This window comes from Pseudomonas sp. FG98 (assembly GCF_057808595.1).
In genome coordinates, this window is the sequence record NZ_JBMDIJ010000057.1 from 1 (window position 1) to 41,525 (window position 41,525).

A 41,525-nucleotide genomic window follows, 5' to 3' on the forward strand; every position below is an offset into this window, starting at 1 on the left:
GTTTTACGACGGCTTCGCCGCCGATCGCGGCTAACAGCCGCTCCCACAGGGTCCGTGTTGCACCAGGTTGAGATGTGTAGATACCTATGCAGCGATGGGGCCGGTAATGACAACCAAGTTGTCCGACCTGCCTCTATCGCTGGCAAGCCAGCTCCCACAAGGTTATCAGCAGATTCCGATTGTTCTATCAGTACCCAACGGCTATAGCCAAAACCAATCATCAACATCACTTTTGCCAATGAGCATTAACTGGCTCTATTGGCTAGGATCTCTCCATCAAGTTTTTACAAACCCTGAAGGAGAGACACCCGATGCCTATCATCAACAGCCAGGTCAAACCGTTCAACGCAACTGCTTACCACAAAGGCGAATTCGTTCAGGTCTCCGAAGCGGACCTGAAAGGCAAGTGGTCCGTAGTGTTCTTCTACCCAGCCGACTTCACTTTCGTATGCCCGACCGAGCTGGGCGACCTGGCCGACAACTACGCCGAGTTCCAGAAACTGGGCGTTGAAATCTACGGCGTATCCACCGATACCCACTTCACCCATAAAGCCTGGCACGACACTTCCGACACCATCGGCAAGATCCAGTACCCGCTGATCGGTGACCCGACCCACATCATCTCGCGCAACTTCGACGTGCTGATCGAAGAAGCCGGTCTGGCTGATCGCGGTACCTTCGTGATCAACCCTGAAGGCCAGATCAAGATCGTCGAACTGAACGACGGCGGCGTCGGCCGTGACGCCAGCGAGCTGCTGCGCAAGGTCAAGGCTGCCCAGTACGTTGCCGCCCACCCAGGTGAAGTCTGCCCGGCCAAGTGGAAAGAAGGCGAGGCCACCCTGGCTCCATCGCTGGACCTGGTTGGCAAGATCTAAGTGATGCACAAGTCGGTGGCGGTCTTCCGCACCTAGCTGCTGTACCGCCCCGCAAAACGCCCGGGCGCTTTCGCCCGGGCGTTTGTATTTCTACCGTATGAAAAAAGGAATCGCCCGTATGTTGGACGCCACGCTTAAAACTCAGTTGAAAGCCTACCTGGAGCGGGTCACTCAGCCGATCGAGATCGTCGCCTCCCTCGATGACGGCGCGAAGTCCCGCGAACTTCACGACCTGCTGCGCGAGATCGCCAGCCTGTCGACCCTCATTACCCTGCGCGAGGACGGCAGCGACGCCCGCGTCCCATCGTTCTCGCTCAACCGCCCTGGTGGAGAGATCAGCCTGCGTTTCGCCGGCATCCCCATGGGCCACGAATTCACCTCCCTGGTATTGGCCCTGCTGCAAGTCGGTGGTCACCCGTCCAAGGCCAGCGCCGAACTGATCGAACAGGTCGCCGGGCTGGAAGGCGAATTCAACTTCGAAACCTACTTCTCGCTGTCCTGCCAGAACTGCCCGGACGTAGTCCAGGCGCTGAACCTGATGGCGGTGCTCAACCCTAACGTGCGCCATGTCGCCATCGACGGTGCGCTGTTCCAGGCCGAAGTCGAATCGCGCCAGGTCATGGCCGTGCCCAGCGTGTACCTCAATGGTGAAGTGTTCGGCCAGGGCCGCATGGGCCTGGAAGAAATCGTCGCCAAGCTCGATACCGGCTCCAGCGCCCGCCAGGCCGACAAGCTCAACGCCAAGGACGCCTTCGACGTGCTGGTGGTCGGCGGTGGTCCTGCCGGTGCCGCAGCAGCGATCTATGCGGCGCGCAAAGGTATCCGCACCGGTGTTGCGGCCGAGCGTTTCGGCGGCCAGGTGCTGGACACCATGGCCATCGAGAACTTCATCTCGGTGCAGGAAACCGAAGGCCCGAAACTGGCCACGGCGCTGGAAGAACACGTCAAGCAGTACGACGTCGACATCATGAACTTGCAACGCGCCGACGCCCTGGTTCCGGCCACCGACGGCGGCCTGCACCAGGTGCGCCTGAACAGCGGCGCGACCCTCAAGGCCAAGACCGTGATCCTGGCCACCGGTGCCCGCTGGCGTGAAATGAACGTGCCCGGTGAGCAGCAATATCGCAGTCGTGGCGTGGCCTACTGCCCGCACTGCGATGGCCCGCTGTTCAAGGGCAAGCGCGTGGCGGTGATCGGTGGCGGCAACTCCGGCGTGGAAGCGGCCATCGACCTGGCCGGGATCGTCGCCCAGGTGACCCTGATCGAGTTCGACAGCCAGTTGCGTGCCGACGCCGTGCTGCAACGCAAGCTGCACAGCCTGCCGAACGTCAAGGTGATTACCAGTGCGCTGACCACCGAGGTGCTGGGGGACGGGCAGAAGGTCAACGGCCTGCGCTACAAGGACCGCACCACGGACGCCGAGCATGAACTGGCGCTGGAAGGCATCTTCGTGCAGATCGGCCTGCTGCCGAACACCGACTGGCTCAAGGGCACCGTCGAGCTGACTCCGCGTGGCGAGATCATCGTCGACGCCAAGGGCCAGACCAATGTGCCGGGTGTGTTCGCTGCCGGTGACGTGACCACGGTGCCGTACAAGCAGATCGTCATCGCCGTGGGCGAGGGCGCCAAGGCATCGCTGGCGGCCTTCGATCACCTGATCCGCACCTCCGCACCAGCCTGACCGACCTCATCGCTGGCAACGCCAGCTCCCACAGGGTCCGCGTCGAGCACAGATACTGTGACTGGCCCAGAACCCTGTGGGAGTCGGCGTTGCCGACGATGAGGCCATCAACCTCGACATCGATCTCGCTGGCCTGTGTTGTTCTTTCGGGCCTTATCGCTGGCAACGCCAGCTCCCACAAGAGTCGCGGCGCATGCGATCCCTGTGGGAGCTGGCGTTGCCAGCGATGATCGCCCAGACAATAAAAATCCCGGCCAATGACCGGGATTTTTTGTTCAACAGGGACTCAATGCGCCCCCGCCGCCTTGTTCAGATCACTCTCCTGCCACTCGGTATACACACAGGCATCCGCCACCGCCCAGCGCACCTTCACCTCGTCACCCGGCTTCATCGACATGCCGGCAGCGGAAAGCGCCTTCACCGTCATCTGCGTACCGCCCGCGGTCACCACGCTGCAGGTCTGGCTTTCGCCGAGGAACAACACCTCACCCACCTTGGCGGTCACTTCATTCCAGCCGGCCGGCAGCGGCTCGACGGCAGCCTGTTCGCGGCTCAGGGCCAGGGCCTTCTCCGGCCGCACCATCAGCAACACCTCCTGCCCGTCACTCACACCCGCAGTCAGGCGCATCGCTACCGGCTGCCCTTCGAAACTGGCCGCACCGTTGCCCTGGGCCTTGACCCGCAGGAAGTTGGAGTTGCCGAGGAACGACGCGACGAAGGCATTCGGCGGGTTCTGGTACAGGTCATAGCCGGTGCCCAGGCCGACGATCTTGCCGTGGCTGAAGATCGCAATGCGCTGTGACAGGCGCATGGCTTCTTCCTGGTCGTGGGTCACGTAGACGATGGTGATGCCCAGCCGGCGGTGCAGTTGGCGCAGCTCGTCCTGCAGGTCCTCGCGCAGCTTCTTGTCCAGCGCCCCGAGCGGTTCGTCCATCAGCAGGATACGTGGCTCGTAGACCAGCGCCCGGGCAATCGCCACCCGCTGCTGCTGGCCGCCGGATAACTGCGCCGGGCGGCGATGGGCGAACTTCTCCAGTTGCACCAGCTTGAGCATGGCGTCCACCTGCTTGTCGCGCTCGGCGGCGCTGCGCTTGCGGATGGCCAGGGGGAAGGCGATGTTGTCGCGCACCGACAGGTGCGGGAACAGCGAGTAGCGCTGGAACACCATGCCGATATCGCGCTTGTGCGGTGGCACGTTGACCAGCGACTGACCGCTGACCAGGATCTCGCCGCTGCTCGGCGTCTCGAAACCGGCCAGCATCGACAGCGTGGTGCTCTTGCCCGAGCCGCTGGAGCCGAGGAAGGTGAGGAACTCGCCGTCCTGGATCTCCAGATTGATGTTGTCCACCGCGGCAAAGTCGCCGTAGTGCTTGTTCAGGTTGCGCAGGCTGACGAGGGTCTTGGCCTGGGCTGGATCTTTGATCACTGCACTCATTGTTCTGTTCTCCGGGCGCTCAGGCGCTGACTTCGTTGCGCCGGCGCAGGGCGGCGGCGATCACCATGACCAGTACCGACAGGCCGATCAGCAGCGTCGAGGCGACGGCGATCACCGGAGTCAGGTCCTGGCGCAGGGTGGTCCACATTTTCACGGGGAGGGTCTGCAGGTTGGGGCTGGCCATCATCACGCTGAGCACCACTTCATCCCACGACACGAGGAAGGCAAACAGCGCCCCGGCGATCATCCCCGGGCGAATCGCCGGGAAGGTCACCTTGAACACCGCCTGCAAACGCGAGGCACCGCAGATCACCGCAGCATCCTCGATGGATTGGTCGAACAGCTTCAGCGAGTTGATGATGGAAATGATGGTGAAGGGCAGGGCGACGATCACGTGGCTGACCACGAAGGAAAACAGCGTGCCGGTCCAGCCCAGCTTGAGAAACAGTGCGTACACCGCCACGGCGATGATCACCAGCGGCACGATCATCGGCAGGGTGAACAGGCCATAGAGCATCTCCCGGCCAGGGAAGCGCCCGCGCACCAGGGCGAAGGCGGTGGGCAGGCCCAGGGCCACGGCGCAGATCGTGGTCAGTACGGCGACCTTGAGGCTGGCCAGGGCCGCGTCCATCCACTCGGCATTGGAGAAGAATTGGCCGTACCACTTCAGGGTCCAGCCCGGTGGCGGGAATACCAGCCACTGCGAGGAGCCGAACGACAGCAGGACGATAAAGACGATCGGCAGCAGCAGGAACAGCGCGATCAGCCCGGTGGTGGCATAGAGTCCGACGCGCATGCGCCGGCTCATGGCATTGGGGGTCAGGAGCATGGTCGCTTACCTCGCGTTGCCAACCGGGGATTCCGGTTGCAGCTTCAGATAGAAGTAGAACAGCACCAGGGTGATGACGATCAGCAACGCCGCGGCGGCGCTGGCCAGGCCCCAGTTGAGGAACGACTGCACCTGCTGGACGATGAATTCCGGCAGCATCATGTTCTGCGCGCCGCCGAGCAGGGCCGGGGTCACGTAGTAACCCAGCGACATCACGAACACCATCAGGGCCCCGGAGAACAGGCCCGAACGGCACAGCGGCAGGAACACCTTGAAGAAGTTGGTCCAGGGGCTGGCACCGCAGATCGAGCCGGCCTGCAGGACCATCGGATCGATGGCCTGCATGGTCGCCTGCAGCGGCAGGACGATGAACGGAATCATGATGTAGCTCATGCCGATGACCACGCCGGTAAGGTTATGCACCATCTCCAGCGGGGCATCGATGATGCCCATGGCCATCAACGCCTTGTTGATCACCCCGGAGGCCTGCAGTAGCACCAGCCATGAGTAGGTGCGGGCCAGCAGGCTGGTCCACATCGACAGCAGCACGATGTTCAGCAGCCAGCGGCCCCAGCCGCGCGGCACCAGGGTGATCGCCCAGGCCAGGGGAAAGCCGAGCAGCACGCTGATCAGGGTGACCAGGCCGGCCACCGAGAAGGTGTTGAACAGCACCCGGGCATAGGCCGAGTTGGCGAACAGTTGCTCGTAGTTGCCCAGCCCCGGCACCGGTTCCAGCACGCCGCGCAGCAGCAGGCCGATCAGCGGTGCGAAGAAGAACAGGCCGAGGAACAGCAGGGCCGGCAGCAGGTTGCGGCTGCCGCGCCAGCGTTGGCGCAGGCTGGGCGATGACTTCATGGCCGCTCCCTGGGCGCCGGTAGCGCTGGCACCGGTCGCCGATTGCAAGGCGTTGATGGCGACTTTCATTTGACCAGCCACTCATTCCAGCGGGTTGCGATTGCCGGACCGTTCTTCGCCCAGTAGGCGAAATCGAGAGTGACCTGATCCTGAGCGTAGGCGGTCGGCAGGTTCGGTGCGAGTTCAGGTTTGAGCAGGCTGACCGAATCCAGGTTCACCGGGGCGTAGGCGGTCTGGTTGGCGAACTCGGCCTGGCCCTGGGCACTGGCAGCGTTGGCCAGGAACTTCATGGCCGCGTCCTTGTTCTTGGCGCCTTTCGGTACCACGAGGAAATCGGCCATGACCAGGTTCTGCTTCCAGCTCACGCCGACCGGGGCGCCGTCCTGTTGCAGGGCGTAGACCCGGCCGTTCCAGAACTGGCCCAGGCTCGCTTCGCCGGAAGCCAGCAGTTGCTGGGACTGGGCACCGCCGCCCCACCAGACGATGTCTTTCTTGATGGTGTCGAGTTTCTTGAAGGCGCGGTCGAGGTCCAGCGGGTAGAGCTTGTCGGCCGGGACACCGTCGGCCAGCAGGGCCAGTTCCAGTACGCCGGGGCTCGGCCACTTGTACAGGGCGCGTTTACCCGGGTAGGTCTTGGTGTCGAACAGCGCGCTCCAGTCCACCGGCTTGTTGGCACCGAGCTTGCCTTCGTTGTAGCCGAGCACGAAGGAGAAGAAGAACGAGCCTACGCCGTGGTCGGAAACGAAACGCGGGTCGATGCGATCGCGCTGGATGGTCTTGAAGTCGAGCGGTTCGAGCAGGCCTTCGGCGGCGGCGCGCAGGGCGAAGTCGGCTTCGACGTCGACCACGTCCCACTGCACGTTGCCACTCTCGACCATGGCCTTGAGCTTGCCGTAGTCGGTGGGGCCGTCTTGCACCACCTTGATGTTGCTGCTCTTGGTGAAGGGTTCGGCCCAGGCGGCTTTCTGCGCGTCCTGGGTGGTACCGCCCCAGCTGACGAAGTTAAGGCTGTCGGCGGCCTGGGAGACCTGACATGCCAGGGTCAGCAGGCTGGCGGACAGCACTGCGGTTACACGTTTGTTCAACAGCATGGTTACGCCCTCGTTGCTTTTGTTATTCGAGGCGGGCTTTCTGTCGCCCGCCAATCAGTTCGGGGAGCAGCTTTTGCAAAAGTGTGGTTGGCCGTTTGTGATTGTAGGTGCCGGCCTGCAGTTTTAAGGTCTACGGGATATCATATTATGGTATTCCAAGCTTTTGGCAAGAGGGATGGGGCGACCGGCCATCACTCGGGGGCTGTTTTCTGGTTTGGGGGCTTGTGGTGGAGCTGAGGGCTTCATCGCTGGCAAGCCAGCTCCCACAGGTTCGGCAGCGACGCGGACACTGTGGGAGCTGGCTTGCCAGCGATGAGGCCCTCAAGGGCGATGAAGGTGCTGGAAGTCAGCCCACCATCCCTTCTTCAAAAGGAATACTCTGCACCACCTCCAGGTCATACCCGGTCAACCCGGCATATTTCAGCGGCGGGCCAAGGTGACGCAGCTTGCCGACGCCCAGGTCCTGCAGGATCTGCGCCCCGGTGCCGACTTCCGAATAGGTCCGGGTCTGCCCGCGCTGATACGGCCGCGGTGGCTGGGTCAGTTGCGGCACCCGCTCCAGCAGGGCCTGGGACGACTCATGACTGGCCAGGATGACCACTACCCCGGCACCTTCGGCGGCGACCTTCTGCAATGCGGCCCACAAAGTCCAGTTGGCCGGCCCGGCATATCCGGCACCGACCAGGTCGCGCAACGGATCGATCACATGCACCCGCACCAGGGTCGGCTGTTCGCGACGGATATCGCCCATGACCATGGCCATATGCACTCCACCCTCGATGCGATCCTCGTAGGTCACCAGGCGGAAGGTGCCATGCACGGTGGGCAGTTCACGCTCGCCGATGCGCTTGACCGTCTGCTCGGTGCTCAGGCGGTAGTGGATCAGGTCGGCGATGGTGCCGATCTTGATGCCGTGGCGGGCGGCGAAGATTTCCAGGTCGGGGCGTCGGGCCATGGTGCCGTCGTCGTTGAGCACCTCGACGATCACCGAAGCGGGGGAGAAGCCTGCCAGTCGCGCCAGGTCGCAGCCGGCCTCGGTATGCCCGGCGCGGGTCAGCACGCCGCCTTCGCGGGCGCGCAAGGGGAAGATATGCCCGGGCTGGACCAGGTCTTCCGCCCGGGCGTTCGGCGCAACGGCCGCAGCCACGGTGCAGGCGCGGTCGGCGGCGGAAATGCCGGTGGTGACGCCCCGCGCCGCCTCGATCGACACGGTGAACGCCGTGCTGAAGGCGCTGCCATTGGCCGGCACCATCTGTTCCAGGCCCAGGCGCTGGCAGTGCTCGTCGGTCAGGGTCAGGCAAATCAGCCCGCGCGCCTCGCGGGCCATGAAGCTGATCGCGGCGGCGTCGCAACGCTCGGCGGCGATCAGCAGGTCGCCTTCGTTTTCCCGGTCCTCGTCGTCCACCAGCAGGACCATCTTGCCCTGGCGATAATCCTCGAGGATTTCTTCGATGCTGTTGAAAGCCATTGCTGCGCGCTCACTGTGGTTCGGTAAGAATTATGGTATACCATAATACGAATTTACCCGATTGAGGAGCATGACCCGATGAAGGCCTACTGGATTGCCCATGTCGATGTGACCGATGCGCAGCAGTACCAGGAATACACCAGCCGTGCTCCGGCGGCGTTCGCCGCGTTCGGCGGCAAGTTGCTGGCGCGTGGCGGGCGCAGCGAAGCGATGGAGGGCAGGGCGACGCCGCAGCGCAGTGTGGTGATCGAGTTCGAGTCGTATGAACAGGCCGTGGCCTGCTATCGCTCGGCGCAGTATCAGGAAGCCTGCGCCCATCGGCAGGGCGTGGCGAAAGCGGAAGTGATCATTGTGGAAGGCTACGAGCCCTGAATCATCGCTGATCCAGGGCTCGCAGTGGTTCAGGCCATGCCGGGCAGTTCGTGAGGGCGCAGGTCGAACACCAGCACTTCGGCGTCTTCACCCTTGCTCAACTCGACGATCTGCTCCTGACGCAGGCGCACGCCGTCGCCTTCGACCAGTTGCAGGCCATTGAGTTGCACGCTGCCACGGGCCACATGCACGTAGGCGTTGCGGTTGGCCGGCAGTTTCAGGGTGGCGCTTTCCTCACCGTCGAACAGGCCGGCATAGACCCGCGCGTCCTGACGGATATGCAGCGAACCGTCGACACCGTCCGGCGAGATGATCAGCTTCAGCCGACCACGTTTTTCCTCGGCAGCGTAATGCGCCTGTTGATAGCGCGGCTCGGCACCGCTGACCGCCGGGACGATCCAGATCTGCAGGAAGTGCACCGGCTCGTCATGGGAGTGGTTGAACTCGCTGTGGGTCACGCCACGGCCCGCACTCATCAGTTGCACGTCGCCCGGGCGGATCACCGAACCGGTGCCCATGCTGTCTTTGTGTTCCAGCGCACCTTCCAGCACGTAGGAGAAGATCTCCATGTCGCGGTGCGGGTGCTGGCCGAAGCCCTTGCCCTCGCTGACCCGGTCATCGTTGATCACCAGCAGGTCGGAAAAGCCCTGCTCGGCCGGGTTGCGGTAGTGAGCGAAGGAAAAGGTGTGGAACGACTTGAGCCAGCCATGGTTGGCCAGGCCACGATCGGAAGCTTTGCGCAGGGTCAGCATGATGTATCTCCTTGTCAGGTCGGGGTTGCGAAAGGGCAACCGCGTTTCGATGGAGCTAGATTACTGTTTACCGGCCAAGGCAATAAGTAGATGGTTGAGGAATCACTGTCATCTATGGGTGGACAATCTGAAAGGCTTTTCCGATTCAGCGAGAGGAAGAGTCATAATGCGTCGCTCTGTTTTCCTGATCTGCGGTGACTCCCTTCGATGAAAAGCGTGGCCATGGTGCTGTTCCCGGATTTTCTCCTGCTCGACATGGCAGGGCCGCTGGAGGTGTTCTCCATTGCCAACCGCTACCTGCCCGCCGAGGCGCACTACCGGATTACCACCCTTGGCGCGATACCCGGCGCCATCCGCGCGTCCAATGGCGTGACTGTGCTGCCCGATGCCCCGATCGAGCCCAGGGGGGAGTGGGATCTGCTGCTGGTACCGGGCGGGCCGGGGGCCTACAACGAAATCTGTCCGCCCCTGAGCCTGTGGCTGCAGGATGTCGCCAGCCGGGCGCGCTGCTACGGCTCGATCTGCACCGGTGCCTTCATCCTTGGTCATGCCGGCCTGCTCGACGGTTATCGCTCGACCACCCACTGGCACTACACCGAGCGGCTGATCAAGGCCTTTCCCAAGACCCAGGTGGAAACCGACCAGATCTTCGTCCGCGACCGCCAGTTGATCACCTCCGGTGGTGTCACTGCCGGCATCGATCTGGCCCTGGCGGTGGTCGCCGAGGACCATGGCAAGAAGGTCGCCCAGGATGTCGCCAAGGTGCTGCTGGTGGTGATGAAGCGCCAGGGGGGCCAGGCCCGTTTCAGCCCGCTGGCCGGGCCGGTGGCCAAGGAAGAGACACCGATTACCCGGGTGCAGAACCATGTTCTCGAACATCTCGACCAGCCGTTCGGTATCGAGCGCATGGCGGCCTTGGCGGCGATGAGTCCGCGGCATTTTTCTCGGGTATTCATGCGTGAGGTGAACATGACGCCCATGGCCTTCCTGCAGAACGCCCGCATCGACCGCGCCCGTGAATTGCTGGAAAGCGAGGACCTGCCATTGAAGACCGTGGCCTGGCGCAGTGGGTTTGGTAGTGTGCGCTATATGCGCCAGGTGTTCAGCGAGCGTCTGGGCGTGACCCCCAGCGAGTACCGCGAGCAGTTCGGCTGACGCGGACCCTGTGGAAGCTGGCTTGCCAGCGATTGCAGTTGTGAATTCACCGCCGCCATCGCTGGCAATGCCAGCTCCCACAGGTTGTGTGGCGTTCTCGCGACCCTTGTGGGAGCCGGCGTTGCCGGCGATGAGGCCCTCAGCAACAGCAGAAGTCTGTTGTTAATTCCACAGGGTTTGTGTTCAACCGAAAACGAAAAAGGGGCGCCTTCTCAGGCGCCCCTTTTTTTCAGCCAATGGACTCCATCAAGCCCACGGACGATCGCCATTCTCGTCCTTGACCCGGGTCGGCAGGCCCATCACGTCAAGCGCGTGCAGGAACGGCTCGGCCGGCAGTTCCTCGACGTTGACCATGCGCTGCACATCCCACTGACCACGGGCGACCAGCAGGGCCGCCGCTACTGGCGGTACGCCAGCGGTGTAGGAAATGCCCTGGCTGTCGGTCTCGGCGTAGGCTTCTTCGTGGTCGGCCACGTTGTAGATGAAGACTTCGCGCGGCTGGCCATCCTTGGTGCCCTTGACCAGGTCACCGATGCAGGTCTTGCCGGTGTAGCCAGGGGCCAGCGAGGCTGGATCCGGCAGTACGGCCTTGACCACTTTCAGCGGTACCACTTCCAGGCCTTCGGCGGTCTTCACCGGTTGCTCGGAGAGCAGGCCGAGGTTCTTCAGCACGGTGAACACATTGATGTAGTGCTCGCCAAAGCTCATCCAGAAACGCACGTTGGGCACGTCGAGGTTCTTCGACAGCGAGTGCACTTCATCGTGGCCGGTGAGGTAGAGGTTCTGCGAGCCGACCACCGGCAGGTCGTCGGTACGCTTCACTTCGAACATGGTGTTGCTGGTCCACTGGCTGTTCTGCCAGCTCCACACCTGCCCGGTGAATTCACGGAAGTTGATTTCCGGATCGAAGTTTGTGGCGAAGTACTTGCCGTGGGACCCGGCATTGACGTCGAGAATGTCGATCGAGTCGATGCGGTCGAAATACTGCTGCTTCGCCAACGCCGCGTAGGCGTTGACCACACCCGGGTCGAAGCCGACACCGAGAATGGCGGTAATGTTCTTCTGCTGGCATTCCTCGAGGTGTTTCCACTCGTAGTTGCCATACCAGGGCGGGGTTTCGCAGATCTTGCCCGGTTCTTCGTGGATCGCGGTGTCCAGGTAGGCGACACCGGTATCGATGCAGGCACGCAGCACCGACATGTTGAGGAAGGCGGAACCGACGTTGATCACGATCTGCGAGTCGGTCTCGCGGATCAGCGCCTTGGTCGCCTCGACATCGAGGGCATTGAGCGAGAAGGCCTGGATGTCGGCGGGAACCTTGAGGCTACCCTTGGCCTTGACGCTGTCGATGATGGCCTGGCATTTGGAGATGTTCCGCGACGCAATTGCAATACGACCGAGTTCGTCGTTGTGCTGCGCGCACTTGTGGGCCACCACCTTGGCGACACCTCCTGCACCAATGATAAGAACGTTCTTCTTCAATTTATCTCTCTCTCCCTTATCTGCCAGCTCAGGAAAGGCTGGACAGGTAATCTTCGAAACCGAACTCACGAACCAGCTCGACGCTACCGTCGAGTTGTTTCACTACGATGGACGGCATTTTCAGGCCGTTGAACCAGTTTTTCTTGACCATGGTGTAGCCAGCCGCGTCCACGAACGACAGCCGATCGCCGATGGTCAGCGGACGATCGAATTGGTACTCGCCGAAGATGTCACCGGCCAGGCACGACTTGCCGCAGACCATGTAGGTGTGCTCGCCGTCGTTGGGGGCCATCTTGGCGTTGAGGCGGTAGATCAGCAGGTCGAGCATGTGCGCTTCGATCGAGCTGTCGACCACGGCAAGGTGCTTGCCGTTGAACAGGGTGTCGAGGACGGTGACTTCCAGCGAGGCGCTGTTGGTGATCGCCGCTTCGCCCGGCTCCAGGTAGACCTGTACGCCGTAGGTTTCCGAGAAGCGCTTCAGACGTTCGCAGAAAGCATCGATCGCATAGTCTTCGCCGGTGAAGTGGATGCCGCCGCCGAGGCTGACCCATTCGACCTTGTGCAGCAGGTGGCCGAAGCGTTCCTCGATGGTGCCGAGCATCTTGTCGAACAGGCCGAAATCGCCGTTCTCGCAGTTGTTGTGGAACATGAAGCCGGAGATCTGCTCGATCACGCCCTCGACCTTGACCGGGTCCCACTCGCCGAGGCGGCTGAACGGACGGGCCGGGTCGGCCAGCAGGTAGTCGGAGCTGCTCACCTGCGGGTTGACCCGCAGACCGCGGACCTTGCCTTCGGACGCCTCGGCGAAGCGCTGCAGCTGGCCGATGGAGTTGAAGATGATCTTGTCGCAGTTGTCGAGCATCTCCTCGATCTCGTCGTCGGCCCAGGCCACGCTGTAGGCATGGGTTTCGCCTTCGAACTTCTGGCGACCGAGCTTGAGCTCGTAGAGCGAGGACGAGGTGGTGCCGTCCATGTACTGCTGCATCAGGTCGAACACCGACCAGGTGGCGAAGCACTTCAGGGCGAGCAGGGCCTTGGCCCCGGATTTCTCGCGCACGTAGGCGATCTTCTCCATGTTGCCCAGCAGCTTTTGTTTGTCGATGAGGTAGTACGGGGTCTTGATCACTTCGAGGCTCCGGGTAGGCCAGCCAAAAAAAGAGCCGCATTGTGCCCGTACTCGATACATATCGAAAGGGCGGGATGCGCTTTTGGCGGTGTCAATGGCTATGACGCGCACGGCGATGGCGTTTTGCTCGTCAACGGGTTGCAAAATGTTACGCGAGCTTGGGTGAGGGCAGTGTGACCGTCGGGAAGTTCGCCCAGGCTTGTCGTATCAATGGCGGCAGTGTGTGAAAGGCGAAAGGAAGGTGGATGAATATTGGGTTAACGCGTGGCCGACCCCGGAAACGAAGTCGTCCGCGTGTGGGCTGGCGGGAAGCCTGGTGTAGCCACGCAGGACCGCGTCAGCGGTCCTGTCCTGGAGCGCCTTACACCTCCGATGGAAGTTTGACCTGACGATATGCCAGGGGGATAGCCATGGTGCCGGCGAGAAAGTCGAGATAGCTCGCGTCGGCTGGAGTCAATGCGTTTCTCCCGACCGCGACCAGGCGGGTTGTCCTGTTCGGATGAGCTTCCCAGTACCAGGCATACTCGAGCAACTGGCCAATTGCCAAGCGCAGGACCCGGCGAGTCGAAAGGTCAGACTTGACCTCGAACAGAATCCGTTCGCTGTCGGTGGTCAGGGTGACGTCGACATAATTCTCTTCGCAAACGATTGTCGCCTGCGGGTATTCCTGCTCGAGCTCCTTGCACAGTGCGGCGCGAATCATGTCGTGCTCCGGGGTGCATTCGCGGCCCTCGGAGCCTTTCCTGAAATAGCTCTTCTGTTTTGGCGGAATGGTTACACCGGTTCTGCCTGGGCGTTGAGAACCCGTCTCCGGAGTCGTGAAACTGCCGTCAGGAGTAATGAGCTGATAACGGTTCCAATGCATGATCGGATCTTCGTCGTCTGCATAGGTATCGGCCGGGAACCACTCCAGGTCTTCGGGACGGAATCGAACGTTGAGCATATAGCGCGCCCAGTTGGTGTTTCCCAGGCTGCTCGTGACGCCACCAACATGCTCGATCCCCCTAACCATTTGTGCAAACCAGCCGTTCTTCTTGTAGACCTCAAGCGCGGCGTTGCTTTGGACGTCGTCCAGGAACTCGATGTGTCTGATCCTGGCGACATAACGCCGGCCAGCAGGGCCGATGCTGAACAGCACGACCTCACCAGCACGTTCTCCAGACTTCAGGCGGGTTTTGCGACCTTTGTTCACGCCCTGGAGAAACCCGTACTGCCAGCCTCCGATTTGCCATTCGAAGCGGAAAAGCCATTCTTCGTGGCCATATCCATGTCGTGAGTAATAGGTCGTTCTCGATTCCGTGGCGCTTCCGGTCGGATACTGCCAGTTGGATTCGTTGTGGCAAATGCGGGTGATGTAGGTCATTGCATACCCTGTTCAGATGATGGCTTTACGGCATCATCGCACAAAGCGGTGCTTTACCTGGTCGACCTTCGTGGTCTTGACGAGGGTCAAGCCTGGTCGACGGCAGCAGCGCTAGTCTGCCCGGCACAATGAGGCCCCGCCATGATCTATCCCGTATTGCTGACCCTGCACCTGTTCGCCGCCATCGTCTTTATCGGCACGGTGTTTTTCGAAGTGCTGTTTCTCGGTGGCATCCGTCGCCAGTTGCCCGACCGTTTGATGATGATGCTCGAACATGCCGTCGGACAGCGTGCCCGGCAGTTGATGCCGTGGGTCCTGCTGGTGCTGTTCGGCGCCGGCGTGGGCATGGTTCGCGAGCGCTATGCCGCGCAACTGGCCGAGCCCTGGGCATCCTCTTTCGGCATCCTGCTGAGCCTGAAAATCCTCGTCGCCCTCAGCGTGCTCGGGCACTTCTTCCGCGCACTCTGGCTGTTCCACAGCGGGCGCATGACGGCCAGTGCGGTGCGCTTTATCCATGCCAGCGTCTTTACTCACCTGTTGCTGATCGTGCTGCTGGCCAAGGGCATGTTTTATCTGAGTTGGTAAGCGCGGGCCCGGACAGGGGCGAGCGTGCCGCTCCTGATCGTTTGACCCCGGACATGTCAGGGACTTCAGATTCCATTCAGCTTCAGGATCGATAGTTCCTCCATCGAGCTCAACGGGGGAACTCATATGACCCAGCTTGAATGGAGCAGCCTGCTCCCATTGTCTGTCGGCAGTCATGCCGAGCATCAGGCCCGGTTGTCCCTGCATTTGCACCGTGATCCCGGTCGCGGGGAACTGGAGCAGTTCATCCATCAGTGTTTCGCCAGCATGCACCAGGCCGATGTCCAGCACTATCTGCCGGAACTGCTGGCCCTGCATGACCGTAACGGGCGGATGATCGCAGCGGCCGGGGTACGTCCGGCCCAGACCGGTCCGCTCTTTCTGGAACGTTATCTGGACGAACCCCTCGAGGTCGCGGTTTCACGACTGGCAGGCGGCCCGCTGGGGCGCGATTGCCTGGTCGAGGTGGGCAACCTGGCGTCGCTGAGCGCCGGCAGTGCCCGGATCATCATCATCGTGGTTACCTGGTTGCTGGCCATTCGCGGCCTGAAATGGGTGGCCTTCACTGGTGCAGCTTCCTTGATCAACAGCTTCCAGCGCCTGGGGCTGCAGCCCAGCGTACTGGCGGTGGCCGATCCTGAGCGCCTGGACGGCGAGCAGGGCCAGTGGGGGACCTACTACGCCCAGCGTCCCCGGGTCTTCGCCGGCAACATCGGCTACGGCTTCGAGGCCTTGACCCAGGCCGGGGTATTCCAGCGCCTTGGCTTGCCGGCACTCTCCCAGGGGACCGGTCATGCCGCATGAACTGGAACGTTTTCAGCAGGTACTGACGAACAATGCCCGTGACCGGGGCGACGCCATCGCAATACAGGGTGCCAACCGGCGTTTGACCTGGATGGAACTGCTCGTCGAGGTCGAGGGGCGTGTCCAGGTCTTGCGCCAGCAGGCACCGGGCGCCCTGGTTCTGGCCATTGACAACGGTCCCGAGGCGTTGCTTTGGGATCTGGCAGCGCTGTTCGCCGAGCGGCCGTGCGTGTTCATTCCGTCGTTTTTCAGTGCTGCTCAGTTCGAACATTGCCTGCAGCAGAGCGGTGCCACGCTGGCGTTGGCCGAAGCGCAATGGAGCGATCACTTCGCCGAGCAGGGTTTCAACCAGCAGGACGGCTTCTGGCGACGGGCCGTCGCGGCGCCGGTGGCGCTGCCCGGCGGCACGGCGAAGATCACCTACACCTCCGGCAGCACGGGCCGCCCCAAAGGCGTGTGCCTGAGTGCCGACACCCTGCTGCGGGTGGCTCGGGAACTGGAAACGGCTAGTCGGGCAACCGCTCCCCAGCGCTACCTGGCGGTACTGCCGCTGGGGGTGCTGCTGGAAAACCTCGGCGTCTATGCCGCGTTGATGGCCGGTGCCTGCGTATTGCTCTATCCGCAGGCGCAACTGGGCATCGGCGGTGCCAGCCAGGTGGATTTCAAGCGTCTGCTCGGTGCCGTTGCCCTGAGCGGTGCGCACAGCCTGATCCTGGTGCCGCAACTGTTGATGGGGCTGGTGACTGCCATTGAGCGCGGACTGATGCAGGTCGGCCCTCTACGCTTCGTCGCCGTTGGCGGTGCCCGGGTTTCCCCTGACCTGCTGGCCCGCGCCGAGGCGGTCGGCCTGCCGGTGTTCGAGGGCTATGGCTTGTCCGAGTGCGCATCGGTGGTGGCATTGAACCGCCCGGGGGCGGTACGGCCTGGCAGCGTCGGTAAGCCGTTGCCGCACGTGCAGGTACGCATCGCCGATGACGGCGAAGTCATGGTGGCCGGATCGACCCTGCTGGGTTACCTGGAGGAGCCCGTATCCCATGGGCAGTGGTGGGCTACTGGCGACCTGGGCTACTTCGACGAGCAGGGCTACCTGTACTTGAACGGGCGCAAGAAGCACCAGTTCATCACCAGCTTCGGACGCAACGTCAACCCCGAATGGGTAGAAGCCGAACTGACCCAGGACGGAGTCCTGGCCCAGGCCTTCGTGCATGGCGAGGGCTTGCCGCGCAACAGCGCCTTGCTCTGGCCGCTCGACCCGAATGCCAGTGACGACGCCATCGAACAGGCTGTTCAGCAGTGCAACGCCCGCTTGCCGGATTACGCCAGGGTACATGCCTGGCGGCGCCTGCCGGTCCCCTTCGATAGCCGCGATGAAACCCTGACTGCCAATGGTCGCCCGCGCCGCGAGGCGATCCTGAAGCGTTACCACACCCTGTTATCCGACATTCCGTTGTGAGGTTCACCATGTCCTTTTTCGACACCCTGCAAATGCAAACCGCCCAGGAGCGCCAGGCACTGTTCGCCGTTCCGGTGATCCGCGAGGCGCTGGCCGGTCAGGTCAGCCTGGACAGCTACATCGCGTTCCTGAGCCAGGCCTACCACCATGTCCGCCACACCGTGCCACTGATGATGGCCTGCGGTGCACGCCTGCCGTCGCGCCTGGAGTGGCTGCGCGGTGCGGTCTGCGAATACATCGAGGAGGAGTACGGCCACGAGCAGTGGATCCTCAACGATATCAAGGCCTGCGGCGGTGACTGGGAAGGCGTGCGGGATGGCCGGCCGTCATTGTCCATCGAGCTGATGGTGGCTTATCTCTACGACCTCATCGCCCGTGGCAATCCGGTCGGCCTGTTCGGCATGGTCAACGTGCTCGAGGGCACCAGCATCGCCCTGGCAACACAGGCGGCCGGCACCATCCAGAGCACCCTGGCCCTGCCGGACAAGGCCTTCAGCTACCTCAGTTCCCACGGTGCCCTGGACCAGGACCATATGGTCACCTATCGCAACCTGATGGATCGCCTGGACGACCCCACCGATCAAGAGGCGGTGATCCATGCCGCCAAGGTGGTGTACCGCCTGTACACCGGGATGTTCGAGAGCCTGCCACGGGTGGGCCAACCTGAGGTGCGCCATGCGCTTGTCTGATTCCGTGGTGATCCTGACCGGCGCCAGTGGTGGCATCGGCCTGGAACTGGCCGAGCAACTCTGTGCCGCCGGCGCCAGGGTCCTGGCGGTCAGCCGGCAGATGGGCGAACTGAGCAGTCTGTTGAAGCGCTACCCGCAGCGGCTGTATTGGCAGAGCGCCGACCTGCGCACTGCCGAAGGCCGTGAGCTGGTAGTTGGTCGGGCCCGGGAAATCGGCGGGGTCAACGTGCTGATCAATGCCGCTGGAATCAATCGCTTCGCCTTGCTCGACCAGTTGGACGAGCAAGCGCTCGACGAGTTGCTGGACATCAACCTCAAGGCTCCGCTGCAACTGACCCGAGCCTGCCTGCCCTTGCTGCGGACCCAGGCCAAGGCGCTGGTGGTCAACGTCGGCTCGACCTACGGTTCGATCGGCTATCCAGGCTACGCCACCTATTGCGCCAGCAAGTTCGCCCTGCGTGGTTTTTCCGAAGCGTTGCGCCGCGAGCTGGCCGATACCACGGTCAACGTGCTTTACGCCGCCCCCAGGGCCACCCGCACAAGCATGAACAGCAGCGCCGCCATGGCCCTCAACCAAGCCCTCAAGGTCGGTATGGACGATCCAGCGGACGTTGCTAGGGCGGTGCTCGAAGCTGTGCAGTCCGAGCGCAGCGAGCTTTACCTGGGCTGGCCGGAAAAGCTCTTCGTACGCCTCAACGGCATGCTGCCGGGGGTGGTCGATCGCGCACTGCGCAAGCAGTTGCCAGTGATTCGTCGTCATATCGGTAGCCACTCCAAGGAGTCGATCAAATGAAACGTCTGTTCGTGGCCAGCCTGCTGGCGTTCACACCTTTGACCTGGGCGCTGGACCAGGCGGGTACCCAGCATCTGGGCGAGTTGCAGCAACGCTGGGCACAGATCCAGTATCAGACACCCAAGGACCAGCGTGCCGATGCCTTCGAGAAGCTGGCCGGTGATGCCGCCAGCTTCGTTCATCAATATCCCGGCAAGGCCGAGCCGCTGATCTGGGATGGCATCATCAACAGCAGTTGGGCCGGTGCTACCGGTGGGCTGGGAGCACTGAGCAAGGTCAAGGCGGCGAAGGCCAGCCTGGAGCAGGCGATGAAGCTGGACCCCAACGCACTCCAGGGGTCGGCCTATACCAGCCTGGGTACCTTGTATGACCAGGTCCCCGGCTGGCCGATCGGCTTCGGTGATAGCGACAAGGCCGCGACCCTGCTGCGCCAGGCCTTGCAGATCAACCCCGACGGTATCGACAGCAACTATTTCTGGGCCGATCATCTGTACCGGCAAAAACGCTACGGCGAAGCCCGATTGGCCCTGCAGAAGGCCTTGCAGGCGCCACCGAGACCGGGACGAGAGCTGGCTGACCAGGGTCGGCGTAGCGATATCGATGCTTTACTCAAGGCGATCAAGGATAAACAGGACTGACTATGCGGCTGCTGCTGGTTGAGGACGATACCGCGCTGGGCGAGGGGATCTGCGATGGTTTGCGCCAGGAGGGCTACACCCTTGATTGGCTGCGGGACGGGGCAAGTGGCTTGCATGCGCTGCAGCATGAGGCATTCGACCTGGCGATCCTCGACCTGGGTCTGCCGCGCCTGGATGGCATCGAGCTGCTGCGGCGGTTGAGGGCCGGGGGCGACAGCCTGCCGGTGCTTATCCTCACTGCCCGGGATGCCACCGAGGACCGAATCACCGGTCTGGATGCCGGTGCTGACGACTACCTGGTCAAGCCATTCGACCTCAACGAGCTCAAGGCCCGCTTGCGGGCCTTGCTGCGCCGCAGTGCCGGGCGCGCCAGGGTGCTGATCGAACATGCCGGCGTCAGCCTCGACCCTGCAACCCAGCAGGTGTACTACAACGGCGAGCTGGTGGTCCTGACACCCAAGGAGTATGTGCTGCTGCATGAACTGCTGGCCCAGCCGGGCAAGGTCTTCACCCGCGAGCGCCTGACCCAGTTGCTCTATGGCTGGGACGAAGAGCCGGAGAGCAACACCCTGGAAGTGAACATCTATCACCTGCGCAAAAAGCTGTTCAACGGCCTGATCCGCACCGTGCGTGGTATCGGCTATCTGGTCGAGGGCAAGGCATGAGCTCGCTGCGCCAGAGAACGCTATGGCGGGTGATGCTTTTGCTGGTGCTGGGAACCAGCCTGTTGGCGCTGTACAACTACCACGACAGTCGCCGCGAAATCACAGAAGTCTATGATGCCCATCTTGCGCAGAATGCCCGCCTGTTAGAGGGCGTAATGAGCATTCCGGTCCAGGACGGTAGCCGTGAGGAGCTGTACCAGGCCTTCAACGACGCCTTGGGCAAGGCTGGGCGGCATAGGGTTGGGCATCCCTATGAAAGCAAGCTGGCCTTTCAGGTCTGGGACGATGCCGGTGCCCGGCTGGTTCACACCCCCAGTGCCCCGGTCCTGGGGCCGCTCCTGATCACTTCTGGCTTTGCCGACTTTCCGGTCAATGGCGAGCAATGGCGCGGCTTCGTCCTGCCGGTCCCGGCGCGGCACTGGGTCATCTGGGTCGGCGAACGCGAGGATGTCCGGTACGACCTGATCGATCGGATTGTCCGCCACACCTTGTTTCCTTTCCTGGTCGGCAGCCTCGCCCTGGCCCTGCTGGTCTGGGCCGCGATCGGGTGGGGGCTGCAACCCTTGCAGAACATGGCCAATGTCATACGCGCCCGGCATGCCGATTCCCTGGAGCCGCTGCAACTGGTGCCATTGCCATCGGAGCTGGAGCCCATGCAGGCGGCGATCAATCGTCTGCTGGCACAGATCGAGGACCTGTTGCGGCGCGAGCACCGCTTCATTGCCGACGCGGCCCATGAAATGCGTACCCCACTGGCCATCCTCCGCCTGCATGCGCAAAACGCCCAGGCAGCCACCAGCGAGGCCGAGCGGCAGAAGGCCCTGGGCTTCCTGATTGGCGGCGTCGATCGCTTGACCCGGGTGGTCAACCAGTTGCTGACCCTCGCACGGGTTGAGCCGCGCCTGGGACAACGGGTGATTACGCCGATCAATCTGGCCGAGGTGGTCACCGATACACTGGCCGAGCTGACCCCGTGGATTCTCGACCGTGGGCTGGAGCCGTCACTCGATATAGGTGAGGGCGACCATCATCTGGCGGTCGATCCCGGGGTGCTGGGTATCGCCTTGCAGAACCTGGTGGCCAATGCGGTGGAGCATTCGCCGCCGGGCGGACGTATCACGGTGTCGCTCAGCCAATCTGCCGGTGTGGCCGAGTTGACCGTCGAAGACGAAGGTCCGGGTATCGACGAGGTCAGCCTGTCGCGGGTATTCGAACGCTTCTACAGTCGTAACAGCCCCAACGGCGCCGGGCTCGGCCTGTCCATAGTCGCCACCATCGTCGAGCGCATGGGCGGGCAGGTCCGCCTGGAAAATCGAGCGGCCGGAGGGCTCTCCGCGACCTTGTCGATTCCGCTGGAGCGCTCTGTCGTCGAGGACTTCAGACTTCCTTAAGCTTCAGATGGCACCTTGGCATCGTCTGTTCCGCTTAGCGAGGCCAAGGATATGAAGCGCAATTCGATCACCGACCGATACGGTCGCCTGTCCATCATCATGCACTGGAGCATGGTGCTCCTGTTCGTCGGTATCTACGCCTGTATCGAATTGCGCGGAGCCCTGCCCAAGGGGCATGTCCTGAAGGGACCGCTGCTGGGTTTCCATGGCCTGTTGGGCCTGGCTGTCTTCGCCCTTGTCTGGGTCCGTCTGATCGCTCGCCTGAGTCCCCGACCGCCGGTACGGCCGCAACCCCCGGCCTGGCAGAACGCGTTGGCGAAACTCACTCACCTGGCGCTGTATGTACTGATGATCGTTACACCACTACTGGCCTGGCTGATGCTGGGCGCGGCAGGCAAGCCGCTGCCGTATTGGGATATTGCGCTACCGTCGCCGATCGCTGTCGATCCCGCATTGGCACGGCAACTCAAGGGTTGGCATGAATGGCTGGGGAGTGCCGGTTACTGGCTGATCGGGCTGCATGCAAGTGCAGGCCTCGTCCACCACTACTGGTTCAAGGACAACACCCTGAAGCGCATGTTGCCTGGTCGTTGAGCGTTGCTGGCACTGTCCGCGCTAGTTCCGCAGCGGGCTCTGTTCCATATCAATCAGGCATTTGCCCTTAACAGAATAATGAGCTCGACGGCGCCTGCCGATCGAACCGCAAGGGCCTGGCGTGCGCTGCCTACCAACCTGCTGTAGTTATTCGGGAATTTCACCATGTGGATTAGACAACTACGGATTGGCCTGCGCTCGACCCTGGCATTTTCATCGCTGGGCTTGCTGCTGATCGTTCTGGGGCTTCTTTCGCTGTACCAAATGAACCAGATGGATGGGCATAGCGACGAAGTCAATGACAACTGGCTGCCGTCGATCATGGCCGTCAACGACATGGGGCTGGCCAGTTCACGCATTCGTGCCTTGACCTTGCGCTACGCTCTGGTGGAAGGGGATGCACGCGACAGTACCCTGACCAGTCTGGAAAACGCCAAGCGGGATCTGGAAGCCGCCGAGCGCCGTTACGAGCCGCTGATTTCGTCCAGTGCAGAGCGCACGCTGTATGACAGCTACAAGGCTGCCAAGGCGCTCTACATGGAACAGTCCGCGCTGACCGTTTCCCTGAGCCGCTCCGACGACCTGGCGGCCACCCGCCAGGTGGTGGCGCACAAGCTCGGCGACTATGCCGAGAAGGTCGCCGGCGCCCTCGACGATCTGATCCGGATCAACGATGAAGGTGCCAGGAGCGCTGCGGCCGCCAGCAAGGTCGCGTTCAACGACTCCGTGAAAATGGTGCTTTTCATTATCCTCGCAGCCGTACTGCTGACCGCCGCGCTCGCGCTGATCTTCACCCGTAGCCTGGTCATTCCCTTGGCACAGGCGGTCGAGCAGGCCAGGATCGTGGCCTCCGGCGACCTGACTCGCCACGTCGAGATCAAGGGCCAGGACGAGCCTGCGCAGTTGCTCGATGCGTTGCAGGGCATGCAGGCCAGCCTGCGTGTCACCCTCCAGCACATCGCCGACTCCGCCAGCCAGCTGGCCTCCGCCTCCGAGCAACTGCACGCGGTGACCGAGGAGTCGACCCATGGCCTGCATCAGCAGAATGCCGAAATCGAACAGGCAGCCACTGCAGTCAACGAGATGACCAGCGCCGTGGAGGAGGTAGCGCGCAATGCCGTGAGCACCTCGGAGGCCTCGCGACAAGCCGACCAGACTTCGCGCAACGGTCGCGAGCAGGTGGGGCAGACGGTCAGTTCGATTGTCCGCCTGGCCTAGGACGTCAGCCAGACTTCCGGCAGCGTCGAGGAACTGGCCAATCATGTGCGGGACATCAGCCAGGTATTGTCGGTCATTCGTGCCATTGCCGAGCAGACCAACCTGTTGGCACTCAATGCCGCGATCGAGGCCGCTCGCGCCGGTGACCAAGGGCGCGGCTTTGCCGTGGTGGCCGACGAGGTCAGGGCACTGGCGCACCGTACCCAGCAGTCGACCCAGGAAATCGAGCAGATGATCTCGGTTATCGATCAGGGCACCAGCCAGGCCGTGGCATCGATGCGTACCAGTTGCGAGCGGGTCGATTTCACCCTGCAAGTGGCCCGGGCCGCTGGCGTGGCGCTGGAGGAGATCGCCCAGTCGATTTCAGCTATCAACGAACGCAACCTGGTGATTGCCAGCGCCTCGGAAGAACAGGCCAACGTGGCTCGCGAGGTCGACCGCAACCTGGTGAACATCCGTGACCTGTCGCAGCACAGTTCTGCCGGGGCAGTCCAGACCAGTACCGCGAGCCAGGAGTTGTCGCGGCTGGCGGTCGATCTGAATGGCGTTGTGCAGCGCTTTCAATTCTGAGGTGAAGCGATGGCTCGGCAGATCATGGCGGGCCTTGCCGGTATGCAGTGGACGCCAACCGGAATTATGCAGTCGTACCCTGACCGGTGGATTTTCCAATGCCAACGCAGCCCCAACCCACGTTCAAACTGCGCACGCTGATTCTCTTGTTTGCGTTGCTTTCTGCGCTGGTCACCCTTGGCAACAGCTTCTGGGTGACCTACAGCGTCCAGCGCGAGGCACTGATCCAGGATGCGCTCGAAGACAATGTTTCCTATGCACAAAGAATTTCGCTTGGTGTCGAGCAATTGCTGAGTGGTGACATGGCCCGTCTGGCCTACAGCGCCACGCGCTTGGCCGGCCATCCGGCCGATGGCTCGGCGTTAAGGGAGGAGGTCCGCCGACTATTGGCACAGGACAGCAACTTCAACTCGGTGCTGGCGGCCGGCAGCAAGGGTGAGGTATTGGTTTCGGCGCCAGCGCAAATGGGTTTGGAGGGCAAGCCATTGCGCGACAGGGAACCCGTCGTGCGCCGCACGGCGATGATCAGCGACGCCTTCAAGTCCATTGCCGGCAACCTGGTGATCTTTCTCTCCTGCCCGATGACGGGTACGGATGGCCAATACCTGGGGTTGGTGGGCGGGACCGTCCGGCTGGACCAGAATAACGCACTGCGGAACCTGATAGACCAGCACGTCCGGCATGATGGCGCGTTCGTCTACCTGGTAGACCGCTCAGGCAGGATTCTCTATCACCCCGACCCGCTGCGGGTCGGGACGATGGCGGACGACGCGATTACCAGGGCTGCGCTGAACGGCAAGGCCAGCCTGCAGGACAGCGGGATGCTCGCCGGACTTGCAACGGTGCCCAGTGCGCGATGGGCCGTGGTCTCGTTGCAACCGTTGAATGGCATTGATGAAAGCCTGCGGCGGCTGATGTGGAAGGTCGGCCTGGGGATGATTCCGCTCGGCCTGCTCGGGATCGTGGTGATTCTGTATGCGGGTAATGTCCTTTCCAGTCCCTTGGCGCGGCTGGCCACCTGTGCAGGACAGTTGGACAGCGCGGAAAGCCATGATCGGATTCGAGCCGTGCCCGTGCGCTTTATCGAGGAGTGGCGTATTCGTCGCGCATTGTTGCAAAGTGCCACGTTGCTGCGTGAGAAAATCCTGCGCCTCGACCGCCAAGCGCACAGCGATGCACTGACCGGCTTGCCCAATCGCCGGGCGATGGTGGATGCCATTGCTGCCTGGCAGCGCTCCGGAACGTCATTTGCCGTGATCTCCCTGGATATCGATCATTTCAAACGAGTCAACGACACCTATGGGCATGCTGTTGGCGATGACACGCTGAAGGTCCTATCCGGGCTTCTGCAACGCAATGCCAGGGCGAACGACCTCCCTTGCAGGGTAGGAGGGGAAGAATTCATGCTCTTGCTGCCCGAGGTGTCCCTGGAAGTTGCGACAGAGGTGGCTGAACGCTTGCGTAGCACCCTTGAGTCAACGGCCATCGACATCGTCGGACATATCACGCTTTGCGCCGGTGTCGCCGTCTGGCACCCCGGTGGCGAGTCGGTCGCCAGCGTATTCGAGGCGGCCGATCGCCTGCTTTATCGGGCCAAGATCACCGGACGCAATCGGGTCGTCGTTGCAGATTGCAACGCCTGATGCAGTCAAGCCAATACTGCCGACAGCGCCCGGATCGATAACAGGCTCTTGCATCCCCGCCAATCTCGAAATACTGTATGGATATTCAGTATCCGGGAAAGGCTCCCCATGCAACTCATCGCCAAGCTCGGCATCCTCGCCGACGCCGCCAAGTACGACGCCTCGTGCGCCAGCAGTGGCGCCCCCAAGCGCAGCTCGAAGGGCAGCGACGGGCTTGGCGCGACCAACGGCATGGGCATCTGCCACAGCTACACCCCGGACGGCCGCTGCGTGTCGCTGCTCAAGGTGCTGCTGACCAACTTCTGCCTGTACGACTGCCAGTACTGCGTCAACCGCCGTTCCAGCAATGTGCCCCGCGCTCGTTTCACTCCCGAGGAGGTGGTGCGCCTGACCCTCGACTTCTATCGACGCAACTGCATCAGCGGGCTGTTCCTCAGCTCGGGGATCATCCGCTCGGCGGACTACACCATGGAGCAACTGGTGCGGGTGGCGCGTCTGCTGCGTGAGGAACACGACTTCCGCGGCTACATCCACCTCAAGACCATCCCCGACGCCGACCCGCTGCTGATCGAGGAAGCGGGGCGCCTGGCCGACCGTCTCAGCGTCAATATCGAACTGCCCAGCGATGCCAGCCTCAAGCGCCTGGCTCCGGAAAAGCAGGTCGCCACCATCCGCCAGGCCATGGGCACCATCCATCGTGGCCAGCAGGCGGTGACTGGCGAGGCACGAGCGCCGCGCTTCACCCCTGCCGGGCAAAGCACGCAGATGATCGTTGGCGCCGACACCTCGGATGACCGCACCATCCTGCGCAATGCCGAATCGCTCTATCAGGGTTACGGCCTCAAGCGCGTGTACTACTCAGCCTTCAGCCCGATCCCCGACAGCCCGAACAGTGTGCCCCTGGCCGCGCCACCCCTGCTGCGCGAACACCGCCTGTACCAGGCCGACTTCCTCATGCGCGGCTACGGCTACAAGGCCGGCGAACTGCTCAGCCAGGCGAACAACCTGGACCTGGATATCGACCCCAAGCTGGCCTGGGCCTTGTCCAACCGCGAGGTGTTCCCGGTGGACATCAATCGTGCCGAACCGGCCTTGCTCGCGCGCATACCGGGTATCGGCCTGCGCAGCGTGCAACGCCTGGTGGCGCTGCGTCGTGAGCGGCGGGTGCGCTACGACGACCTGATCCAGCTGCGTTGCGTGCTGGACAAGGCCCGTCCCTTCATCGTCACCAGCGACTATCGCCCGGCCCAGGCCGACACCCGCAGCGGCCTGCTGCGTGCGCGCCTGCGGGATCCGGTGGCGCCGGTACAGATGGGGTTGTGGGGATGATCGCCCTCGACTGCGACGACCAGTTCGACGTCTGGCGCGATCAGGCGCGGGTGCTGCTCGGTCATGGCATCGACCCGGCAGACGTGAACTGGGGGCAGGGGCCGATCCAGGACCTGCTGGCCGTGCCCGATGATATGCCGAGCGGACCGGGACCTTTCCGCGCGCGGGTGCCGGCGGAACTGTTGGCGCAGCTGCAACTGGCGGCCCGCTATCGCGGCGAACAACGCTGGAACCTGCTCTACGAAGTGCTCTGGCGGGTGGCCCACGGCGACCGCACGGCGATGCTTGCCGGTGACCGCCTGGGCAGCGAATTGCAGCGGCGGATCAAGCAGGTCACCCGCGAGGCTCACCACCTGCATGCCTTCGTGCGCTTTGTGCCGTTGCCGGCGACGGTTGCCGACAGCCTGCAATTGGACCTGGTGGCCTTCCACGACCCGGCCCACGACATTCTCGAAAGTGCCAGCGGGCACTTTGCCGAACGGCTGGGGCGCCAGCGCTGGTTGATCGCTACCTCGCGGGATGGCATCCGCTATGACGGCAAGGACTTCGACTACCGCCGCCAATGTCCGCCGGAATGGCGGCAATGGGCCGAGCAGGCCGATGATCCGGACGCGGAGCTATGGCTGACCTATTACCGGCACACCTTCAACCCGGCACGGGTCAATCCGGATGCCCTGCGCATGCACATGCCCGGACGCTTCTGGCGACACCTGCCGGAAGGGCCGCTGATCCCCCGGCTGGTGGGCCTGGCAAGGCAGGGCAAGCAGCGCGACGGGCAGGCGGCGGAAGTGGCGGAGCAGGGCGGGAAAAGGATTCTCGGGTGACCTGCCCCCTGTGGGAGCTGGCTTGCCAGCGATGAGGCCCTCAAGGGCAATAAAGAAGGTCTTGAGTCAACACGGAGACGAGGTACCTCGAATGCACAAAGCCGACCGCTTGTTCCAACTGGTCAACCTGATCCGCGTGCACCAGCCGATCACCGCCGAACGCCTGGCCGAGCGGGTCGGCGTGTCGGTGCGCTCGATCTACCGCTACATCGACGACCTGTCCCTCAGTGGTGTGCCGGTCTACGGCACCACCGGTGTCGGCTATGCCCTCGATGCCAGCTTCGAGATGCCGCCCCTGCGCCTGAGCCGTATCGAAGTGGACGCCCTGGCCCTGGGCATGCAGATGCTCGCCGGCAGCGCCGACAACGAACTGGCCAGCGCCGCGCGCACGCTGTTGAGCAAGGTCTCGGCCAGCTCGCCGCAACAGGCTGTGGACCCACAGCACAGCCCCGTCCGCGCGCTGAACAGCAGCTCCGCCACGACCCGTGGTCATCTCAGCACCCTGCGCCAGGCCATCGAGCACAAGCGCGTGCTGGAGATCACCTACACCAGCCTCGACGGTGCGGTGTCGCGCCGGTCGATCCAGCCCATCGGCCTGTTCTACTGGGGCGGCAAGTGGACCGTCGGCAGTTGGTGCACCACCCGCGCGGCCTACCGTGATTTCCGTGTCGATCGCATCGCCGCCATCTTCACCAGCGACGAGCGCTGGCGCGACAGCCCGCAGATTGCTCTGCGCACCTATATGCGTCATCAATCGAGCAACCTGAGTGATGCCAATCAGTCAGTTGCTCGATGAGCAATAGGGGGGCCGCAAAGCGGCCCCGTTCAACGGAGAGAAATTGACCTCGACCCCCCTGTTATCAAGGTTCCTGGCAGCTAGTATCAACAATCCTGATACTCCAATTGCACCTGCTGTATTCGTGAATATGCGCCCTTACACTCGATCGTAATCCCGGTTGCAACACCGGTCCCCACAACTAAAACAACAGGTGGAGAGACGAATGAGTCAGGTAGCGTTCGAGGATCTTCCGCTGAGCCGTTTTCATATCCGAACGGTATTCAGTGGAACAGGAGGGCAGTTCAGCGACGGATTCGTGTTGGGCATCATCGGCATCGCCGTAAGCATGGCGGCGGGGCCCCTTCAATTGACCGCGCTGTGGATGGGCCTGCTGGGCGCCGCTTCGCTGGCCGGCCTGTTTCTCGGCAGTCTGTTCGCTGGTCCACTGGCCGACAGGTTCGGTCGCCGCACCATCTTCGCCTGGGACATGCTGCTGTTCGCAGTGATCTCCGCCTCGCAGTTCTTCGTCACTTCGCCGGAACAGTTGCTGGCCCTGCGCCTACTGCTCGGCCTGGTACTCGGCTTCGACTACGTGGTGTCCAAGTCCCTGGTCACCGAGTTCGCTCCGCGACGCTATCGCGGGCGCCTGCTCAGCGTGCTGGCGGCGGCCTGGGCGGCAGGTTACGTGGCGGCCTATCTGGTGGGCTTCGCCATCCGCGATATCGGCCCGGATGCCTGGCGTCTGATGCTGGCCTTGAGCGGCGTGCCGGCCTTGCTGATCCTGCCGCTGCGCCTGGGCGTACCGGAATCGCCGATCTGGCTGATGGCCCGCGGGCGCAGTGCCGAGGCCCTGGCGATCATCCATGCCAAGTTCGGTCCCCATGTGACCCTGCCTGCAGCACCGCCAGCCACCACGAAAAAGCGCGGCAGCCTTGGCGAACTGATGAGCAAGCGCTGGCGGCGCAACACCCTGGTCGGCTGCGTGTTCTACACCTGCCAGGTGATCCCGTTCTTCGCCCTCGGCACCTTCTCGCCGCGGGTGCTGGAAGCGCTCAATGTGCAGGACAAGTTCGTCGGTGGGCTGGTCTACAACGTGCTGCTGATGATCGGCGCGCTGCTCGGTCTGCTGATCATCGACCGTATTTCCCGGCGCGCCTTCCTGGTCGGCACCTTCTACCTCAGCGCCATTGGCCTCGCCGTGCTGGCCTACGCCGGTTTCGGCCCGCTGGGCACCATCCTCGCCTTCGGCTTCTTCGCCTGCGTGTTGGCAGCGGCGGTGAACCTGGAGTTCGTCTATCCGCCGGAGCTGTTCCCGACCCACCTGCGCGCCTCGGGCATCGGCCTGGCGGTGGCTGCCAGCCGCTTCGGCTCGGCCTTCGCCACCTTCCTGTTGCCTATCGCCGTGCAGCACCTGGGCATCCACACCGCCCTCGGCGTATGCGTCGGCGTGCTGCTGTTCGGCGGAGTGTTCTGCCACCTGTTCGCCCCGGAGACCAGCAAGGAAACCCTGGCTGCGGTAAGCCCGGAAGGCGAGGGCGGGCCTGCGCCGCTCGGTGCGACCCCAAGCAATCCATAACCCCGGAGGACATCCCCATGTCGGCCAGCAAGCTTATCGATATGTACGCGGTGCAGGTCTTCGTCGCCGTGGCCGAGGAGGGCAGCATGTCGGGCGCCGCCGGGCGCATGGGGATTTCCCAGTCGGGGGTGTCGCAGATGGTCCGGCAGCTGGAGGAAGACCTCGGCGTGGTCCTGGTCGACCGCACCACCCGGCCGCTGACCCTGACCCCGTTCGGCCTGGCCCTGCGCAACCGTGGCGCGATCCTCAGCGAAGAGCTGTGCAACCTCAAGGCCCAGGTGCTGGATGCCGGGCGCGGGGTCAAGCCGGACCTGCGCATCGGCCTGGTGGACTCCTTCGCCGCCACCTGCGGATCGGCCTTCACCCGGCAGATGCTTGGCCGGGTCGCGCAGTTGTCGGTGCGCACCGGCCTCAGCCCGCAGCAGGGCGAATCGCTGCTGCGCCGCGACCTCGACCTGATCATCACCAGCGACCCGTTGATGGACGCCAACGACGTGGTGCGCTACCGGCTGTTCTCCGAACGCTATTTCGTCATCACGCCGAAGGCGCTGGACAAGCAACTGGGCAGCCTCGATGACCTGCGCGCCCTGGCCAATGTGTTGCCGGTTGTGCGCTTCAATCGCCTGTCCCAGGTTGGCCTGCAGATCGAGCGGCATATGCGCGGACTCAACGTGCGCGTGCCCAACCGCCTGGAACTGGACAACGCCGACGCCCTGACCGCGATGGTCGCCGAAGGCATCGGCTGGGCCGTGACCAGCCCCATGTGTTTCCTCCAGGCCTGCACCTGGGTGGAAAACGTCAACGCCCACCTGGTGCCGCAACTGGGCCTTGAGCGCTCGCTGTACCTGGTGGCGCGCCGCAACGAATACAGCGCCTTCTTCGCCGATGCCTGCGAGACGGCGCGCAACGTCATCCTCGACACCTTCCTGCCGCGCCTGAGCGCCTTGGGCAAGGGTGTCGAAACCCTGGTAACCATCGATGAGGAAGATTCCCGTGAGTACTTTTGAGCACGCCGCCGAGCGGACCGAGCAGGACTATGTCGGCGAAGTGCGGATTCCCGCCGGCAAGCTGTATGGCGTCAACAGCGTGCGCGGCTACGACAACCTCAGTGTTTCGCCGCTGAGCATTGCCCATTACCCGGCGTTCCGCGATGCCTTCGCCCAGTGCAAATGGGCGGCGGCCCTGGCCAACCTGGACTGCGGGGTGATTTCCGGAGCGCAGAGCGAAGCCATCGTTCTCGCTTGCCAGGACATCATCGCCGGCAACTGCGACGACTCGCTGATCGTCGACCTGCTGGAAGGATCCGGCGGCACCTCGACCAACATGAACTTCAACGAAGTGGTAGCCAACCGCGCCCAGTTGTTCATGGGCCATCCCGCCGGCAGCTACGACATCGTCCACCCCAATGACCAGGTCAATGCCTCGCAGTCGACCAACGACGTCTACCCGGCAGCGTTGAAGATCGCCACCCATGCCATGCTCGGCGGCCTGATCGGGGAAGTCCGCCAACTGGCCAGCCAGTTCGACGCCAAGGCCGCGCAGTTCGCCGATATCCTCCACCTCGGCCGCACCTGCCTGCAGGACGCCCAGCCGATGCGCCTGGGCCAGCTTTTCTCCGGTTATGCCGCGTTGACCCATCGCCTCGCCGACGAACTGACCAGCGTGCGCGCCAAGTTGCACACCCTGCCACTGGGCGGCACCGCCATCGGCACCGGCTTCGGCGCGCCGGCGGCCTATCGTGGCGCGGTCTATCGCCACCTGGGCGAGATCACCGGGGTCGCCTACCAGGCACCGGAAAACGCCTTCGATGCCATGCAGAACATGGACGTGTTCTCCCGGGTCTCGGCCGAACTGCGCACCTGCTCGGCGGCCCTGGCCAAGATCGCCACCGACCTGACCAAGCTGTCCTCCGGCCCGGTCGGCGGCATCGGCGAACTGAAGCTGCCGGAAGCCCAGGCCGGCTCCTCGATCATGCCCGGCAAGGTCAACCCGGTGCTGCCGATGGCGATGATCCAGCTCAGCTTTGCGGTGATCGGCAACGACGTCGCCGTGGCCCAGGCGGTGCAGGCCGGCGAGCTGGAGATCAACCACTTCGAACCGGTGGTGGCCTCGCGGGTGTTCGACAGCATCACCTTGCTCACCCAGGGCATCCGGCGTTTCCGCGAGAAGTGCATCGCCGGCCTGCAGGCCGATACCGCGCGCAACCTCGAACACCTGACCGGTTCCATGGCCGTTGCCACCGCGCTGGTGCCACGCCTGGGGTATGCCAAGGTCAGCAAGCTGGCGCGGCAGTCGGTCAGCGAAGGGCGCTCGTTGCTGGCGATCATGGCCGAGAGCGGGGTGATGAGCGAAGCCGAGGCCATGGTGGCGATCGAAACCGCTTCGCGGCCAGTTTTCGAAGCCAATTAAGTCATCCGCGTTTTTGACAGGCTTGCTCCCACGATGCGGACCCGTGGGAGCTGGCATTGCCAGCGATGAGGCCGGCAAGAACAACACTGACCAGCAAGATTGATGTCGAGGCTGATGGCCTCATCGCCGGCAACGCCGGCTCCCACAGGGTTCCGGGTCAGCCGCTGGATCCGGGCCTGACACAGCAACCTGTGGGAGCTGGCATTGCCAGCGATGAGGCCGGCAAGAACAACACTGACCAGCAAGATTGATGTCGAGGCTGATGGCCTCATCGCCGGCAACGCCGGCTCCCACAGGGTTCCGGGTCAGCCACTGGATCCGGGCCCGACACAGTAACCTGTGGTGGCATTGCCAGCGATTGCTGCCGTCAATTCACCCTCGCATCAGACCCTCTCTCCCGGCTTTTTCCGCCGCCCCACTCCTTTGGGTAGTTACCTCCCGCGCGCCGATTGAATCAAATCCCTACCGACCCCGGAGTCTTCCGGACGGTACGTCTCCGGGGCGCCTTGCAGGCCTTATTGCCACGAGAAAAGGAGGATTCATGGCCAACAGCATGTTCATCACCGCGGCTCCCGTTGGTGCCGTTCCCCGCTTCGTATCCTCTGTGGAACCGAAATTTCTCGCCGACGCGACCCTGGCCGCTGCCCCCGAACTGTCCCCGGCGCTGCTCGCCGACGCCGGCTGGGACGCGACCTCTGCAGGCGGGTTGTTGCTCACCCCGGCGGCCGATGCCGATACCAGTGCCAGCGTGCCTTTCGCCTGGATCCGGGCATTGCGCTCGCGCCAGTTGCAGCAGGACATCGTGCTGCTTCTCACCGGCTGCGGCTGGAGCGCCGACGATTCCGAAGCCCTGACCCAGACCAACCCGGCGCAACTGCCTTATTTGCCGCCCACCTTGGTCAGCGCTATCGCCGCCGATCGCCCCGAACTGCTGCGGGACCTGGCCGGAAGGGGCTGGCAGCAGGTCGGCAGCGGCTGGTGGAACCCGTTGCGGGCGGCATCGCCCTATGTGCCGGTGACGCCACGGACGATCATCGATGCCGCCCACGAGGCGGTGATCGAAGGCGCGGCCATCGTCCACCTGCATACCCGTGACCTGTCCGATACCCGCCAATGGGCGATCGACGCGACGGCCGGCAGCCTGGCCAGTGGCAGGCAGCGCAACCAGATCGATGTCCGCCAATACGACGAGATCGTCCGCGTCCTGCATCAGCAAGTGCCGGCGGCACTGCTCAACCTGTCCACCAGCGTGCGCGGCGGCAGCGACTACGACAGCCCGCTGCGCCGCGAGCACTTGCGCGGTTATGGCACCGCCCTGCGTGGCGCCGAGATCGCTTCACTGAGCCCTGGCCCGGTGATCTTCCAGGCCGGCGGCAGCTACGAAAACACTGCGGACTTCCTCGACCGGCAGTTGCAGCACTTTGCCGAGGAGGGCGTGCGACCGGAGATCGAGGTGTTCAACCACAACATCCTCGATAGCGCCCTGGGCGACTATGCGCAGCGCCTGTCCGATGTCGGCGAGCCGGTGCTGTTCATGCTGGTCGCCGGGGTCGACCAGTACCGGCGTGGTGCCAACGGAGCCCTGGAGGATGACTCGCTGATCCCGGGTGCCGTGCGCAAGGCGATCATTGCCCAGGTGGTGGACGGCAGCCCCGCAGCGCTGGAGCAGGCGATCGCCAGTACCGTGGAATACCTGAAACCCCTGGTCCAGCGTATCCGCGCACGCCTGCCGGGTGCGGTGGTCTCGACCCTGCTGCCGGGGCCGCTGCTGCGCATCCTGCCCGAGGTGGCCCTGCACCTGGGGCTCGATGGCGTGCGGGTCGGCCTGGAAGACGCACTCAATGTCCCCGACGAGCAGGTTCCGGGCGGTGTGCGCAAGGCCAGCACCGCCGAGCAGGTGCGCTATGCGCGGCTGCGTCTCGAAGCGCTGGGCGTGCGTGTGCTGACGGCGGAGCAGGTGCGCGAGCGGCTGCGCATGCCACTGCATGAGGTGGCGTTGTTCCGGGCGGCGGCGACGGCCCTCGAAGGCCTGGCCAGCAGTGCCCCGCCCAGCGCACCTCGGGCCCTGGCAGGGCAGGTGCTGGCTGCACTGGCGCCATTGCAGCAAGGCTACCGGGAGCGGGAGCAGCGCTTTCTCGACGGGCTGACGGACCCGGCCGGGGCAGAGGCCGAAGCGCTCGGCGAGCTTGCCGTCGCGGCCATCGCCGAGAGTGGCCTGCATGTGCGCTACTTCATCGAGGAGCGCGATCGCTATCCGCGGCCACTGGCCAATTTCGGCAAGCGCATCTATGGCTTGCAGGCGATCAACTTCGTCCGCGAACTGCTCGTCGATGCGCAGCGCCCGAGCCTGCTCTGGGACCAGGCCCTGGCCACGCTGGCCCAGGTCGACGACCTGCCACCCGACAGCTATCGGATCGACGCTGCCCAGTTCAAAGGCGCGGACCTGCGCTGGCTCGAATACCTGGCCTCGATCCCATGCCGCTACAACCGCTCGCGGACCCTGGCGGTAAATACCGAACTGCGCTTCGACCCCGGCTACAGCAGCACCATGGCCATCCTGTTCGAGAGCATCCACGAGCTGTTCAGCACCTTGCGTCAGCGGGCCGGCAGCGATGCCGAAGCCAAGCAGGCCGGCACCCGTCTGTATCGGTTGCGCGCAGAGGAGCTGGAGGAGGTGGCGCACCAGCACCTGCCGGGTGAACTCAAGCAGCATGCCTGGGTGGTACTGCCGAGCACGCCGACCACCAACTACCCGCAGGGCATCGCCCTGGGCAAGGGCCTGACTGCCACCTTCGGGCGTTTTCTGGCCGAAGTCGCCGGGCGTCCGGTCGGCCTGGCCGGGCTGATCCATTCCGGGCTCGACGGACAGGGCAACGCCGTGGTGGAAGCGACCATGCTGCACAACCGTTTCGTGCTCAATACCCATTGGCACGAGCAGATCGTCTGCCATAGCGCCGGGCTGATCTACGACCAACTGTTGTTGCCGCGCATCGTCGAACGCGGCCAGCGCCTGGCTCGCGATGCCAGCGGCGCAGTGTTGCGCGACGCCGCCGGCCTGCCGTTGCTGGAGGATGGCCGGGCCGCCACGCGCCTGTCCTTCCAGGGCATCGACGACCTGCCGCGGGTGCACCTGCTGGCCCACAGTTCCGGCATCTCCACCCTCCAGCAACTGGACAATGCCCTGCGCCGCGACATGCAGACCCTGGGCTATTCGCCCATCGAGCAGGAGGAAATCTTCAATCGCGCGGTGGCGATCTCCTTTGGCTCGGCCAGCGACATCAATCTTGAGTTGCCGGGTACGCCGGTGGTGGACATCACCGCCTACAACGACATCCGCAGCCTGGCCGGGACCACCACGGCGGATTACCTGCCGAAGACCGACGCCGAACGGGACGCCACCGTCTATCGCCTGCATGGCGGCCTCTCCAGCGGCCATCGCTATGCCCAGGGGCGCTGGGTGCATTACCGCAAGGGCTCGGCACGCCGGCTGTTGCGCCTGAAGGGGGTGGTGCTGCGCGAGGATCCACAGCGCCTGCACGACGGTCATTCGATCCGGCGTTATCTGGAAGGCGCGCCGGCATCGCTGATCGAACTGATCCAGAGTTTTCTCGGCGCACCGGGCAACCTGCGCGCCGACATGATCATGCGCGAATTCCACGGCGCCAGCCGCAGCGGTGCCTGATCCGGGCACATCGAACAGGGAGTCAGCTATGAACATCGCACTGATTGGCGGCGGTTGCAGCGCCGTGCTGGTTTGCAAGGCGCTGGCGGCACGGGCCGGGCAACTGGCCGGTGGCGAGATCGTCATCTACGAGCAGAGTGGCCGCTTCGGCCCGGGTATTCCCTATGGCCAGGACAGCACGGTCGACGACTTCATCCTCAACATGGCCAGCTTCACCCTGGGCACCGGGACCGACGAGCCCGACGGTTTCGCCCGCTGGCTGGAGCGCCAGCCGGGAACGCTGGCGCAGCAGCGCGGCGGCTACGTCGGCCGGCGCCTGATGGGCCAGTACCTGAGCGAGGAACTGGCGGTCGCCAGCCGCGTCCTGATCCGTCATGGGGTGCGGGTGCGCACGCTGGCTGCGGCGGTGCATGCCATCGACAAGGTCGCTGACGGATACCGCGTCGCCAGCACGGCCGCCCCGGCCGTTTTTGACAAGGTGATCCTCGCCGTCGGGCATGTGCCCAAGCGCGATCACTTCGCCGGGGTGCCGGGGCATTTCAGCAACCCCTACCACGACCTCGAACGGCTGCGGGCGAGCATTCGTCCGGGAGACCATGTCGGTATCCTCGGTTCCAAGCTGACCGCCATCGACATGGCCTTGCTGGCCGACCGCCAGGGGGCAGGGCATATCTCGCTGTATTCCAACTCCGGCCGGTTGCCGCTGGTACGCGGTGTGGTCGACGAAGCGCCGGTGGCGGCGCCACCTGGCGAGCCACGGGTCAGCAGCCTGGCCGGGTTCGTCGCCTGGTTCCGCCAGGCGCGCAGCTGGGCCGGTGACTACCCCGGGCTGCTGGCGCCGATGGCGCCGCTGCAACGGCTGCGGGCGGAAATCGCCAGCGCCGGCCAGCGCCGCGACTGGCAGATCGCCCTGGATGCCACCAAGGACATGATCGACGGTTTCTGGACCCGCCTGGACAGCCGCGAGAAGCGCCGCTTCTTCCGCAAGTACCAGGGCTTGTGGATGAGCTACCGGCACCCGATGCCGCTGGCCAACGCGCGGCGGATCGAAGCCTTGCTGGCGGAAGGGCGGTTGAGCATCCATCGCGGCTACAAATGCACGCGGATTACCGCCGATGGCCGGATCCAGGTGGACCTGGGCGAGCAGACCCTGAGCCCTGACTGTGCCATCGATGCCACCGGTTTTTCCGGCAACCTGGCCCGCCTGGCCTCACCGCTGATCGAGCAACTGCTCGATGCCGGCATGCTCCGCCAGCACCGCCACGGCGGTATCGCGGTGCTGCCCGGGAGCCACGAGGTCGAGGGCCAGCCAGGGCTCTACGCCATCGGGCCGTTGACCCAGGGCAGCCTGTTCTATGTGTCGGCCATCGAGCGCCTGGTGCTGCATGCACAGACGATCGCCGGGCATCTGCTGGCTTCAGGGCAACGGCAGCCGACCGCGCAGTCGCGAGGGCAGGCGGCGTTGCTCAGGGCAGGCAGCCAAGCGTGAGCGCCAGGGCCACCGCCGCGGTCATGTTGCGCGCACCCAGCTTGAGCAGGGTGTTGCGCACATGAAACTTCACCGTGTTGATGGAAATGCCGAGGGACCTGGCGATCTCCTTGGCGGTCTTGCCGGCAGCCACCTCGCCGAGGACTTCACGTTCCCGTGCGGTCAGCGGTGCAGGGGGCAGCGGGTTGATCGAGGGGTGAGGGGTGCTGCGTTGCATGGGCGCATTCCAGCGCAGGTTTTCGCCGTCCATGAAGAATTCCGCTCCATATGGGTTCCTGTGGGCATAGCCTTGCCGCCCCTGGCGGCAGAGGGAGATGCGATAGCGCGGGCAGGCCAGGCGCTGCAGCAGCGCCTGGTGCGGGGGTCAGGCCAGCAGGTTGGGCAGCGAGGACGTCAGCAGGGCTATGCCCGAGGCGGTGAGCAGGCTCAGCACCACCTGGCGGAAGCGCACATCGCTGATGCCGAAGTACAGGCGGGTGCCGAGGAAGGTGGGGATCAGCATGGCTGGCGCGACGATGGCGAACATCGGCCACATGTCACGGGTGACGATGCCCGAGCCGAGATAAGTGGCCATGGTCACCAGCAGCATCGACAGGTTGAAGTTCTGGATGATCGAGCGCTGGGTATCGCGGTCATAGCCACGCAGCGTGCACCACAGGGTCGGCAGGGTGCCGGTGAAACCGCCCAGGCCGCCCATGATGCCGCCGGCGAAGCCGACCCCGCCGTTGGCCACCCGGCCACCGAAGGCGATCACCGGCAAGCGCTTGGCCATCAGCATGACCGGGCACCACAGCACCAGCAGGGTGCCGAGGATGGCCTTGAACCAGTCCATATTCAATTGCGGCAGCAAGGCCACGCCGAGGGGAATGCCGAGCAAGCCGCCGAGCACGAAGGGCGCCAGTTGCTTGATATCGAAGCCACGGCGGACCGAGATGGCCGCGACCAACTGGCCGAGCAGGGCACCGAACACCGCCAGGGTCGCCGCCAGCTTGGGGTCCAGCACCCAGGCCCAGAACGACATGGCCACCAGGCCGAAGGCGAATCCGGAAAGCCCCTGCACGAAACCGGCGACTACTGCACCGAGGGCGACTACGAGATAAATCGAATCCATCCTTACTCTCCTTAGTAAAAACATCCCGGGCTGGCGCACCAACAAAGTGCGCCGGCTCGCGCCATTATGGGTATGGGATCCATAGGGGGGAAATTCGAACTTGTGATCCGCTCATACCAAAAAACTTATCGGGTGATCCGCGAAATAGACGCTTCCCCCGCAATCATTGGGTGGTCAGGGCAATTTCCTGGGCGGCGATCTTCAACGCCGTGGCGAACAACTGCTGTTCTTCGTACTGCGCTCCGCTGATGCGCTGGAACAGACTGACCGGCGGCAAGGTCCAGCCAAACCGATGGCGCAGGATTGCTACCCCGGCGATCCGTGCGAGTTCTTCGGCAACGTCGGCGGGCACGATGGACACCGCCGATTCGTTGGCCGCGACCAGTTCACCGATCACCTTCGCCGACAGGCTCTCGACGATCGGCACGGGCGGGGTGACCCCGGCGCGCATGAAAAAATCGGTGATCTGCTCGCGCATCGGTGTCTGGCGTGCGCCGAGCACCCAGTCCAGCTCGGCCAGGGCGTGCCAGCGCAGCGGCTTGTCGGCCAGGCGCGTGGCCAGATGGCGGTGGGCGATCAGCCGTGGCTCCTGCTGGTACAGCACATCGTGGCGCAGCGCGGTCATGTCCAGTACGGCGGACGCCCGGCCGATCACGCAATCCAGTTCGTGGTTGCGCAGGCGTTCCAGCAGGTGGTCGCTGGTGTCTTCCTGCAAGGTCACGGTGATCCGCCGGCCACGAGGTCGGGTTCGGTTGATCGCGTTGGCCAGCAGGCGACCGGGCAGGAAGGGAATTACCCCGACCTGCAGATGGGTGGCCCGGCCCTGGTTGAGGGCATCGATATCCCGCGCCCAATGGCCGAGGTCGGCCAGCATCGCCTGGGCCCGGCCCAGGACCAGGCGGCCCAGGTCGGTCGGCAGCATGCCGCGCGGTGAACGTTCGAACAGCGCGCCGCCGAACAGCGCTTCGAGATCGGCGAGCATCTGGGTCACGGCGGGCTGGCTGGTCGCCATATGCTGGGCGACCTGGGTCAATGAGCGGTGTTCCTCGATGGCCTGGAGAATCAGCAGATGGCGCATGCGCAGGCGCTGGGCGAGTTTCTGGGCAAGCGTGGTCTCGACCACGTTGGAAAGCGGGGTTTTCCTCATTGCAAGGCTCTTATTAGTTATCACTTATGGGTAAAGGCTGGGTTTATCGGAATTTCTTATGTTAGCTGCGCTGTGCCGGTTGTCGTGAAGAGCCGCGAGACAGGCCGCCCGACCTGTGCTGTGATGGCCGGTCATCCGCCTGCCCACGAAGGAGTCGCTCATGGCACTGACTGTTTTATTGCGTTGCGAGGATCTGGAGAAGACCAGGGCGTACTACCGGGACCATCTTGGTTTTACCCTGTCCGACTCCGCCGAGGGGACGCTGACGGCGGTACTGGAGGACTGCCGGCTGGTCTTTACGACCGCCGATTTGTGGGGCAGTGCACCGCAGTGTTCCGGGACGATCTATCTGCAGATCGGTGAGGTGGACCGTTACTTCGAGCAGATCAAGGACCAGGTGCAGATCGCCTGGCCGTTGCAGGACATGCCTTACGGATCGAGAGAGTTCGGCGTGCGCGAGTGCAATGGCTACTGGCTGGGGTTTGCCGGTTCGTCTGCCGATAAGTCCTGACCAACGATGAAGATCAAATCAGTTTTGCTAATGGGATGCTGTTGTCATGCGTGAAAGGAAATCCGCCCGTCTGTTGCTGCTCGACCCCGAGCAGCGGGTCCTGCTGTTCCACTTCGTGCACAAGGGCGACGCCCTCGACGGTAGCGACCACTGGGCCTCCCCGGGCGGTGGCCTGGAGGAGGGCGAGAGCTTTCGTGACGCAGCGATTCGCGAGTTGTACGAGGAAACCGGCATCCGTACCGACGACGTCGGCGAGCCGGTGGCCGAGCGCCGCTTCGCCATGCTCCTGCCCAGTGGCGAGGAGGTGTTTTCGGTGGAGCGCTACTACCTGGTGCGCGCCGCTTCGCAACGACTCAGCCGCGACGGCTGGACCGAGCATGAGCTGAAGGTGATGGCAGCGCATCACTGGTGGTCGGTGGAGGAGCTGCGCGCGACCACGGCCACGGTGTATCCGGAACGTCTGCTGGAGATGCTGGGACATGCTTGAAGCCAACGCCGCACTGCTGATCATCGATATGCAAAAGGGCATTGCCAATCCGGCACTGGGCTGGCGCAACAACCCGGATGCGGAGCGCCAGGTCGAGCGCCTGCTCCAGGCCTGGCGATCAGCGCGGCGGCCGGTGGTGCATGTGCGGCACATCTCCCGTTCCACCGACTCGGTGTTCCGTCCGGGGCAGTGGGGCTGCGAGTTCCAGGACGCGCTGGCGCCACTGGCCGGTGAGCATGTGGTGGAGAAGAACGTGCCGGATGCCTTTATCGCCTCGGGCCTGGAGCGCTGGCTGCATGTGCGCGGGATCCGTCAGTTGGTGGTGTGTGGCGTGGCGACCAACAACTCGGTGGAGGCGACTGCGCGTACTGGCGGGAACCTGGGGTTCGAGGTGCTGGTGGCCGGGGAGGCCTGCTACACCTTTGACCTGAGCGGCCCGGATGGGCGTTGCTGGCCGGCGCAGGAGGTGCATGACATGGCATTGGCCAACCTGGCGATGGATTATGCGCGGGTGGTGGGTGTCAGTGAGCTGATTGGCTGATCTTTCGGGCCTCATCGCTGCATGGGTATCTACACATCTTTGGCGAGGTGCAACACGAATCCTGTGGGAGCGGCTGTTAGCCGCGATTGGGCGCGAAGCGGCCATAAAACCGGT

General features: G+C 63.7%; 39 protein-coding genes. 27 read left to right on the forward strand and 12 right to left on the reverse strand.

What is annotated here, in order from left to right:
* Nucleotides 1-311 precede the first annotated feature (311 nt).
* Both ahpC and ahpF read left to right on the forward strand, forming a co-directional pair.
* The gene (gene ahpC / locus ACODSK_RS24170) at nt 312-875 is read left to right on the forward strand and encodes an alkyl hydroperoxide reductase subunit C (protein WP_375097758.1); all 564 of its coding nucleotides are present in this window, start codon (nt 312-314) and stop codon (nt 873-875) included.
* A gap of 118 nt (nt 876-993) precedes the next feature.
* Nucleotides 994-2,556: an alkyl hydroperoxide reductase subunit F gene (gene ahpF, locus ACODSK_RS24175; RefSeq protein ID WP_489019611.1), complete on the forward strand. Its 1,563-nt coding sequence runs from the start codon at nt 994-996 to the stop codon at nt 2,554-2,556.
* Nucleotides 2,557-2,842: 286 nt separating this feature from the next.
* On the opposite strand, the gene ACODSK_RS24180 is transcribed toward ahpF, so the two are convergent.
* The 5 genes from ACODSK_RS24180 to ribBA form a co-directional block, all read right to left on the reverse strand.
* Nucleotides 2,843-3,991, reverse strand: coding sequence for an ABC transporter ATP-binding protein (locus tag ACODSK_RS24180; protein ID WP_489019612.1), 1,149 nt, complete (start codon nt 3,989-3,991; stop codon nt 2,843-2,845).
* A 19-nt stretch (nt 3,992-4,010) separates the two neighbouring features.
* Entirely contained in the window at nt 4,011-4,820 is an 810-nt protein-coding gene (locus tag ACODSK_RS24185) for an ABC transporter permease (protein WP_489019613.1), read from the reverse strand.
* A 6-nt stretch (nt 4,821-4,826) separates the two neighbouring features.
* Nucleotides 4,827-5,744: an ABC transporter permease gene (locus ACODSK_RS24190; protein WP_489019614.1), complete on the reverse strand. Its 918-nt coding sequence runs from the start codon at nt 5,742-5,744 to the stop codon at nt 4,827-4,829.
* Nucleotides 5,741-6,766, reverse strand: coding sequence for an ABC transporter substrate-binding protein (locus ACODSK_RS24195; protein ID WP_489019615.1), 1,026 nt, complete (start codon nt 6,764-6,766; stop codon nt 5,741-5,743). Before ACODSK_RS24195 ends, ACODSK_RS24190 begins: the two co-directional genes overlap by 4 nt.
* A 346-nt stretch (nt 6,767-7,112) precedes the next feature.
* Complete coding sequence (ribBA, locus tag ACODSK_RS24200) at nt 7,113-8,234, reverse strand: bifunctional 3,4-dihydroxy-2-butanone-4-phosphate synthase/GTP cyclohydrolase II (protein ID WP_489019616.1); 1,122 nt, start codon at nt 8,232-8,234, stop codon at nt 7,113-7,115.
* Nucleotides 8,235-8,312: 78 nt separating this feature from the next.
* On the opposite strand from ribBA, the gene ACODSK_RS24205 reads away from it, so the two are divergent.
* The gene (locus tag ACODSK_RS24205; RefSeq protein WP_489019617.1) at nt 8,313-8,606 is read left to right on the forward strand and encodes a DUF1330 domain-containing protein; all 294 of its coding nucleotides are present in this window, start codon (nt 8,313-8,315) and stop codon (nt 8,604-8,606) included.
* Nucleotides 8,607-8,635: 29 nt separating this feature from the next.
* Here ACODSK_RS24205 and ACODSK_RS24210 read toward each other — a convergent pair whose 3' ends face one another.
* A complete protein-coding gene (locus tag ACODSK_RS24210) occupies nt 8,636-9,358 on the reverse strand; it encodes a pirin family protein (protein WP_489019618.1) in 723 nt (240 codons plus the stop codon).
* 207 nt (nt 9,359-9,565) lie between these two features.
* On the opposite strand from ACODSK_RS24210, the gene ACODSK_RS24215 reads away from it, so the two are divergent.
* Nucleotides 9,566-10,513, forward strand: coding sequence for a GlxA family transcriptional regulator (locus ACODSK_RS24215; protein ID WP_489019619.1), 948 nt, complete (start codon nt 9,566-9,568; stop codon nt 10,511-10,513).
* A gap of 246 nt (nt 10,514-10,759) precedes the next feature.
* Here the strand turns inward: ACODSK_RS24215 and ACODSK_RS24220 are convergent, their stop codons facing one another.
* The 3 genes from ACODSK_RS24220 to ACODSK_RS24230 all read right to left on the reverse strand — a co-directional run bounded on the left by ACODSK_RS24220 (nt 10,760) and on the right by ACODSK_RS24230 (nt 14,484).
* Entirely contained in the window at nt 10,760-11,995 is a 1,236-nt protein-coding gene (locus ACODSK_RS24220; protein WP_489019620.1) for a saccharopine dehydrogenase family protein, read from the reverse strand.
* A 28-nt stretch (nt 11,996-12,023) separates the two neighbouring features.
* Entirely contained in the window at nt 12,024-13,121 is a 1,098-nt protein-coding gene (locus tag ACODSK_RS24225) for a carboxynorspermidine decarboxylase (RefSeq protein ID WP_489019621.1), read from the reverse strand.
* 361 nt (nt 13,122-13,482) lie between these two features.
* Nucleotides 13,483-14,484, reverse strand: coding sequence for a hypothetical protein (locus tag ACODSK_RS24230; protein ID WP_489019622.1), 1,002 nt, complete (start codon nt 14,482-14,484; stop codon nt 13,483-13,485).
* Between the two features lie 141 nt (nt 14,485-14,625).
* On the opposite strand from ACODSK_RS24230, the gene ACODSK_RS24235 reads away from it, so the two are divergent.
* From ACODSK_RS24235 to ACODSK_RS24330, 20 genes are all read left to right on the forward strand, one after another.
* Nucleotides 14,626-15,069 (forward strand): CopD family copper resistance protein, encoded by a 444-nt coding sequence (locus ACODSK_RS24235; RefSeq protein ID WP_489019623.1) that lies wholly within the window; start codon nt 14,626-14,628, stop codon nt 15,067-15,069.
* A 126-nt stretch (nt 15,070-15,195) separates the two neighbouring features.
* Entirely contained in the window at nt 15,196-15,873 is a 678-nt protein-coding gene (locus tag ACODSK_RS24240; protein ID WP_489019624.1) for a thermostable hemolysin, read from the forward strand.
* The gene (locus ACODSK_RS24245) at nt 15,863-17,326 is read left to right on the forward strand and encodes an AMP-binding protein (protein ID WP_489019625.1); all 1,464 of its coding nucleotides are present in this window, start codon (nt 15,863-15,865) and stop codon (nt 17,324-17,326) included. Before ACODSK_RS24240 ends, ACODSK_RS24245 begins: the two co-directional genes overlap by 11 nt.
* Before the next feature lie 8 nt (nt 17,327-17,334).
* Nucleotides 17,335-18,015: an iron-containing redox enzyme family protein gene (locus ACODSK_RS24250; protein ID WP_489019626.1), complete on the forward strand. Its 681-nt coding sequence runs from the start codon at nt 17,335-17,337 to the stop codon at nt 18,013-18,015.
* Nucleotides 18,002-18,808, forward strand: coding sequence for an SDR family oxidoreductase (locus tag ACODSK_RS24255; protein ID WP_489019627.1), 807 nt, complete (start codon nt 18,002-18,004; stop codon nt 18,806-18,808). Before ACODSK_RS24250 ends, ACODSK_RS24255 begins: the two co-directional genes overlap by 14 nt.
* Nucleotides 18,805-19,446, forward strand: coding sequence for a tetratricopeptide repeat protein (locus ACODSK_RS24260; protein ID WP_489019628.1), 642 nt, complete (start codon nt 18,805-18,807; stop codon nt 19,444-19,446). The genes ACODSK_RS24255 and ACODSK_RS24260 overlap by 4 nt, the downstream gene beginning before the upstream one ends.
* 2 nt (nt 19,447-19,448) lie before the next feature.
* Nucleotides 19,449-20,111 (forward strand): response regulator, encoded by a 663-nt coding sequence (locus ACODSK_RS24265; protein WP_489019629.1) that lies wholly within the window; start codon nt 19,449-19,451, stop codon nt 20,109-20,111.
* A complete protein-coding gene (locus tag ACODSK_RS24270) occupies nt 20,108-21,502 on the forward strand; it encodes a sensor histidine kinase (RefSeq protein ID WP_489019630.1) in 1,395 nt (464 codons plus the stop codon). Before ACODSK_RS24265 ends, ACODSK_RS24270 begins: the two co-directional genes overlap by 4 nt.
* Nucleotides 21,503-21,553: 51 nt before the next feature.
* Nucleotides 21,554-22,096, forward strand: coding sequence for a cytochrome b (locus tag ACODSK_RS24275; RefSeq protein ID WP_489019631.1), 543 nt, complete (start codon nt 21,554-21,556; stop codon nt 22,094-22,096).
* A 165-nt stretch (nt 22,097-22,261) separates the two neighbouring features.
* Entirely contained in the window at nt 22,262-23,314 is a 1,053-nt protein-coding gene (locus ACODSK_RS24280) for a methyl-accepting chemotaxis protein (RefSeq protein WP_489019632.1), read from the forward strand.
* Between the two features lie 33 nt (nt 23,315-23,347).
* Nucleotides 23,348-23,884, forward strand: coding sequence for a methyl-accepting chemotaxis protein (locus tag ACODSK_RS24285; RefSeq protein ID WP_489019648.1), 537 nt, complete (start codon nt 23,348-23,350; stop codon nt 23,882-23,884).
* A gap of 98 nt (nt 23,885-23,982) precedes the next feature.
* On the forward strand, nt 23,983-25,527 hold the full coding sequence (locus tag ACODSK_RS24290; protein ID WP_489019633.1) for a sensor domain-containing diguanylate cyclase: 1,545 nt from the start codon (nt 23,983-23,985) through the stop codon (nt 25,525-25,527).
* Between the two features lie 108 nt (nt 25,528-25,635).
* Nucleotides 25,636-26,856: a putative DNA modification/repair radical SAM protein gene (locus ACODSK_RS24295; RefSeq protein WP_489019634.1), complete on the forward strand. Its 1,221-nt coding sequence runs from the start codon at nt 25,636-25,638 to the stop codon at nt 26,854-26,856.
* Nucleotides 26,853-27,680, forward strand: coding sequence for a TIGR03915 family putative DNA repair protein (locus tag ACODSK_RS24300; protein WP_489019635.1), 828 nt, complete (start codon nt 26,853-26,855; stop codon nt 27,678-27,680). The genes ACODSK_RS24295 and ACODSK_RS24300 overlap by 4 nt, the downstream gene beginning before the upstream one ends.
* A 91-nt stretch (nt 27,681-27,771) precedes the next feature.
* Nucleotides 27,772-28,476, forward strand: a complete 705-nt coding sequence (locus ACODSK_RS24305) for a helix-turn-helix transcriptional regulator (protein ID WP_489019636.1) — start codon at nt 27,772-27,774, stop codon at nt 28,474-28,476.
* Between the two features lie 205 nt (nt 28,477-28,681).
* Nucleotides 28,682-30,034, forward strand: coding sequence for an MFS transporter (locus ACODSK_RS24310; RefSeq protein ID WP_489019637.1), 1,353 nt, complete (start codon nt 28,682-28,684; stop codon nt 30,032-30,034).
* A 17-nt stretch (nt 30,035-30,051) separates the two neighbouring features.
* A complete protein-coding gene (locus ACODSK_RS24315) occupies nt 30,052-31,041 on the forward strand; it encodes a LysR family transcriptional regulator (protein WP_489019638.1) in 990 nt (329 codons plus the stop codon).
* Nucleotides 31,028-32,443, forward strand: coding sequence for an aspartate ammonia-lyase (locus ACODSK_RS24320; protein WP_489019639.1), 1,416 nt, complete (start codon nt 31,028-31,030; stop codon nt 32,441-32,443). Before ACODSK_RS24315 ends, ACODSK_RS24320 begins: the two co-directional genes overlap by 14 nt.
* Nucleotides 32,444-32,984: 541 nt before the next feature.
* Nucleotides 32,985-36,125: a 3-keto-5-aminohexanoate cleavage protein gene (locus tag ACODSK_RS24325; protein WP_489019640.1), complete on the forward strand. Its 3,141-nt coding sequence runs from the start codon at nt 32,985-32,987 to the stop codon at nt 36,123-36,125.
* A 28-nt stretch (nt 36,126-36,153) separates the two neighbouring features.
* Nucleotides 36,154-37,614 carry an FAD/NAD(P)-binding protein gene (locus ACODSK_RS24330; RefSeq protein WP_489019641.1) on the forward strand — a complete coding sequence of 487 codons (1,461 nt, stop codon included), beginning with the start codon at nt 36,154-36,156 and terminating at the stop codon, nt 37,612-37,614.
* On the opposite strand, the gene ACODSK_RS24335 is transcribed toward ACODSK_RS24330, so the two are convergent.
* The 3 genes from ACODSK_RS24335 to ACODSK_RS24345 all read right to left on the reverse strand — a co-directional run bounded on the left by ACODSK_RS24335 (nt 37,592) and on the right by ACODSK_RS24345 (nt 39,872).
* Nucleotides 37,592-37,864, reverse strand: coding sequence for a helix-turn-helix domain-containing protein (locus ACODSK_RS24335; RefSeq protein ID WP_489019642.1), 273 nt, complete (start codon nt 37,862-37,864; stop codon nt 37,592-37,594). The genes ACODSK_RS24330 and ACODSK_RS24335 overlap by 23 nt on opposite strands.
* Nucleotides 37,865-37,978: 114 nt before the next feature.
* On the reverse strand, nt 37,979-38,725 hold the full coding sequence (locus ACODSK_RS24340) for a sulfite exporter TauE/SafE family protein (RefSeq protein ID WP_489019643.1): 747 nt from the start codon (nt 38,723-38,725) through the stop codon (nt 37,979-37,981).
* Between the two features lie 163 nt (nt 38,726-38,888).
* Nucleotides 38,889-39,872, reverse strand: a complete 984-nt coding sequence (locus ACODSK_RS24345; RefSeq protein WP_489019644.1) for a LysR family transcriptional regulator — start codon at nt 39,870-39,872, stop codon at nt 38,889-38,891.
* A 160-nt stretch (nt 39,873-40,032) separates the two neighbouring features.
* Between ACODSK_RS24345 and ACODSK_RS24350 the strand changes: the two genes are divergently transcribed.
* The 3 genes from ACODSK_RS24350 to ACODSK_RS24360 are packed head-to-tail and all read left to right on the forward strand — an operon-like array spanning nt 40,033 to nt 41,411.
* The gene (locus tag ACODSK_RS24350) at nt 40,033-40,383 is read left to right on the forward strand and encodes a VOC family protein (RefSeq protein WP_489019645.1); all 351 of its coding nucleotides are present in this window, start codon (nt 40,033-40,035) and stop codon (nt 40,381-40,383) included.
* Nucleotides 40,384-40,429: 46 nt separating this feature from the next.
* Nucleotides 40,430-40,870, forward strand: a complete 441-nt coding sequence (locus ACODSK_RS24355; RefSeq protein ID WP_489019646.1) for an NUDIX hydrolase — start codon at nt 40,430-40,432, stop codon at nt 40,868-40,870.
* Nucleotides 40,863-41,411, forward strand: coding sequence for a cysteine hydrolase family protein (locus ACODSK_RS24360; RefSeq protein WP_489019647.1), 549 nt, complete (start codon nt 40,863-40,865; stop codon nt 41,409-41,411). Before ACODSK_RS24355 ends, ACODSK_RS24360 begins: the two co-directional genes overlap by 8 nt.
* The last annotated feature ends 114 nt before the right edge of the window (nt 41,412-41,525 follow it).

Excerpts from the sequence above, each read along its gene's own strand:
- ahpC (WP_375097758.1), top strand. The coding sequence starts at position 312 with ATGCCTATCATCAACAGCCAGGTCAAACCGTTCAACGCAACTGCTTAC.
- ahpF (WP_489019611.1), top strand. The coding sequence starts at position 994 with ATGTTGGACGCCACGCTTAAAACTCAGTTGAAAGCCTACCTGGAGCGG.
- ACODSK_RS24180 (WP_489019612.1), bottom strand. The coding sequence starts at position 3,991 with ATGAGTGCAGTGATCAAAGATCCAGCCCAGGCCAAGACCCTCGTCAGC.
- ACODSK_RS24185 (WP_489019613.1), bottom strand. The coding sequence starts at position 4,820 with ATGCTCCTGACCCCCAATGCCATGAGCCGGCGCATGCGCGTCGGACTC.
- ACODSK_RS24190 (WP_489019614.1), bottom strand. The coding sequence starts at position 5,744 with ATGAAAGTCGCCATCAACGCCTTGCAATCGGCGACCGGTGCCAGCGCT.
- ACODSK_RS24195 (WP_489019615.1), bottom strand. The coding sequence starts at position 6,766 with ATGCTGTTGAACAAACGTGTAACCGCAGTGCTGTCCGCCAGCCTGCTG.
- ribBA (WP_489019616.1), bottom strand. The coding sequence starts at position 8,234 with ATGGCTTTCAACAGCATCGAAGAAATCCTCGAGGATTATCGCCAGGGC.
- ACODSK_RS24205 (WP_489019617.1), top strand. The coding sequence starts at position 8,313 with ATGAAGGCCTACTGGATTGCCCATGTCGATGTGACCGATGCGCAGCAG.
- ACODSK_RS24210 (WP_489019618.1), bottom strand. The coding sequence starts at position 9,358 with ATGCTGACCCTGCGCAAAGCTTCCGATCGTGGCCTGGCCAACCATGGC.
- ACODSK_RS24215 (WP_489019619.1), top strand. The coding sequence starts at position 9,566 with ATGAAAAGCGTGGCCATGGTGCTGTTCCCGGATTTTCTCCTGCTCGAC.
- ACODSK_RS24230 (WP_489019622.1), bottom strand. The coding sequence starts at position 14,484 with ATGACCTACATCACCCGCATTTGCCACAACGAATCCAACTGGCAGTAT.
- ACODSK_RS24235 (WP_489019623.1), top strand. The coding sequence starts at position 14,626 with ATGATCTATCCCGTATTGCTGACCCTGCACCTGTTCGCCGCCATCGTC.
- ACODSK_RS24240 (WP_489019624.1), top strand. The coding sequence starts at position 15,196 with ATGACCCAGCTTGAATGGAGCAGCCTGCTCCCATTGTCTGTCGGCAGT.
- ACODSK_RS24245 (WP_489019625.1), top strand. The coding sequence starts at position 15,863 with ATGCCGCATGAACTGGAACGTTTTCAGCAGGTACTGACGAACAATGCC.
- ACODSK_RS24250 (WP_489019626.1), top strand. The coding sequence starts at position 17,335 with ATGTCCTTTTTCGACACCCTGCAAATGCAAACCGCCCAGGAGCGCCAG.
- ACODSK_RS24255 (WP_489019627.1), top strand. The coding sequence starts at position 18,002 with ATGCGCTTGTCTGATTCCGTGGTGATCCTGACCGGCGCCAGTGGTGGC.
- ACODSK_RS24260 (WP_489019628.1), top strand. The coding sequence starts at position 18,805 with ATGAAACGTCTGTTCGTGGCCAGCCTGCTGGCGTTCACACCTTTGACC.
- ACODSK_RS24265 (WP_489019629.1), top strand. The coding sequence starts at position 19,449 with ATGCGGCTGCTGCTGGTTGAGGACGATACCGCGCTGGGCGAGGGGATC.
- ACODSK_RS24270 (WP_489019630.1), top strand. The coding sequence starts at position 20,108 with ATGAGCTCGCTGCGCCAGAGAACGCTATGGCGGGTGATGCTTTTGCTG.
- ACODSK_RS24275 (WP_489019631.1), top strand. The coding sequence starts at position 21,554 with ATGAAGCGCAATTCGATCACCGACCGATACGGTCGCCTGTCCATCATC.
- ACODSK_RS24280 (WP_489019632.1), top strand. The coding sequence starts at position 22,262 with ATGTGGATTAGACAACTACGGATTGGCCTGCGCTCGACCCTGGCATTT.
- ACODSK_RS24290 (WP_489019633.1), top strand. The coding sequence starts at position 23,983 with ATGCCAACGCAGCCCCAACCCACGTTCAAACTGCGCACGCTGATTCTC.
- ACODSK_RS24295 (WP_489019634.1), top strand. The coding sequence starts at position 25,636 with ATGCAACTCATCGCCAAGCTCGGCATCCTCGCCGACGCCGCCAAGTAC.
- ACODSK_RS24300 (WP_489019635.1), top strand. The coding sequence starts at position 26,853 with ATGATCGCCCTCGACTGCGACGACCAGTTCGACGTCTGGCGCGATCAG.
- ACODSK_RS24305 (WP_489019636.1), top strand. The coding sequence starts at position 27,772 with ATGCACAAAGCCGACCGCTTGTTCCAACTGGTCAACCTGATCCGCGTG.
- ACODSK_RS24310 (WP_489019637.1), top strand. The coding sequence starts at position 28,682 with ATGAGTCAGGTAGCGTTCGAGGATCTTCCGCTGAGCCGTTTTCATATC.
- ACODSK_RS24315 (WP_489019638.1), top strand. The coding sequence starts at position 30,052 with ATGTCGGCCAGCAAGCTTATCGATATGTACGCGGTGCAGGTCTTCGTC.
- ACODSK_RS24325 (WP_489019640.1), top strand. The coding sequence starts at position 32,985 with ATGGCCAACAGCATGTTCATCACCGCGGCTCCCGTTGGTGCCGTTCCC.
- ACODSK_RS24330 (WP_489019641.1), top strand. The coding sequence starts at position 36,154 with ATGAACATCGCACTGATTGGCGGCGGTTGCAGCGCCGTGCTGGTTTGC.
- ACODSK_RS24335 (WP_489019642.1), bottom strand. The coding sequence starts at position 37,864 with ATGGACGGCGAAAACCTGCGCTGGAATGCGCCCATGCAACGCAGCACC.
- ACODSK_RS24340 (WP_489019643.1), bottom strand. The coding sequence starts at position 38,725 with ATGGATTCGATTTATCTCGTAGTCGCCCTCGGTGCAGTAGTCGCCGGT.
- ACODSK_RS24345 (WP_489019644.1), bottom strand. The coding sequence starts at position 39,872 with ATGAGGAAAACCCCGCTTTCCAACGTGGTCGAGACCACGCTTGCCCAG.
- ACODSK_RS24350 (WP_489019645.1), top strand. The coding sequence starts at position 40,033 with ATGGCACTGACTGTTTTATTGCGTTGCGAGGATCTGGAGAAGACCAGG.
- ACODSK_RS24355 (WP_489019646.1), top strand. The coding sequence starts at position 40,430 with ATGCGTGAAAGGAAATCCGCCCGTCTGTTGCTGCTCGACCCCGAGCAG.
- ACODSK_RS24360 (WP_489019647.1), top strand. The coding sequence starts at position 40,863 with ATGCTTGAAGCCAACGCCGCACTGCTGATCATCGATATGCAAAAGGGC.